Origin of the sequence: Pseudomonas sp. RIT-PI-q (genome assembly GCF_001297125.1) — a bacterium.
Lineage (GTDB): Bacteria > Pseudomonadota > Gammaproteobacteria > Pseudomonadales > Pseudomonadaceae > Aquipseudomonas.
Genome location: NZ_LHPC01000050.1, coordinates 54532 through 109951, shown reverse-complemented (window position 1 = coordinate 109951; position 55420 = coordinate 54532). Strand labels below are relative to the sequence as shown.

The following is a 55420-nucleotide window of genomic DNA, read 5'->3' as shown; positions in this document are numbered from 1 at the left end:
TGTGCTGGTTTGGCATAAACGGCGGGGTGGGGATCAGGCGTTGAACTGGTTGAACAGTGAAATCGAGCGTGTCGCAAATGCCCTGTAGGAACTGCCGCAGGCTGCGATCTTTTGATCTTTCCAGACTCCATCGACGATCAGTAACTCAGCCCCCGAAGACCTGATATAGACTTGCGTCCATTCACCAAGTAGTTCATCAGGATTTCCCATGACCCCATCGCTGCTAATGGCCGTTCTCGCCTCGGGTTTTATCTACGGCATCACGCCGGGGCCAGGGGTATTGGCGGTGTTTGGCATCGGCGCGGCGCGTGGTCGGCGGGCGGGCGCAGGATTCTTGTGCGGGCATTTGCTGGGAGACGTGGTCTGGTGCAGCACCGCGCTGATCGCGATTGTCGGTGCGCGGGAAATCGGCAGCACCGCGTTCGACGTGTTGGGCGTGCTCAGTGGGCTGTATCTGTTCTGGCTCGGACTGCGCGCGATTCGTGCTCGTCGTAGCAGCGCCGAGACGCCTCAGGGCCCGGCGCGACAGCCGTTCTGGCACGGCATCCTGTTCGGCCTGACCAATCCGAAAGCGTACCCGGTGGCAGTGGCGACGTTCACCGCGTTGCTCTCCAGCCGCGCCGAGTTGCTGCATTGGTCGATGCTGCCGTGGCTGATCGTCTTGAGCTTCGTCGGCGGCCTCATCGCCTACGCTATCCTCATCGTCATTGTTGGTGCGCGTCAGGTGCGTACGTTGTATCAGCGTCATGAGCTGGCAATCACCCGGTTGTGCGGGGTGATGTTCATCGGTTTCGCCATCAATGCCCTGGCGCACGCATTGCCGGGGTTGGTGACGAACAAGGCTTGAGGCTGATCGCAGGATGCGTCGGTTGTATTGAACGGTCAGGGAGGGTTATTTTTTGCTGCATTGTCCGGACACGCTCAGCGCACTATGGCAACCAGAAATTCCGCGCCGTTGGCGAGTTACATCGATCTTTTGCTGGACGCCGTGTGTGCGGTCGATAAACAAGGCCGCTTCGTTTTTGTCAGCGCGGCCTGCGAGCGCATATTTGGCTACACCCCCGACGAGCTGATCGGCCAGCCGATGATTGATCTGGTGCACCCCGCCGATCGTCAGCGCACCCTCGACGCCGCACGGGAAATCATGGGTGGCGACCCCAAGCTCAACTTCGAGAACCGTTACCTGCGCAAAGATGGGCGAGTGGTGAACATCCTCTGGTCGGCACGCTGGTCGGAGGTCGACCAGTTGCGCATCGCCGTGGCCCGCGACATCACCGAACGCAAGCAGGCCGAGTCCCGGCAGGCGGCGTTGTATGCGATCTCCGAAGCCGCCCACGCCGCGGAAGATTTGCTGGCGCTGTTCAAACGCATCCATTTGATCATCGGTGAATGGCTGCCTGCGCTGAATTTCTCCGTCGCGCTGTATGACGAACACTGCGCGCAGCTGAATTTTCCCTATCACGTCGACGACCATGAATTGCAGCCCGAGGCGCCCGGGACCATTACCGGGCGCCTCTGCGCCGAAGTGATTCGCAGCGGCCAGCCGATTCTGCTGACACCGGACCAAGATAATCTTCCCGTGGGGTTTGAAGCGCTGGTCGCGGGCCAGCATTCACCTTGCTGGCTGGGTGTACCACTGAACTCGCAAAACGGCACCATCGGCGCGCTGATCGTCAAAAGCGTACCGGGTGGCGAACGCTACACCGAGCAGGACAAGGAGCTGTTGCAGTACGTTTGCGCCCAAGTCGCGACGGCGATCGAACGCAAGCAATTGCATACCCGACTGCAGCACATGGCCCAGTACGACCAACTGACGCAACTGCCCAACCGCGAGCTGCTGCGTGACCGGCTCAAGGCCTCGCTGACGCTGGCGCGGGCGGATTCCGGGCGCATGGCGCTGCTGTACGTCGACCTCGACCGCTTCAAGGAAGTCAACGACACCCACGGTCATGCAGTCGGCGACATGCTGCTGCAAGCGGTCGCCAATCGGCTCAAGGGCTGCGTGCGCGAAACCGACACCGTGGCGCGTATTGGCGGTGACGAGTTTGTGGTGTTGTTGCACAGCATCCACGCGGCGGAAGATGCCGACAGCGTTGCGGGCAAAATCCTTCAAGTCCTGGCCCAGCCACTGCGATTGGACGGGCACAGCCTGAACATCCATCCGAGTATCGGCATCGCCAATTACCCCGAGCACGGCACCGAAGAAAAGCAGCTTTTCCGGCATGCCGATGAAGCGATGTACGCAGCCAAACGCCAGCATCATTTGCGACTCGGTGTCTGAAAAAACTTCCGCCGTTCGTCGCTGCGATTTCAATTTTTCTAAACCTTTGCAGGGATCGAAATTCTGATTCTATGCGGGCTCCTGCTCGCCGCGATCATCACCAAGAGGTAGAGAATCATGCCTAACTCAAGAAACTCGAACTCGGGAAACTTCGCCAACGATCGAACGAAGGCGTCTGAAGCCGGTCGCAAAGGTGGGAAAACTACCACCACGACTGTCGATAAAGACCCTGCGAAACCCGATATGGGCCGCAAAGGTGGTCAGAAATCCAAGTAGTGGTGAAGGTAGTTTTGATTGAGAGGCGGGAGCGTAAGCTCCCGTTTGAATTTTATTTCGAGGAGGGCGCGACCATGAGCCGGATGGCCACCCGATTACGCAATGCCAGTTTTGCCACGTTACTGGGCCTGTGTGCCAGCAGCGCCTTTGCCCAGTCACCCGCCGAATTCATCAACGATGCATCGGCCCAAGGCATGGCCGACATCGAAGCCAGTCGCCTGGCGCACCAGAAAACCGAATCAAAAGAGGTCAAGGACTACACGATCGTCGTCATCAACGATCGCACCACCGCCAACCAGCACCTGGCGAAAATCGCCAAGCAACTCGATTTGCCGGTAGCCCCACGCGAAGAGGTGGTCGACAAGGCCAAGGCCTTGATGCCAGAAGTGATGGACGGCGCGTCGTTCGATCAGGCCTACGCTGCCAGTCAGGTGAAAACCACCCAGGAAGCCATCGACCAGCTTCAGCAGGAAGCGCAGACCACCGACGTACCGGAAATCAAAGCGTTCGCCGAAGAAACCCTGCCCAAACTGCAAAACCACCTGCAAATGGCCAGGGCGCTGCAAGCCAGTCGTTAGCCATCGGAGCGCGCGGGTGACCTTGGGTCGCCCGCGAATCCCTGATCAGCATTGATTCAAATTCGGCTTGTCTTTGTCCTGCACGACGGCCCCGTCCACTGAAATCGTTTCGCCTTCGCCAAGGCTTCGATACTGCTTCCTCAGCGCTTCCAACTGCTTCAGATCCAGCGCTTCGAGCCCCAGCATCGCGTTCTGCGCGTCCTTCGTCACCCGCAGCAACTCATCGATTTTCAAATGCAAAATGTCCGTGTCGCGGTTCTGGGTGTTCTGGATCAGGAACACCATTAGGAACGTGATGATGGTGGTCGAGGTATTGATGATCAGTTGCCAGGTGTCGTTGAAGTGGAAAATCGGCCCACTCAACCCCCACAGGAATATCAGAACAATCGCCCCCAGGAACGTCTTGGGGCTGCCGGCCCATAGGGCGAGTTTCTGTGCGACTTTTGCGAATTTCATTGCCGTGTTCCTTGTAGGGATGCGCCTGATTTTGTGACAGCGCCGGCAGGATGAAAATTCTGATTAAAAGTGGATGGCCAGTGAAAAACCGGTTTTCAACTACGACACAAACCTTGTAGCAGCTGGCGAAGCCTGCGTTCGGCTGCGCAGCAGTCGTAAAACCAGAGCATGCGGTACTCCTGAAGGAACACATTGCAAGACTTCACGACGGCTGGATAAAGAGAGAACCTCTCTTTTCCCAATTCCTGACTGGAATCTTTCTTTGTACCGGTTTGTGGCTAGTATCAATGGCAGTCAATTTGCCAGCACGCAAATACACGGATCGAAACCAGGAAGAGGCCGCACATGGAATTTTTCGAAAAGTTAGCAAGTCTCGCCGCCAAAGTTCGTTTGCAGAGCGCTGCAATCCAGACGGAAGAGGCGACGAAGAACGCTTTTGTCATGCCCTTTATCAGCACGGTACTGGGCTACGATGTTTTCGATCCGACTGAAGTGACTCCCGAGTTTGTTTGCGATATCGGAACGAAAAAGGGCGAGAAAATTGATTACGCAATCATGAAAGCAGGAGAGGTCCAAATCCTCATCGAGTGCAAAAAAATAGGTGAGCCGCTGCACATCAATCACGCCTCTCAGTTGTTTCGCTATTTCCATGTCACCAGCGCCCGAATCTCCATTCTCACCAACGGCCAGGTCTACAAGTTTTTCACTGACCTGGATGCGCCCAACAAGATGGATGAGAAACCCTTTCTTGAGCTCGATCTTCTCGACATCGACGAGTATTCCGTTCCCGAGTTGGTCAAGCTCACCAAGTCAGCGTTCGACGTTGATTCGATCATCAGCGCTGCGGGTGAATTGAAGTACGTCAGCCAGATCAAAAAGGTCATTGCTTCGCAGGTCAGCAAGCCCGATGACGATTTTGTGAAAGTGTTTGCGTCGCGCGTGTACGACGGGGTGATTACTCAGAAGGTCCGTGAGCAGTTTCATGAGCTAACGAGAAAGGCCGTGGTGCAGTTTCTAAACGACCAAATCAATGACAGGCTCAAGTCGGCCATGAGTGGCGCGATTCAACCCACTTTGGCCTCATTGCCAATTTCATCCGGTGGTGCTGAGCAGCCGGATGTGCGGGACGAGTCAGAGGACAAGGTGCTAACAACCTTGGAAGAGCTGGAGGGCTATCACATCGTCCGAGCCGTGGTTAGGTCTGTTGTCGATGCAAAGCGGATTGTTCAGCGCGACACCCAGAGCTACTTTGGCATTCTGCTCGACGACAACAACCGCAAACCGATCTGCCGCCTGCACTTCAATCGTTCACAGAAATACATCGGCATATTTGACGAAGAGAAGAATGAAACCCGGCATCCAATAAATTCGATAGATGACATCTACGACTATTCGGACCATTTGAAGAAGACTGTTGGATATTACGACTAGCTCCTTTAATTGTGGCGACAACTACTTCAGCTACACGCAACCTTGTAGTTGGATGGACTCGCCCAAGCCAGCGTTCGGCTGCGCAGCAGTCGTGAAACCTGAACATGCGGTATTCCTGAAGGACCGCATTGCCTGATTTCACGACTGCTGCGCAGCCGAACGCAGGCTTCGCCAGCTGCTACGGACCGCGTTTTAGTCCACCAGCATGACCTCAACGCCAACTGAAGTACCCCAGCGTGATAAATGTCTGGTTGCAATCTTCAGGGGAGGGCAGATCGGCAGTGGCGCTGTATCCTCTTGAACGGTTGTTGAACAGAACGCACCGACAGGAGAACGCAATGAGTTGGTCCGCCAAACAATACGTCGCTTTTGAAGATGAACGCACCCGTCCCGCCCGTGACTTGCTGGCGGCCATCCCCGGTACGGACGTGCGCTCGGCCATCGACATCGGTTGCGGCCCCGGTAACTCGACCGAGTTACTGGTGGAGCGCTTTGCCAACGCCTCGGTGCGGGGGCTGGACAGTTCAACCGATATGATCGAGGCCGCGCGTAAACGCTTGCCGCAGGTGCAGTTCGATATCGCTGACATCGATACCTGGAATGACAGCGGCCCGTTCGATGTGATTTTCGCCAACGCGGTGTTGCAGTGGCTGCCCGATCACGCAGCGTTGCTGCCTTCGCTGGTGAATAGACTGGCACCGGGCGGAAGCCTGGCGATTCAGATGCCCGACAACCTCAACGAACACTCGCACCGCTTGATGCGTGAAGTCGCGGCGCAAGGTCCGTGGGCCGGCAAACTGTCCGGCGCCGCCGGGCAGCGCACGGAAATGGCCGATGCCAGCGGTTATTACTCGATGCTCAAACCTCACTGCACCCGTGTCGATGTGTGGCGCACCACCTATCATCATCCACTCGCGGGCGGTGCTTCGGGGGTGGTCGAGTGGTTCAAGGGCAGCGGCTTGCGGCCGTTTCTCGATCCGCTGAATGAGGCGGAGCGGGCGCAGTATCTGAAGCAGTATCAGGCAGCCATCGAGCAGGCCTATCCGGCGTTGCCGGATGGTTCGGTGTTGTTGCCGTTTCCGCGGTTGTTTCTGGTGGCGACTCGCTGATGTGAAAAAGGGACAGATGCGTTATCTGTCCCTTTCTTGGCCGCTGAGCAAATCACTGCGGCTTACCTTTCTTTGAGCGCCTGGCACTCAAGTATTCAAAAGCAAATGAAGCAAAGCCGAACAACCCGATCATTGAAACGATCATGATTCCCAACTCTGAACTGTCCATGGCGATCTCGGTGCGAAGGGTGAGCCGGGAGAATAAGGTATCTATTTGCGGGCGAAACGCCTTGCTACGGCTTCTTTACTGGGCTGCCAAGATCTTTACGCAAACTGTACGAGTGGCCCTCAGCGTTGCACGCCAACCAGCAGCATCATGGGTCGTTCCCGCTCTTCTGCCAGCGCCGGTTGCGCCGCGACCTCTGCATCGGTCGGCCCCCATTCATTGACGTGCTGGATTATGAACCCCGCCGCGATCAAGGTATTGAGTAACGTGCCCACGGTTCGGTGTTGCTTGATCACACCTTCCGCCAGCCAGTGGGTTATGCGCTCGCCTTCCATTTGATAACTGTCCAGCGGCCAGCGTTTGCGGCCGTCGGCATCGGTGATCCAGCCAGGGTTACGCGGCGCCATGAAAATCGGATGTTCGATGGAAAACACGAAACGCGAGCCGGGTTTGAGGGCTGCGTGGATGTTGGCGAACAGCCCCGGCAGGTCCTTGATGTAGTGCAACGCCAAAGAGCTGTAGGCCAGATCGAAACTGGCGGCTGGCAGGTCTAGATGCTCCAGATCAGCCCGAGCGTATTGGATGTTGGTCGTCGAAGTTGTCTTGCGCGCTTGCGCCAGCATTTTTTCCGAAACGTCAAGCCCGAGTACGCTGTCGGCGCCTTGCTCACTGGCCCAACGGCAGAACCAGCCGTAGCCGCAACCGAGGTCTACTGCCTTCAGGTTTTTCATCGGCGGCAGCATTGCCTTCAGCGCGGGCCATTCTGGTGCGGAGTCGAGGCCGCCAACGGAGCGAGCCATCTGGCTGTAGCCCTGGAAGAATCCGGGATCGTCGTAGATGTTTTGGGTCATGGGCGGGGGGCTCTGTACTTGCGCTATGAAGCGTAAAGGGCACCCCGAAAGGCGCCCGATAAACATCAGGACGGTTCTGCATCCATGCGCCGAGCGATGACATCCAGCACATCGCAACCATCACGCAAGGGTATGGCGCACAACAATGCGAAGTCGCTGAGGATGACCGAGTCCGTGCTGATTTCACCGCGCATCGCGAGATTTTCGAGAACCTGCGTCACGGCGCTGATTCTGTAACTGGCGCTGCTGAGCAGTGAGTGCAACGGTTGAGTGGTGTTGACGTAAAAGGTGGGTAGATCGTCGGTGTTGCTGGTTAAAGCCATGTATTCATTCATGAGTAGAACTCCATTGGGATAAGAGGGTCTACCACTCAATCGTCGCCAAACGAAAAAGGGTGGTAGCTGTACGCAGGTTGGCGAACCGGCCAATGGACAACCCGGCAGACCCTGAGGTCTCCCGCGCACAGCCACCAAAAAACGGGTAGCAAAGTGCTGTAAAGCGATCCGAAAACTGATCGGAGGCTTTGTACATTGGAATCGAGTCGCCAAACCCGAAGCGCCATTTGGCGCCGGCTAGACTATAGGCCTCGATGCAAATGCACAGCAATGCGCAAGTCTACGGACATTTCCCAGACTAGTGTAGGACGTTGCTTTTTCTGAATATCGGCCTCGTTCGGGATCCCGAAGAGTGGGCAATCGGCACTCAAAATTGGCATGTGTGCATGCTGTTACCGGGGAAGGACTAGCGTTTACCAAATCCAACCCACAAAAAAAACGGCCACAAACGGCCGATTTTTTTGTCACTACACCTAGCGAGTTTTTGCGTCATTTTGCTAACGCTACTTCACGCTCTCCTGCGTGTCAGGCAACACCCGCGAGCAAGCTCTCGTAAGGAATTCTCAATCCGTCGTGCAGACGTTTGATCATCGCCAAGCTTAATTTGCGCTTACGGTTCAGCACTTCGGATACGCGCCCGCTCGTACCGATGAAGGGTTCCAGGTCTCGAGGGGTCAGGCCTTGTTGATCCATGCGAAATTTGATGGCTTCAATCGGGTCGGAGGGCGGCATTGGGTAATGCTCGTCTTCGTATTTTTCGATGAGCAGCGCCAGAATTTCCAGTTCATCGCCTTCAGGCGACCCCATTTCTGCTCCCCATAGTTGCTCTACGCGAACAAATGCGGCGGTCAGGTCTTCTTCGCTGCGAATAGGTTTAATGTTCATTACACGGTCTCCGCGTTGATCTGATCATACTGGGCGTGGGTGCCAACGAACCGTATGAATCCTAGCTGTCGCTGATAATCGATTGCCAGAATTACTCGGTATTTGTTGCCGCCAATGTTGAATACAACCCTGCCGCCCTTAAGGATGCTGGCCGTTCTCAGTTCCGCCTTGACCTCTTGTGGCGTGCAATAGATGGCCTTTTCCATATGTCGATACCATTCAACAAGTGGCGTTTCGGCGTCAGTGTAAGCCGGACTGCTTTCCCAGAATTCCCGCAAGGTTCCTTTTGCTATCACTCGCACTGCACATCCTCCCGTTTTGGGAGATGGTAGTCCTCGCTTTGGAGAGATGCAATCTGATATCGATGAGAGGGGCATGATCTACCGAATTCTGCCCACAAAAAAACCGGTCATTTGGACCGGTTTTTTTGGCTCGTTTGCGGCTTGAAACCAACTTGCATCGACGAAACTCTTTACTGAGCCAAGAAAAACGTTAACAGAGGATCGATCTCATGCGAAGACGCTAATCTCAGGTGTGAAAATATTAATGCCGGAAGAAATTTGATAATAAATCCGTGTTTTGCGAGAAAAACGCTAACGGAAGTCACTGCCTCAGAAAGCGAAACCCCAGACACAAAAAAACCGGCCATCAAAGACGGTTTTGTTCTTTTCTGCATCCCCGTCAAAAAACGACGTGAGACTGAAAAAATGATTGGCGCTGGTGAAGGGATGATCAGTTGGCATCACCGAAAAACAGCTAACGCTCTTTCATACGTAACTCTCAGATTTTGCCTACCAACCAAGCGGGAGTCACCCGCTATCCACTGCTTAGTCGATAGGAAATAGTGCCACGCAGAACGCACTGCACGATTGGTGATGCGCGATGATGTTTGACAGACTTTGCCGGCTTCGCAGAAAGCGAAACTCTAATTCCCCTGTTGCATTCACTTTGCACCGTCTGTTGAAGTCCGGTTTTTACCGTTACGGGTACGTTCGCACCGTGCGTGATGCACGGGCTTTCCTTGAACAAGCAGGAGTTACTCTGTGAACGTCATGAATTATCAAGGCTACGCCGCCCGAATTGACTACAGCGATGAAGACGGTCTGTTTGTCGGCCACATCGCAGGTATCAAGGATGTCGTCGGGTTCCACGGAGAATCTGTCAGCGAGCTTCGAGCTGCGTTTGAAGAGGCGGTGATTGATTATCTGGAGACGTGCGCCAAACTGGGTCGTGCACCGCAGAAGCCCTATTCTGGAAATCTCAGCCTGCGTCTCGCCCCCGCGCTCCATGCATCCGTCGCCGTAAAAGCACAGCTAGCTCACAAGAGCATCAACCAGTGGGTGGCTGACGTGCTTGATCGTGAGGCGCACGCCTGAAGACAGACTGCGGCCGCTGAGCGTGTATTTTTTGCCAGTGGCTTTGGCCTGACGAATTTTGAAATCGGTGAGCCTATATGTCCAACCCTCAGAATTGGAGTTGGATGCGATGGTTATCCCTTGGGGATATCTCCTCCAGCCACAATGCGATACGCGAAAATACCGCAATGATGTACCACTTTATGTACCAAAAAAGACCGGTAGTCAGAGGTTTTCGCTGGATGTCACTGGAATGAGGCTAGGAAAAAATCCGTATTAGCTCAGTGACTGGCATGCGTTCCGTGGAGTTGTATAGACGTCCATGGAAAGACGATGTGGAGCGGGTGAAGGGAATCGAACCCTCGTTATCAGCTTGGGAAGCTTGGGGGGATGGTGTTTCAAATTGGTGCCGGATGTATGCTTGTGCCCCGCCTGGCCCACTAAATCGGGACTTTTAGGGCAAGTGGCGATTTCAAGCTGTTTCAGCGATTCGCCCTATATTCCAGACATACAGCCCCCAGCAACGGCCCCCAAATGCTCACAGAGAAACAAATCAAGGCAATGAAGCCTGCGGAAAAGGAATACACGGTCTCGGACGGCCGTACAGCCCGAGGAGAGGGTGTGCTGTTTCTGCGGGTGCGTCCGAACGGGACGAAGGAGTTTTACTTCCAGCGCTACAGCAGTGGCAAGAAGATCAAGAGCAAGCTCGGCACCTGGCCAACGCTCGGTTTAGCTGACGCACGGGACCTGTGCCGCGCCGAAAAAGAAGTAGTGCTCGCGGCCGGCACTTTTCAGGAAGTCATGGACGGTTACCTCACCAAACTGAAAGGGGAAGGTGCCGCTTCCGTTGAGGATGTGAAGTGGTCTTTTAAGCACTACGTTTCTGAACCCTTCCCAAGCCTGGTGAAGCTTCCTGCTGTTTTGATCGGTCCAGGTGAAATCCGGGACATCATAGCCAAGATGATTGCGAATGGAGTGACCACGTATTGCAACCGGCTTCGATCGCAACTGCACGCGGCTTTTCAAGTGGCTTTGGAGCAGGAGTTCAACCCGCGCAGCTATCAGAAAAACGATGTGAAGTTCGGGATCAAAAACAACCCGGTGGCAAGCGTGCCCGTGCAGGCCGACTGGGAGAAACCAGGTGATCGAGCCCTGTCTACCGCCGAACTTGCGCACCTCTGGCAAATGCTGCCCGAGCAGTTAAGCGTAGTCACGGCCGAACTGATCAAGTTCTTGATTGCGTCAGGTGGCCAACGTCCGGAACAGTTGCTCGCGACCGAGCGCCGGCAATACCTCAAGGACCATTTAATTATTCGCAATAAGAAAGGACGCGGGGCTGAGGGCGAACGCTCGTTGCATGTTGTGCCTTACAACAAGCTGATGCGCCAGAGTCTGAAGGCCATGAACGAAATTAACGCAGCGAGCGCATATCCCTTTGAGGGGAAAGTGCCAGATAGCTCGTTGCACGCCAACTCATTGTCCCGCGCGGTAACCAAACTTTGCAGCCGGCATCCGGAAAAGTTCAATGGCCCATTTACCATGCGGGACTTGCGGCGGACCTGCAAAACGTTGATGGGGACCGCTAAGCTGACGAAAGAGTTGCGCGATCGGATCCAGGGACATGCCTTCGGAGATGTGGCATCAAAACATTATGATCGCTACGACTATTTCGATGAGAAACAGCACGGCCTGCAACGTTGGGCCACTTGGCTGCAAAAAAACGTTATAACCGCCAAATTGGAATAGGTAAAGTGTCTACAACATGACTGTATAAAAGGGAGATCGGATTGGAATTGCTGAGCTACATCTCCGTCTGCAAAAACAACGGTCTAATCATTTTCGATGCATTGCCAGCAGGTGAACTGCAGACGGGAAGGCGTCTGTATTCAAACGTCACCGACCACACTAGTGCCATCGGTCGGAATGGCTATTGCACACGGTACAGAGTGTCAAGTGCCGCGTCTTTACACGCCTACTTTATGTCAGTGTTGATGGAATGCAGGTCTGGTGTGCTGAAACCGATATTGCATTTTGAGAGTCATGGGCACCCTGAGAAAGGACTGTACATCGCAGACTCAGATGAATATGTAGCTTGGGCACAGCTGCAGGAGTGGATAACCCAGATCAACCAAGCTACACGCAACCATACTGGCGTCGTGGTTGCCGCCTGTCACGGGTTCGGCTTGTCAAACGGGCTTCAGGTGAGTTCTCCAAGTCCCTTTAACTTCCTGGTAGCACCCAACGTCGAAATGTCAGCGGGAATCTTTGAAGACACAATGTCCAAGTTTTACAAGGTCGTCGCGGCCACTGGCGATCTCGCAACTGGATTGTCATCACTACCGGAGGATATGCGGTTGATCGTCGCAGGAGAGTGGTTCTACAGCCATCTCAGCAGATATCTGATTCATCATCACACTCAGAAAGATCGGCAAGAAATGCTGGAGCAAAGTGTCAGTAATCAGATGGAGAAGGAGCCGGATTTAAATCGAGCGCAGCGTCGACTTCGGGTCAAGCAAGTCCGTAAGCACACAAAAAAAAGACTCAATGACCCTAACGCAATTGCACGAAATTTCGCCAAGATTTTCTTTCATGGTGATCCTCCGATTGAATCGCAAAATTTCCAAGACTATGTAAAGGCTAACAAAGAGTTGCGCCGCTAATTACGTAGATCTGTAAGGCTCCAAAACTCGTCGGCTATGTGAGGTTTGCTGCACTGAAATAGAAAAGGCCGCTCATGCGGCCTCGGTGCTAGCGTTTAAACGCAGAGCGGATACGCCAGTAAAGCCGCGTCGCAGTATTGACCTCACTGCTGATCCGTCCTCTATTGCCGAGCAACTGGCCGCTCGCCATTCGAACGAAACAACCCGATCTGCCATGCGGATGCGCTTCGAGTGCCAATTCTACAGTCATACCGATACTCGGCCTAAACGAGACGGTATCGCGAGCATCAAGTCGGTATGGAAGCTCAGGTCCGTCCTTGTTGCTGTGAAATGACTTGAAGCTTCCATCACTCTCAACCATTCCAAGTTCGACCAACGTCACTGCGTGCGGGCTGTTATTGGTGACCTGGATCGTTCCATCTGCCTCCTGGAACACGGTTAGTGAAGTCCGTGTGCGCCACAAAGCCAGTGCAGAGACGCATAGCGAAATAGCGGAAATGACAATAGACGCTGATCCCATGGGGTTGCCTTCTCGTGCTGTGGTTGCAGGATAATCATGCCTAAGTGTACGGAAAAGGCCGCTTACGCGGCCTCGTTTGATTTATATTCCTGCCAACTTTCCGGGCTGCTCTGCCATGCAGATATAGCTGATTCCCTCCAACCGACTCGCCCCGCAGAAATTACAACTGACCTGGGGAATCGCCCGCGTTTGATTTCCCGCCAGAGCGTGGTTCTTGAAAAGGAGGTGACGTCCAACACTTCTCTTTCCCTCATGAATCGATCCAGTATTTTCGTCATTGGGTGTTTTTTGCGAGTTGATCGCACCTTTTCATCTGTGTTTCTTCCCTTGGTGAATGTCAGGCAGCTTGGAAAACCCAGCACCGCACGGTTTTCGGTTTGTTGGCGGCATCGGTATCCCATGCCGAGCAGACGTTTCTGTTGGTCTCAACGAACTTGGGGCACTTACTGGTTTTCAGGTGGCGCTTGAGCTCGGTTAGGTCCGGGACTTTCTGGCGTTTCTCTGCGGCTTCTTTGGCGAAGTCGTTAAGATTCACCGCGATCAGGCCGTCATTGCGGGAGTGGTTGAGCCCACCTGCAGTGCTGTTCAAGTATTCGTACAGCTCCCAGAACTCGACGACGATCGGGTGATCAGCGTTGATTGCCAGCTGGCGTTCCTTGGCCATGCTCCGGATCTCGGCGTGGGCCGCGTCCACCTGGTGCTTTTTCAGTGGGACAACGTGAACCAGGGCGTCGACTAGGGCGTGCAGCTGGGCGTGATTCTTCGCGATCCGGACGGTGCGGATCTCGGGCAGGGCCAGCAGCTGCTGTTCGTATTCGGGCCCCTTTTTGCGGACGGTCTCCATCACCTTACTTTCCATCATGGTGGCCTTGACCAGGAAGCCGCTGACGCGGTCGACCGGCATACGCTCGAGCTTTTCCACCAGCAATTTGGTTTGTGGGGTCTGCCCGTCCTTCGTCATGGCGATGTGCACCAGGCGTTGAAGAATGGGTTCGGAAGCGTTCACCGCGTGGTTCTGGCCGATTACCACAGCGCCACGGAAAGGAGGCTCGCGGGTGTCGTTGCCGTTGTTCTTCACACCGGTGGAGCGGACGCTGCGACCGTTGTAGGCGGTTTTCAGTTCGTCCCAGTCGTATTGTTTGGTTTGGCTGCCATCGGTCTTTTCCCGCTCCGATTCGATCAGCACCACCGGCAGATTGCCGACCTGGGCGAAGTTACGTGCTCGAGCAACTGGGGTGCCCTTGGTTGGGTCGAAACCCTCGTAGTCGATACGACCGCAGAGCTTCCATAGGAACTCGATCAGCGTGGACTTACCGGCGCCTGGCTCACCGATGATTTCCATGAAGGGGTAGCTTTTTTGGTGCTGCCGGATCTGCTCGGCGAACAGGGAGCCGAACCAGAATGCGAGCGCGACCAGGCCCTTGGCACCGAAGCATTGCCAGATGATGTCCATCCACTCGGTGTCGAACTTCTCCAAGTCCGTGTTCAGGTTGAGGATCACCGACTGGCTGAGAGTCTTGATGCTCAACCGGTCCATGTCGAAGAAGTCCTCTTCGTTCAACTTGAACACTTTCCCATCGCGCACCGCCACGTCGCCGTAGACATACGCGCTGTGCTCACGGGTGTAGCCGGTGAAGTCGATGGTCTGAACGGTTTTGAGGGCGTCGGTTTGCTCCTCAATGAAGGCGTCCAGCTGCTGGGTGGTGCCGGTGAACATCCCGCCCGGCGCAATGCCGAGCAGGCGCTTCTTGAACTCTGCAGACGAGGCGATCTGCGAGCTGGTGAAGGTGTTCTTGATCGGTGCCGCATCGTGAGCAAATGTGATCCGGAAGTAGTACCAGGACTCGTCGGTGAGCTTGTTTTCCTGGTAGTACAGGGCCTTCGGGTTACAGGTTGCGATGCGCTGCAGCGCGCCGCACTGCTGCATGGCCTTGGAGCGCATCTGTTTGTTGTTCAACTGCTGGTCTTCGTGGTGGTCGCTGTCCTCGAGCTCTTGGATCGCCTTGTTGTACTTCTCCAGGTCGAGCTTGAACCAGTACAGGCGGTTACCGTATTCCAGGTGGAATTCGCTGCGGCGCTTCCAATCGAACATCACCAGGGCCTTCTCGGTGGCGTTCTCAGCGATCAGCAGGGCACCGTGATGCCGAGCGGTGGTGATGTCTTTGTCGACCTGAGTATCACGCTTCTCGCCTTCGTCCAGGAATTGCCAACGCTGGTGCAGGTCGTTCCAGTCGACCTTTCTGTTATCCCGTTGGGGGATCTGGGCTGCTTCGCAGGTGAAGCCCAGCTCACGGGCCATACGGACCCAACGCTTGGTGTAGGCGTGTGCACCTGGTTCGTTATCCAGCGCCCAAACCAGCTTTGGCAGGTTGCCCGGACGAGCCGCCACCAAGGCTTGCAGAGAGTCGGCCGGGAACGCGTTGGAGGACATTGCCGACACGGCGGCAACGTTGTGATGTACCAGGGCAAGCGCGTCGAATATGCCCTCGACGATCCAGATCTCTTTCGCCTCGAGCACGTCGACGCAAGGCGGGCACCACCACACTCCTTTGTAGGACTCTCCCGGCTGGAAGCGTGCTTTCATCTTGCCGAAGCGCGACGGCTTGTCGATCAGGCGTTCCCAATAGCCTCCTTTCTCCAGGGCGAAACGGACCGTCGCACTGCCGGCGTCGTGCTGGGTGGAGTAGTACGTTTCCTGCGTGAACCAACCACCGATCAATGAAATATTGAAGCCGCGGGCAAACTCAAGGTATGCACGTGCTGTCGCTGTGGGGGCGTTCTCAGTAGCTGGAACGCGCTTGCTCCAGTCTTCAAAGAGGTCGTCGTAGATCTCTTTCACATGCACTGTGTGGCCGCACTTTTCCTGCCGACCACAAATCAGCTGCCACGGACTGTCGAAACGGGTGTACAGCTCTTTTTTGTTGCACTTGGGACAAGTTCCCCCACGCATGTAGTTGGTGGGCGCACGGTGTTTGAGGCCGAATTCGGACTCGATGCGCTGCAGAACGTCGTGACGCAGATCGTCTCTCATGATTACTTCACTGCCTTTAGGCTAAGGCCGAGGCTCTGGATTAAGGCGCCGATCAGGTGCTTTTGAGCAGCCATCACCGGGCTGTTGGCGAGAATTGATCCGTGGCGCAAGCCATCAGGAATCAGGCGGTACTGATCTGCATACCAGAGGTCATTGAGGCTGAGACGGTATTGCTCGCGCAGGTTGGCCAAGAGCGCTTGGGCCTGACCTGGTGTCAGTTTTGCGTTGATGTTCATGGCGTTTTCCATCGTCAAACCTCTATTCCGGGCGCAGCTCACCCAAACCCACAGCGGCGGGACGGGCGATTCAGTGGGTGAGTATTACGGTGCGGCTATGCGGAAACGACCGTTGTCCGGTGCGTTGAGAATGCGTTCGTAGATCAGGCTGACAGGAACAGCCCAAGCGTTACCGGTGGCGGGATCGATGATGACTGTGTGCGTCGATGTGCTGCTCTTCATGTCCAATCGCTGCCGATCGCGGATCGCTGACATATCGCTGCACGCCAGGTGCACAAGCTTTTCGGCTGTGGTCGTCAAGACGTCGTAGTCGGTCACCAAGTGCTGCACTGCACGGTCGAACAGCTGTTGATCGTCGCCTAGGTGCTCGCATTGGTGGCGCTCCAGAAATGCGAGCGCAGCGGCTTTGAGCACGTCCTGGTATTCAAGTACCGCAGGCAGATGATTCATTGAGTAACCCCTGATTTGTTGCGGTACAGGTCGATGGCTGCCAGCACTTCGGCGTGACGTGCTGCCATGTGCAGGTTGTGGGCATTGAGGATGTGTTCCGCTTCGACTTCGGAAATGCATCCGTCCGCCAACGCCTTTGCAATTTCTTGGTCAACACATCCCCGCTTGGCCGCAACGTTCACCGAAAGGGTGTACATCTCGACATTGTCCAAGTTCTCCGGATCTGCCACCGGAACGAACAAACCGCCGTACATTGCTGCTACGTAATTGGGTAAATGCTGCGTGCCTGCTTCCTGCTCCAGCTGGTAGAGCTGGGTGTCTGATAGCGGACGGCTGTTGTTGTTTTCATAAGCGTGGTTGTCGAATTTTTTCTGCGCCAAACCTATGCGCGCTGCAGCACATTCCCGTCCACCTGGATAACTACAGATGATGGCGCTGACTACTTCTCGGCGAGTCTTTAGAACTAAACTTTTCATGTTCTGGTTTTCCCTGTGGCTCAGCACCATTACTGTTCAATCACGCCGTCTTTGATTCCAAGTAGTACGGCGGCGCGATGTGCCTCCCCACGGCGACAACGGCTTTGGCCACTCAGCACCGCGTACACGGTGCTGGGATTCAGATTATGCTGTTCAGCGAAGTCCTTTGCGGATTGACCGCGTTTAACCAAGTTTTCACGCGCTTGTTGTCGGGCTTGCTCGGTGATGCTTGTGTTAGGCATAGTGCAGTTCCGTGCATTTTCATGTGGTGTGAGATGCAGAATGATGCACTTAGATGCATTTGTAAATATAAGAGATGAATAATTTTGCACCTTTCCGAAGAGATAGGCTCCCGACTGCAGGAAGAACGTAAGCGTTGCGCTTTAACGCAGAACGAGATCGCAGACGCGCTTGGAATAGCCAAACGGACCCAAGCCAATTACGAAGCTGGAACGAGTGATGCGACAGCGTCTTACTTGAGCAAAGTCGCGAGCCAGTTCGGTTTTGATGTCCCCTATATCCTCAATGGCATGCGCACTACGTTGGCGGTGGACGCTCTCAGCAACGTCGAAGACCTGCTAGTAAAGCAATACAGAAGCATCACACCATTCGACCAGGAGGCGATTCGTCGTTTCCTGCAAGCCATGGCCGACGACGCCGCCCGTCATCGGAATTAACTTGTAACAAATCATGTGCGGCATTCGTCGCCCCCTTGTACTAAAGCCCGATCCGGCCCCGTCAACGTCGATTCAGCAATGCACTTTATGGAGCAGTAAGCATGTTGGATCGCAAGAAAGACGAGCTTGGTAATGTCGGAACCACCGAGTCCGAATGGATTAACCTGACCAAGATTGAACGTCGTCTCATTCGGGCGTACCGCCTGTTGAATGAGCAGGAGCAACTTCAACTTCGGCGGATGTCCCAGGTACTCGCGACCAATCCCAAAGGGCCGGTCAGCAGCTGATATTCCCGATCGTCAGTCGCCCATTCCATGTAACCGATCGCCGACAACCTTGAGTCGGCGGTTTGCGCCTTACGCCACCGCTTGTGAACCAAGCTGCTCAAATAGCTCACGCTGTTTTGCCCTGGGCATATCCCTCAAACGGTCGAACAACATCCTTTCGAATGACTGAGCTGACGGGCTCAGCGTGTGTGAAAACGTTAGGTTCGCGACCCATGTGTGCCCGCACTTTGCGTTCAGGCACTGGCAGTACAGCTTCGCGAAATCCACGGAAAGCTCCTCTCTCGAAGCGATACGCCCCTTGTGTCCGCATTTGCATACAACTCGCATTGTGTCCCTCCCCAGGGCAACCAATCGCCACTATCTTGCCACAATATGTAGTGGCAATCTCTGTACTATGCACTTGATGTGGTTGAATCAACTGCCTCTTCTGGCTTTATCCAGGTGAATCGCCTGTCTTCGCGAAGCGTGTCATTTAACTGGTTGAACAGCTGGCAGATCGGACGAATCTCGTTGCTGGTGTACACCCGATCAATCTTTTCGATATCGCCAAATCCCACGTTATTTTCCGGGATGATGCCGGCCAGTGCAGGGTTCATGCGCCAAGCCGCAATGACGTCGTTTCGGGTGATGTTCTTCACTTTTTCCAGCTCGTCCTTGGCCTGGAAATCCCCGACTGGAATGATCTGAATTGCCTTCTCAGTGCCACCGGGGATGTTCACGAATAACGATCGGAAGTTGCCCACGCCTTTGCTTGCGCTGATCTGTTCGCGCAACGATTCTTCGTCGTCCTCAGTCAGGTTTGGGTCGTTGGTGTAGAAGATATAGCCCGCATGGGCGCCGTTGCTGTAGTAGCGCCGGCGGAAGAGGGTAGCGGCCTCATTGAGCAGCAGCGCCTGCATGCCGCCCAGGTACTCAGGCACGCCGTAGATGTTTTGTTCCACGTCATAGTTCATGACGTGCTCAACCTCGTCCTCTTTGAACTCCAACTCTTTGCCGTCCTTCTGCAGCATCACAAACCCGCCACCCACTTTGACTCGCATGTTGATCGCCGGCAGGTGGTCCATCTCCAGCACCTGGCCGAACGCGTTTCGGTTACGGCGAAAATACGCCTCGCCGAACACCATAAAATCCAGCGCTGCACAGCTCATGGTCTTGATTGAGCAGCCTTTGGACGATACGAACTCACGCAGCAACAGGTTGCGCTTGAACCCCGGAATGGCTCCGTGGTGCGCGTTGGCGCGCAGCAATTTGGCCAGGCCTTGGCGTGACACCGGTGGCGTGTAGGTTCGTCCGTCGTGGGTGGCGAACACGCCCAGGTAGTGCCCGATGTTTTCGGTCAGAACCTGTTCCGGTGCACCGAATGAAAACGCTCGCATCGGACCGGTTGCCGGTGGTTGCGGCTGATTTTTTGCTGGTTTGCCCATGGGTGCTTGATCCGCTAAATGTGTAGCGGCTGCGCCGCTGTTTGTTGGTGTTGAGAGGTTCATGGGCCAAGGCGTGCATGATCGCCCAGGCAATATCGGCATGACCGGAGGCGTCAGTGCGTGATGCGCTGTAGGTGACTTGACCGCCGCCAGTGGTGCCGCGCTTGATCGTCAGGAAGGCCTGAGCGATATCGTTCCAGCCGGCATCCCACTCGATGCGGCTGCCTTGGATCGTGTCCTGTGCCTTGAGCACCAGGGTATTTTTGGTTTCGAGGCTGTAGTGGATCGAGGTCGCACGCGGGTAGAAGTCGCGCACCAGGTCGAACACGCCGTAACCGATGCCGGTGGTATCGATGCCAATGTGCTGCACGTTGAAGCGCTCGGTGAGTTTCTTGACCTGGTCGGCCTGGTACTTGAACGATTGCCCGCGCCAGCTGTGCTTCTCCAAGATTCGGAACTTGCCGCCGTCCTCGAGCGGCGGTGCGATAACCACGCAGCTGGCATCGTCGCGGGTACGGCTGGGGTCGTAGCCGATCCAGACGGGGCTGTTGCCAAATGGGCGTGGATCGTCGGGGTCGTAGTCAGTCCACAACGACAGGTCGGAGTAACAGCGCTCCAGGTCGACCAGGGAAAAGGCGCTCTGCGTGCTGTCGATGAATTTGCACATGAACAGCTGTTGAAATTTGTCCTCGTCGTACTCCAGCTGCAGCTGCTCGAGGTCGAACAGATCGCAGCCGCCGGCAATGGCATCGAGGATGGTGATGACCTTGCGCCATTGCCCGTCCGGACACAGCGAGCCAGCCGCGGCTTGGGCTTCGCTGGGCCACGGATCCTTGGCGTTCTTGCGTTTGCTGTTGCGGAATTTCTCACCGGTCCAGAACGGGTACGCCTGGTGCGATACCGCGCTGGGCGTTGAGAAATAAGTCTTCCGCCACTTCTTGTGTGTGGCCATCGCACTGGCGACGGTGTTCAGCTTTTCGAAGTCGCGGATCCAGAAATATTCGTCAACGTAGACGTGGCCATGGTGACCCTGTGCGGTGCTGCTGTTGGTGCTGAGGAAACGCAACTCGGCCCATGGCTTGCCGTTTTTGCTCAGCACGATCGGGTTGCCGGTCAGCTCCAGGCCGAACCATTCCTGTGCGAACGACACGATGTAGCTGCGGAAAATCTCGGACTGGGCACGGCTGGCCGACAGAAAGATCTGGTTGTCACCGGTTAGCACGGCGTCCATAAATGCTTCGCCGGCGAAGTAGTACGTCAGCCCCACTTGGCGGCTTTTGAGGATGTTCCGGATCCGGCTCGTCAGCGGGTTCTGTTTGGCGGCAAACAACTCCTTCTGATAGCCGTACATTTTGCTGATGAACTTGTCGAGGAAGTCCACCTCGGTCAACTCGCCGACTTCGTTTTTAGCCTTCTTCTCGCGCTTCTTCCCGCCCTTGTCGTTGCGATCGCCTCGCTCCCGGCGCTCGTTCCGTTGTCCTTCTTTACGCTGTCCATCGTCCGCCGGTAGATCACCGATCGGCGCCGGTGCCGGTTTCGCGGATTGCTTCAACAGTCGATCGCGGACAGTAGTCAGACGATCGAGCTCGTCCAGGTCGCCCTTGGTCAATGATGTGGATTTGTCCAGGAGGAGGGTGATTCGGCGGCCTACAGCCGTCAGCGGTTCCTCGTCCGACAGCATGTCGTCCCACTCACCCTGGCGGATCCAGTAGTAAATGATTCGGATGTTGGGCAGGGACAGTTGCGCCTGAATTTCACGCGGCTTGCAGCGGCGCAAATAGAGGCGTTTAGCGGCTTCTTTAAGTTCGGGGGCGTATGGCATGGCCACAGTCTATGCGGCGAAAACGCTATAAACGTGAGCTGAAAATCCGGGCTTGACCTATATCCGCGAAATAGGACCAAGGCAAAAGTGAACCGTTTGTTTGGTGGTCTGCCGGTGCATATCGTGGCGGCTCAAATCACCGATTGAGCGCAGTTATCGCCCATGCCCCGTTCCCTTGTTTCGTTCTGGAAACGTGTCGCCACCAGCGGCACCACCGCTGATGGTCGCGAGATCCTTCCCCAGGAACTGCGTGATATCGCTGAGACCTACAGCCCAACCAAATACACGGCGGTGATCTGGTGTGAACACGAACGCTGGCCCGGTTCCTACGGGGCCGTCTTCGCGGTACGCCTGGTGGAAGAAGCGGACGACCTGGAGCCAGGCCAAGTCGGTTTGGAAGCCCAGCTCAAGCCTAATGACAAGTTGCTCTGCCTCAATGACCAGGGCGAGAAGCTGTTCACCAGCATCGAAATCACCCCGAACTTCGCAAACAGCGGCAAAGCCTACCTATCTGGCCTTGCCGTGACCGATTCGCCGGCCAGCCTGGGCACCCAGGAACTCTACTTTTCCCGCAAAACCGGCGAACCCGTGCATTACGCCGCGTCTGTCCCTCTTGGCGAGCTGGGTGATGAGGAGCCCAAGGGAGAAATTGGCAAGTTGACCAACCTGCTGACCCGCCTGTTCAAGCGCTTCGCTGTTGATGACACCACCACCGAAACGACCCAGACCACCCCCACCGAGAGCAAACCCCCAATGGATGAAGCTACAGCCAAGGCGTTGAAGGCCTTGATCGAACAACTCGGCCTCGTCGTCACCGGCCTCGCCGCTGTGATCGAACCGGCGACGGTTGAAGTCACCGACCCGGCGACCACTGAAGTCGATGACGTGAAAGAAGCCGTCGACGCCATCGTGACTGAGGCCGAAGCGGATCGTGAGTTCGCCAAGAAGGGTGGCGACAGCAAGCGTCTCGATCGTATCGAAGCGCTGCTGGAAAAAGCCTTCAACACCACCACCGGTCAGCCTTTGCCGAAAACCACCGGTTCCACCGAAATCAAAAAGCGGGTGCTGTGACATGAGCCAGCAATCTTTGAGCAATCGTGCTCTGAAGCAATACGCCTCGCTACGTGAAGCGATCGCCGAGACCTACGGTGTCGACGTGACTCGCCAGTTCAACGTCGAACCGAGCATTGCCCAGGAACTGAACGACAAGATCACCGAGCGTGCGGATTTCCTCGAACGCATCAACGTTGTGCCGGTGACTGAGATCAAGGGCGAGAAGGTCATGTTCGGTGTGAATGGTCCAGTGACCAGCCGCACCAACACCAAGACCACCGACCGCGAAGCGAAAGACGTTTCCGACCTGAACGGCCTGGGCTACGAGCTGTTTCACACTGAGTCGGACGTCGGTCTGCCGTTCGCCAAGATCGACAGCTGGGCGAAGTTCCCGGACTTTGCCGATCGCTACTCGGCGGCAGTGCAGAAGCAAATCGCCCTGGATCGCATCATGATCGGCTGGCACGGCTTGACCGCTGCCATCCAGACCAACCTAGCCACCAGCCCAATGCTGCAGGACGTGAACAAGGGCTGGTTGCAAATCGCTCGCGAGCAGATCCCTGAGCAGGTGCTTGAGGAAGGCGCGACCGCAGGGAAAATCACCCTCGGCGCGGGCGGCGACTACGAAAACCTCGATGCCCTGGTGCACGACGTCAAGCAGATGATCGACTCCGTGTTCCGTGACGGCGGCGACCTGATTGCCATCGTCGGCAGTGATCTGTTGGCGAGCGACAAGGCCAAGCTGTATTCGAACCAGGCCGGCAAACCGACCGAGAAAGAACGCATTGAAAGTGCTCAGGTCATCGCGACTTACGGCGGTCTGCCGACCTTTACCGTACCGCACTTTCCGGTCAACGCCGTTGTTGTCACCAGCTGGGACAACCTATCGATTTACTTCCAGGACAGCAGCTGGCGCCGTCACTTGATCGAGAACCCGAAACGTTCCCGTGTCGAGGATTACAACGGTCGCAACGAAGGCTACGTGATCGAGCAGCTGGAGAAATTCGCGGCCGCTGAAAAAGTGGAGCTGATCTGATGAGCCTGGCACTGGCGCACAAACGCCGCATTCAGGCCGACGGTCCATCAGTTGCCCGCACCGGTGCCGAAGCGATGGCCTATTCATCCGCCACCGCGCTGTCCAGTCCAGCCAACGGCAAGAAACACCTGAAGCTGATGGAAGACGCATTGGCGCAGGACCTGGAGCGCATCAGCGCGATCAACAGCCGCGAACTGCGTCAGCAACTCAAGCGTGACGAGCTGCTGCCCAAGTACCTGGACTATGTGCAGCGCTACCGCGATTCCGGATTGAGTTTCCCGAACTCGGTAGTGATGCAGGTTCTGGTCTGGCTGTTCGACACTGCGCAGTTCGAAGCCGGTCTGGATCTGGCGAGCTTCGCGATGGGGCAAGACCAGCAGCTGCCTGAGCGCTTCAAACGTGACGTGCCGACCTTCGTCGCGGATGAGGTGATCGACTGGGCTGAGACTGAGTACAAGGCCAAGCGCAGCCCCGAACCTTACCTCTCCGACCTGCTGCCATTGGTGGATGGCGAATGGAAGCTCTTTGAGCGCATTCCGGCCCGCTATCACAAGCAACTGGGGATCCTGGCTCTGGACCAGCGCGACTTTGCAAAAGCCATCACCCACTTCGAGCGTGCAGAAGCGCTGTACGAAGGCATTGGTGTCGGCACGCGCTTAGAAGGAGCTCGCAAGGCTCTGACGAAAGAACTGGCTGAGAAAGCCGCCGAATAACCGACTACCCCCCCGGCGAGAAACTGTGGATGTGAGCCAACCATTTATGGCCCTGACCCACTGAAACAGTTTTCCCGCCCCTATTCGAGTGCCCAGCAATGAGCTTTTCCGGGAAACCCACCACCTTTGTGGATCAGGCGGTCGAGAACGACGGCTTCTGGCCGAACCTCTCCCTGGCCGAGTTCCAGAAGGGTTACCGCCTGCCGGCGGAGTACCTGGTAGACATGCTGGTCACTGATCTGACCACCGCGATGATCGATGTCAACGGCGACCTCGCCAAGCGAAAGGCTGCTTGGCAAAACGCGGGCGTCACCACCGTGGAATCTGCTGACCCTCTGGTGCTGCCCGAGCGCACATTTCACGCAGCGACGTACAAGCGCGCTGTTTATTGCCGTGCCAAGGCCAGCTTGCTAACTCAATTCGCCACCGTGGCCCGCCGCGAAAGCGCCGAGAACACCGGCAAGGAACTGCCCGAGCGTGGCGAAACCTTTCTGGAGTTCAGCCAGCAGGCCGTTCGTTCGCTGCAGGGCCGTGGCCGCATTACGGCGGCACTCCTGTGATCAAACTTCGCGCCCTCACCACGTACCTGATCGAGAGGCAGTTGGTGCTGCCGGAACAGCTCGACAGCTGGACCGACCAGGTGAACCTGGAACTGATCTGGAAACCCGACCTCGGCGGCTTGCACATGGGTGACATGCGTTACAGCGCCACGATTGCTCTGGAGCGTTTCGCCGATCACCCCGGGCGCCTGATGGCGTTGGTGGGCAGCTGGCTTGAGGGTAACGACCAGGGGCGCGACGAACTGCCGGCGCCGAAGTTCGATATCACCATGCTCGACAACGATCTGGCTGACGTGGACATCACCCTGGAATTCAACGAGCCGCAATACCTGGCCGAGGATCCCGCCGGCGAGATCGAGGCCTTTGGCAAGACGTGGGCGTTTGTCCCGTTCGACCTGTGGATTGCCGAACACGGCGAGGTAGGCACCGGTGGCGCGTAGCACCTTCGAGCTCGATGCCCGGGGCTACCTGGGTGTGCGTGAGCAGTTGGCGTTGCTCAGCCTGCCGCCGCAACTGCGCCGGCGTTTGCTGAACAACGTCACCAAGCGCGTGCGGACGATGAGCCGCAAGCGGGCAAGGGATCAGCAGAACCTGGACGGCTCGCCTTTCGCGGCGCGCAAGGGGTCGGCCAAAGGCAAGAAGAAGATGGAAGCCGGCCTGGCCAAGCTGATGATCGTGACCCGTGTGAGCGCTGACGAAGCCGAACTGGGCTGGCGTAACGCGTTGACCAGTTGGGTGGCCGCACAGCAACACAATGGCGTCAGCGAGCGCCGCACTGCCGCCCAGATGCGCAAGTGGAACACCGTTCCCGTGGGGCTGGCTGCCACGGAAAAGCAGGCCAAGCGTCTGCGTCGGCTGGGCTTCAAGGTCCGCCAGGAAGGCAAGAAGAGTCTCACGCGCCCGTCAGTGGCGTGGATTCAGGAACATGTGAATTACGCCAAGGCCGGCCTGCTGATCCGCATCCTGGACGACGAAAAAGCCGAGAGCAGCGGCGCCAAAAGCTGGGAAATCACCCTGCCCAAGCGCCAGTTCATCGGCGTCAGCACCGAGCGCGATACCGGGTTACTGCTGAGCCAGGTGCTCCAACAAATCCTTAATTCTCCCCGCTAGCGAGGCACTGCATGGCACTTGGCAAAGTCAGCGTAAACAATCTCAATTTGGGCCAGGGCGCCGTCACTGAGATCGAACGCTATTTTCTTTTCATCGGCCCGGGCGCAAAGAGCCTCGGCCAACTGATCCCTTTGAACACCGACAGCGACCTGGACAGCGCTCTGGGTGTGCCAGCCAGTGACCTGAAAACCCAGATCACTGCCGCCCAATTGAACGGCGGCGATCGCTGGGCCTGCCTGGCCGCGCCGATCGCAGCAGACGGGGAATGGTCCGAAGCGCTGGAAAACGCCCAGGAGCAGGGGTTTTCGGTCGAGGCGGTGGTGATCACCAAGCCGGTCACAGCTGCTGCACAACTGTCGGCCATGCATGACGCGGCGATCTCGCTGAACAACGTCTACGGCCGTCGGGCTTTTGTGATGGCGGCGAGTGCCGGTATCGACGCGCTGCAGACCTGGGATCAATACCTGCTCGAGCAGCGGGCGATCACTGCAGATTTGGCCGCGCCGCGTGTCCTGGTCGTCCCTCAGTTGCACGGCAATGACCTGGGCGTGCTGGCCGGTCGTCTGGCGAACGCAGCCGTGAGCATTGCCGACAGCCCCATGCGCGTGGCGTCCGGTGCTGTGCTGGGCTTGGGCGCGGTGCCCGTCGATGTCGAAGACAAACCGCTGCCGTCGGCGACCCGTTCCGAGCTGGATAAGGCGCGTTTTTCCGTGTCGCAGACCTACCCGGATTACCCAGGCGTGTTCTGGGGCGACGGCAACATGCTCGACGCGCCGGCGAGTGACTTTCAGGTGGTCGAGTACCTGCGCTTGGCTGACAAAGCCGCTCGCCAGGTGCGCCCGCTGCTGATTCGCCGCGTCGGCGATCGGCGACTCAACAACACCCCCAACAGCATGACTGCCGCGATCAGTGCATTCATGAAACCACTGCGCCGAATGGCCAAGTCCACCACGTTCGCTGGCCAGGTGTTCCCTGGTGAGATCGAGGCACCGAAGGACGGCGACATCGTCCTGGTGTGGCCCAGCAAAACCAAGGTTGAGCTCTACATCAAGATCCGGCCATTCAACTGCCCCAAAGACCTGACGGCCAACATCGCCCTCGACCTTTCCAACGACGATTCGGAGTAACCCCTATGTCCCGTATTGGCGGCAAGAACTTCGACGTGAACCTGGGCGATCTGCTGGTTCACGTTGAAAGCTGCACCCTCGATATCACCGACAACACCGCCGTGGCGCAGAGCAAGGGCGTGCCTGATGGCCACGTCGACGGCGATGTCTCGGCCAGTGGCGAGTTTGAGTTCGACACCAGCAACTTCAACTTGTTGATCGAGGCCGCGCGCACCGCCGGGAGTTTTCGCGGGCTCGAACCGTTCGACTCCGTGTTCTTCGCCAAGGCCGGCGAAGAGGAGCTGCGTGTCGAGGCCTTCGGCTGCAAATTGAAGGTCTCCAGCCTGCTCGGCATCGATCCGAAGGGTGGTGAAAAGTCCAAACACAAGGTGCCGTTTGACGTCACCAGTCCGGACTTTATCCGCATCAACGGCGTGCCGTACTTGGCTGCTGCAGAGATTGAGGGCTTGCGCTGATGTCTTGCCCGTTCGATCGCGCCCAGGCCACGGAGCAACGCCAACGTGACCAGGCGATTGCCGCCCAGTTGGCCCAGCCGCGCCCGATCGGGCCAAGCCGTAGCGAATGCCTGGACTGTGACAACGAGATCCCCAAAGCGCGCCAGGCACTGGGTGGGATCTTGCGTTGCACCCCATGCCAAACACTTTTTGAGAAAGAGGCTCGCCGATGAGCACGAATCAGGCCGCTCAAGACACCGCCATTGCCTTTGTAAAGGCGTCACCGGCAATCGGTGTGGCTGCTACCGGTGCGACAGGTGCTATCGATTGGTCGGCAGTAGCCTACATGCTGACCGCGCTCTACATGGTGCTGCAGATTCTGCTGTTGGCCCCCAAGTACCGTCAGATGCTGCGCGACTGGAAGCGCAAGGTATGAACCTGCGCAACAAGATCGCCACCGGCGCCATTGTGATGGCCAGCGCTTCCTTGCTCGGTTTTCTGGGCAAGTGGGAAGGCGAGGGCCAGAACGTCGTGTACCCCGACAAGCTGGCCCGGGGACTGCCGACCGTTTGTAAAGGCATCACCCGCCACACCAGCCCTTATCCGGTCGTGATCGGTGACTACTGGTCCGACGCTCGCTGCGACCAGGTGGAGCAGCTGGTGATCGAGAAAGGGCAGCTGCAGCTGGCCGACTGCATCACCAATCAACAAGTGGGGCAGAACACCTTCGACGCGCTGAGTAGCCATGCGCACAACTTTGGCGTGCCGAGTACCTGCGCCAGTCGAGCGGTTGGCCTGGTCAACGCCGGACGTATCGCCGACGGCTGCAAAGCGATCGCCTGGGCATCGGATGGCAAAACACCGGTGTGGGCATTCGTTACCGACGCCCAGGGCCGCAAACAGTTCGTTCGCGGACTGCATGCGCGGCGTTTGGCAGAAGCGGAGCTGTGCGCCCGATGACCATTCCGCCACTGCGCCTTGCCGTGTTTCTCCTGCTGTCTGCACTGCTGGTGTGGGCTGCATTTGACCAGGTGAGTGATCAGCTCAGCGCCGCACGCCGAGACCGCGACAGCGCACAGCTTGAAGTGACAGGCCTGCGCGAAGCTGCGCGAATCAGCGGTGAGATGTTGGCTGCTCGCGATGAGATCGATCTTCAACGTACCCAGGAGCTGAGCAATGCGCTCAATCAAAACGATGACTTGCGCCTCGCTGTTGACGCTGGCAGTCAGCGGTTGCGCCTCGCCGCCACCTGCAGCACCCCAAAGCCCGCCCAAACCGGCGCCGGCAGCGTGGCTGATGCAGGCACCGCCGAACTCACAGCAAACGCTCGATCGGATTATTTCACCCTCAGAGATCAACTCGCCCTCAGCCGGCAAATGATCCTGGGTCTGCAGGACCACGTGCGCCGGATCTGCCTGCGCTGACCGTCACCCCTAAATTTGAATGGAACAACACGATGACTGATAAACGCGAAATCACCCTGGAAGTCGGCGACAAGGAATTCACCTTCTCCATGACCCCGCAGGACGTGACCAAATACTTCAACGCCATGACCGCCAATAACAAGGTCGCGCCGTCGCACAACCTGCTCAGCAACACCGTGGCGGCTGAACAGCGCGCTGATCTGAAAGCGTTGCTGACCAACCCGGTGATGACGATGCAGATCGCCGGTGCGCTGCTCGAGGAGTACGCGCCGGACGTTGAAATCATCGTAAAAAAGCCCTCGACCACGCTGAGCGCCTGAGCGAGGACGGACTTGGCCAACTGATGGCCTTGTCCAGTCGCTGGCTACCTGGTCAAGAGCCCACACCCGAGGTGATGGGCACGGCCAAGTGGCTGGAAGACGAACACTGGAAACGCATGGAAATCGCCGTCGCGAACGGCATCGCCCATGCACTGAACGGATAAATACACATGGCTGACCGCGCTGCCCGCCTGGCCTTCATTTTGAGTCTGACCGACAAGGTCACCGCGCCCCTGGGCAAGGTGAAAATGGGATTTTCCGACCTGGCCGAGCAGAGCGAAAAGAACATCAAGACGATGGGCCTGGGGTTGGGCGGTATGGTCGGCGCCGGCGTGGCCATCACTCAATCTTTAGCGCCTGCTCTTGAGATGAATCGCGCCCTGGGCGAGGTTGAATCGTTGGGCGTAGCACAGTATGCCCTGACTGCACTCAATCAGAAGGCTCTGGAATTCTCCGTCGACTATGCCGCCAGTGCCCGCGATTTTGTGGCGTCGGCGTCCACCATCGACGGGGCCATCAAAGGCCTGAGCGCGAGTCAGCTGGCCTCGATCACCAACACCAGCAACGTGTTGGCCAGGGCCACCAAGGGCGATGCGGAAACCCTGAGCGCCTACGTCGGCACCATGTACAACCTGTTCAAAGGCCAGGCTGACGCCATGGGCAAAACCGAATGGGTCGAAAGGCTGGGCGGGCAAACCGCGCTGGCGGTGAAGCTGTTCCGCACCGACGGTGCGCAGTTGAAGGACGCCTTCAAGGAAGTCGGTTCGATCGCGACCACAGCGGGCGTGGACCTGGCCGAGCAGTTTGCGGTGATCGGCTCGCTCAGCAGCACCATGGAAGGCGGCGACGCTGGTGGGATCTACAAGTCATTCTTCGAGAACATCGGCAGCGCGTCGGACAAGCTGGGGATGAAGTTCGTGGACCAGAGCGGCAAGTTGCTGCCGATGATCGACATCCTCGGCAAGCTGGAGGGCAAATTCGGTGATCTGAACAGCGCGTCGACCGGCACGAAACTGATTGAGGCTTTCGGCGGGGAGGGCGCTCGCGTGATCACGGCATTGGCCAAGGACACCGACCGCCTGCGCATTGGTATGGAGCAGTTGGGCAAAGTCCGGGGTCTGGAGAATGCCGAGCAGATGGCCAAGGCCATGGTGGATCCATGGGCGCAGTGGACGTCCCTGGTGGAAAGCATGCGCGCCCTGTTTGGTCAGGTGCTGATACCTGTACTGGCTCCGTTCATGGAAAAGATGGTAGCGATCGGCAAGGCGCTGATGCGCTGGGTGACGCTCTTTCCCAACATCACCCGCGTGATCGGCATCACCACGCTGACCATCTTCGGCGTCATTGCCGGCATGTCCCTGCTGACGCTGGCTGTGGGCATGTCGAAGATGGTTTGGCTGGGGATGCTGACGGTTTGGAAGCTCCTGAACTGGACCGGCTACCGCAGTATCGCGATGTTCCTGTTTCACACCGTGATGACCATCGCCTTCGTGGCCGGCCTGGTGTTGCTGTACAGCTGGATGGGCCTGGTCAAAGTCGGGATGCTCGCTTGGCAAGCGGCTATCTGGCTCGTGAATGGTGCGCTGCTGGCCAACCCGGTCCTTTTGATCATTGTCGGGATCGTGGCCTTGGTCGCGGCGGTGGTCGCTGCCGTCTACTACTGGGACGCATGGACCTCGGCGCTGCTCAACAGTGACGCGTTCAAATGGGTCAGCGATCAATTCAAAACCCTGTCCGACTGGTTTAGCTCGATGGGCGGCTGGTCGGCCATGGCCAAGGGCGCATGGGACAGCATCGTCAGCGTCTTCTACAAGGCGATCAACAGCCTGATCGAGATGATCAACAGCATCCCGGGCGTGAACATCGAGGCACGGTTTGGCGGCATGCCCGAAGTGCCTGGTGTCGACGCGGCGGTGAACGCGGCCAGCACTGCCAGCGCCGCGCAGAAAGCCCAGCAGACCATCAATGCGGCCATCCCGAGCCTTTCGCCGTCGCGGGCATCGTCTGTGCCCCCGGGCGGCCTGCTGACCAGCATTCAAAACACCAGCAGCCAGAACAAGGGCACGCACGTCGAAAACGTGAACATCCACACCGCCAAGCCAATGACCCCGCTGGAGCTGGAAAACATGGTCGCGATGGGAGTCGGTGGATGAGCCTCTACATCGATCTGCTGATCACCAACAACGACCTGACCCTGGATCCCTCGAACCAGCCGTTGCTGGTGGACGATCGGGCCAGCATCGCCCAGGACATCGGTCACATGATCCGCGAAAGCGGGCTCCTGGTGACTCTGGTCGCCGAGCGCGACCGCTTCCGTCAAGCCGACTGCATCCAGCAGCTGGAACTGTTGGTCGAGGCGGACGTGCGCCTGGTGCCGGGCACCGTCCGCATCCTGGAGGAAGGGAAGGGCCAGTACCTGGTCACGGCCAAAACCGTTGAATTCGGATCTGTCGAGGTAGTGCTGTGAGTGACGTAGATTTCAAACAGGCGTTGAGTGACGCCGGCATCCCGACCACCGAGGCCAAGCTGCGCGCCGCCTGGGAACTTGAAGTCGTCGCCCAGGGCAGCAAGTTGAGCAATACCAGTGCCTGGTCGCCGTTCTGGCGGGTGATCACCGCCCTGGGGACCAAGCCGGTCATGTGGCTGATCGACTTCATCGCCGGCACCGTGTTGCCGAACTTCTTCGTGAAGACGGCCAAAGGCGCCTGGTTGGACATGTTGGCCTGGGCGGTCAACGTCACCCGTAAGCCGGCAACTAAAGCCGAGGGGTTGTTGCTGTTCACCCGCAGTGCGCTGGCCGGCTTGCTGGAAATTCCGGCCGGGACCCGTGTGCAGTCGATCGCGATCAACGGCAATGTCTACGAGCTGGTGACAGTAGCAGCGGCCAGCTTTGTCGATGGCGAATCCCAGATCCGCGTGTTGGCCCGAGCGAAACAGGCGGGCAGCGGTTTCAATCTCGCACCAGGTTACTTTTCAATTCTCCCGGAGCCCGTACCCGGGGTGGTCCAGGTGGTGAATGCTGACGGCTGGCTGAGCCAACCCGGCGCGGATACCGAGCCTGACGACGAGCTGCGCCTGCGCACACGCAACCAGTTTTCGGCGGTCAACCAGTGGCACACCGATGCGGTGTATCGCGCCATGATTGCCGCGTTCCCGGGCGTGCAGCCCGATGGCGTTTATTTTGAGCACAACGCGCCCCGGGGCCCCGGCAGTGCCAACGCCTTTGTGCTGTTCGAAGCCGACTCGCCGGCGGATACCTACCTGGCTGGAATCAACAACTACATCCGCGACCAGGGCAACCATGGCCACGGCGATGACCTGCTGGTGTTGGAGATGCCCGCCACGCTGCACGACGTCAGTTTGACGGTCTGGCCCAAGGCCGAAGTTGGTGCCGAGCGCTGGCCAGCGTTGAAAGCTGACGTTGAGCTGTACATCCGTGCTGCGTTTCGCGAGAGCACGGACAGCGACTACCAGCCAACGCCGACGCTGACGCACCCGCAATCGCGCTTTTCCTTCAGCCGCCTGGGTGAGGAGCTGCACCAGCAATTCCCGGGCATCGACTCGCTGCATTTCGACAACGCCGACATCATTTCCGAGCTGACCATTCCGCGCCTGTCCGCTGTTGAGGTGGTGCTGAATGCTTAAGTTGAGCCTGCCTTTTTGGCTCGATGGTCCGGAGCTGGCCAAGCTCAAGGCGGCCGCGCAATCCTGGTGGGGCAAGGTTGAAAACTGGCTGCACTGGCCATTGCTGCAGATGGACGCCGAGACTTGCCACCTGAGCGTGCTCGATCTGCTGGCCTGGCAACGCGACATCCAGCGTTTCCACGGTGAGCCCGAGCGGCTGTACCGACTGCGTGTGAAGTACGCGTTTATCAATGCCGTCGACGCAGGCAGTACCGCCGGCATGGTCCGCATTTTCGAACGCCTGGGCGTGGGTTATGTGGAGATCCAGGAGCGCCTACCGGAACTCGATTGGGACGTGGTTTTACTGCACCTGTCCGACACGCAGTTGAGCGAAAACCCGGTGTTGCTGCGCGTCCTGATGCAGCAATACGGCCGCACCTGCCGGCGCTATGACTTCGTCACGATCACCCCCGTGAAACTGAACATCGGCGTGGCCGACTTCAACGACGACCAGCAGACCCTGATCGCCACCCTGGACGACAGCCCAAGCCGCCTGGTCGTGATCAACGAGCTCGCATTGCTCACCTTTTTGAATGACCCCTTGAGGAGCACCCATGGGAGCTAGCATCACCCTTGCCGGCGAGAGTCTTATTGCCCAAAAGCAAGGCGCTGGGGAGAAGCTTGAGATTGCTCGCTTCGTTCTGGCCCTTGTTCCAGGCCTTGATCCGAACGCCCCGGTGGATCGTGCAGCCGGCAAGCCGCCGGCGGCTCAGATTGTGTTCACCAAAGCCTATGATCGTAAAGGCTACGTCAGCCCCAACCAGGTGATCTACAGCCTGATGGTGGGTTCTGACGTCGGTGATTGGGATTTCAACTGGATTGGTTTGGAAGCTGTCGGGGGCGAGCTGCTGGCCGTTGCGACGGTGCCAGTACAGCAGAAGCGCAAGAACATTCCGCCGCTGCAGATCGGCAACAACGTCACACGCAACTTCCTGGTGGAATTCAACGGTGCCCAGGCGCTGACGGGCATCACCGTCGACGCCAGTACCTGGCAGCACGACTTCACGGTGCGCTTGAACGGCATCGATCTGCGCGAGCGCTTGAGTAATCGCGACGTGTTTGGCCGGGTCTGCTACCTGGCCGACAGCCTGCAGATGGAGCGCAACAGCTTTGGGCTGTACCAGATCAAGGCGGGCATTGCCTACGTGGAGGGGATTCGCGTCGAGCTGGCCGAGCCTGTCCAGGTGCAACTGCCGGCGCTACCGGTCAAAGCCTGGCTGGACGTGGCACTGGCCCGCGAAGGCAGTGATGCGATCGCCGCCTGGAAAGTAGTGTTCGGGGCGGTGAAGACAGACTACATCGACAGCAACGGGACGTCGCATTACGTGGTGGAGCTGGCCAGCGTAGCCGTGTCGGGAACCATCACCGATCTGCGCCTAAGCGAGCCGATCACCGGCGCCCTGGTCAAGCAGTTCGCGCTGCGCAACGGCGACTACGAGAACCTGCGCGCTCGTGCTACGACCAAGGACGACGTTGACCTGGGCGAGCTGCCCAACGCCAAAAGCGACGACCCGGGCACGGACAGCAGCGAGGTTCTGGCGACCACCAAGGCACTCAACGCGCTGCGCAAGATCATTGCCGACTCCGAGGTCGGACGGATCGGCACGTTCGCCATGGCCACACCACCGCCGGGATGGTTTCGGGCCAACGGCGCGGCGGTGTCGCGCACGGTATATGCCGCGTTGTTCGCCAAGATCGGGACCACTTACGGCGCCGGCGACGGCGTCAATACCTTCAATCTGCCGGACCCACGCGGCAAATTTATTCGTGTCCTCGATGACGGGCGGGGCATCGATGTCGGTCGGGTATTGGGTAGCTCTCAGGCCGACGAAATTCGCAGCCACACCCTCAGCGGTAGCACCGCCGGCGCGGGTGCCCACACGCCTACGGCATCGACCGGGACCGCCGGTAACCACGCGCATTACGTGCGATCGGGCACATTCACACCGGATGGCGTTGATAGTTCCGGCGACATCACCGAGCCGCGGAACATCGTCAATTACGGCGAACCAGGAGCGCACGACAAGCTGACCAGCGAAGGCGGCTCGCACACCCACCCAGTGACGGTGAACCCCGTACCTGATCACATTCACGCCGTCACCCTCAGCTATGTCGGGGGCACGGAAACACGCCCGCAAAACATCGCCTTCCTTGCCTGCATTAAATATTGAGACGCGCCATGGAAACCAAAATCGTCTACCAAACCGATCACCTGGGCATCTTTACCGGCGAAACCGTGGCCGATCGCTCACCACTGGAAACGGATGTCTGGTTGATCCCTGGCGGATGCGTCGAAGTCGCGCCGCCGACGGTGCCGGAAAAAAAGGCAGCCTTTTGGGACGGTCACCGCTGGCAGCTGGTGGACTCCTACCAGGGGCTGACGGCCTACAACATCGAAACCAGTGAGCCCCTGGTGATCGAGCGGGCGGGCAGCTTGCCGACGGGGTACACGCTGGAAGTGCCAGGCCCGGGCCAAATCTGGAGCAATGGCCAGTGGATCGACGACATCCCAACGGTGATTGAGCTGCGTTACGTCGCCCAGCTTTTGGCGGTCAACACCGCTTGCCTGCAGGAGATCACCGGCGGGTTCTGGTCGTCAGCGTTGGGCGATCGCTTTTTCTATGAAACCGAGCTTGAGGATCAACTGAACCTGACCGGCATGATTCTGCGCGGCTTGGACGGTGGCTATGCCTGCCGCGATGAGTCGGGCGTGAAAGCCTTCCGGGATCACACCATTGAGCAGCTGCGCCAGATCGGCGACGAGTTCACCGAGTTCAAGCAGCAGCGCCTGCGCAAGATCAACGAGCTCAAGCAAGCCTTGGCGGCGGCGCGATCGACATCGGACCTGGATGCACTCAACGCCGTACTGTGGGAGTCCGTGCCGGTATGACTTGGGCTCCCATCACCATGCACTGGCCCGAGCAATCCACTCAGTGGCTTGCCGACCTCGAGGCGGCGAAAAATCTGGCCAGCAACGAGCTCACCAGCACCGGGCAACGCCTGGAAGGGTTGGCGGATCTGGCCACGACTTCACCCGGTCCGGTCGGTGCTGCCGCTGAAGCCGCCGTGGCCGCTGGCCGCGCAGGGTTGACCGATGCCCTGGGCGAAGTGCCGGCGTGCCTGGCGGTGACGCCATTTCAAAGTGGTGTCGGGCAAGGGCGTGGCTACCAGCGTTATCTGTCCGCGCCCAACCTGCTGCAGCAGCTGGGCGAGAAGCTCGAGGACACCGGCGATGACGGACGTCCGGCGGGTTCGCAATACGCCTTGGCCGTGATGTTTCTGGGTACGCGCTACGACAAGTTCGCGGCGACCTTGTCCCGATTCAATGCCGTGTTGCCCATGCCCGACCTGCAGCGCGCCGAGCGTCGAGCGAAAAACCTGTTCGCCCTGGACGCTGAAAAGTGGGAGCTGCCCACTGCCGGCACGTTGCCGCGCTGGGGCGCGCTGCCGCTGGAACGGTGCACCGTGACCAAGGCCGCCACGCAAGCGCTGAACGGTCAGCTGTCGGCATTGGAGAGCTACGCGGACAGTTCGCCGATGGCCGATCTGGGGCGGTTGGCTGCTCGCAAAGCCAGCCAGGCACAAGCACAGGCGCAGAAATTGGCCGACCTCAAGGCGCCGTTCGCCGGCGGCACGGCAGACGACACCATGCGCGCGCGCCTGATCGGTCCGGGTAATGCCGCCGAGTTGCGTCGCCAGCTGCTGCAGGGAGAAGCACCTGGTCACGAGTGGGGGCTGTCCGCTGGATTGCTCCTGGTCGGATCCCTGAAGGGGTTGGGCTTTGTTCGGGAACTGGTGGGCCTATGACCTTACTGCTCGATGGCGAACAGGTGCGCGGCAAAAACCTCAAGGTCACGGCCAACCTGCGAATCGAAAGCGACGATTTGTCCGGACAGACCAGCAACACCGATTCGGCCCACAAAGGATTCAAGCCCAAGACACTGGCGGTCACGCTGCAGATCCCTTTCGTCGATCACACGTTTTTACGCAATTTGATGCGCCTGGCTGAAGCGACTGAATCCGGTGGCCAACTCAAAACCTACCGGCTCGTCAACGACACCGCGTCAGCCTTTGGCGTGCGTCAGGTGCAATTCTCCGACGGCGTCAGCGCCCGGGAAGACGATTCGCTGAGGGCCTGGCTGGTTCAATTCACGCTGTCGGAAAAGCTCTCCAACCCCGAGCGAGTCGAGACGCGCCGAGCTGCGAAGGGCGTGACGCAACAAGGCGCCCCGGGGCAGTCCGTCACTGCTCCAGGTGCAAGCGAAACCGACGCACCAGGTCAGGAGCTGACCGGCTTCGAAGCCACGCTGAAAAAGCTGGATAACTACCTGGGCGGTGGAGCATGAAGCTGCACAAGGTGCTGACTATCGCCGGCGTGGTGTATCCCCTGGTCAGCGATGACGTTCGCCTTGAACTGCGAACCCCGGGGCGAGCAACGCTGACCATCCAGGCAGCGGCGCCGGTAAAAGGCTTGGTAACGCTGGATATCGGCTACAACGACAGCCCGCTGCAGCGCCACTTTATTGGCTACGTCGAGCGCTGCACGCCGTCCAACGCGATCGAGCAGGTGCTGTTCTGCCGCGAGCTGGCCGCAATCCTGGCCAACCCATTGCCGATCAACCTGCGCCATGCGGATCTGAGCACCGTTTTGGCCGACATCAACCAGAAAACCGGGCTGAGTTTTCGCGTGCCTGCCAAGGCTTACGCCAAGGTTAAAGCCCCGTTCTTTTACAACCTGGCCGCCGGTTACCAGGCCATGGACAGCTTGTCCCGGGTGTTCGGGATTCCCGACTTCATTTGGCAGCAGCAAGGCGATGGTGAAGTGTTTGTGGGCAGTTGGGCCGACAGCTTTTTCGGTTCCCGATCGCCGCTGCAGCTGCCGGTCGAGCTGTTCAATGGCTATCAAACCAATCAGAGCGCGATGATCGCGGCCCTTCCCGGGTTGCGACCAGGTGCATCCATCAACCAAGGCGAGCGGATCACCAACGTGACGCTCACCGGCAACCAAATGGCGATCCGATGGAAGACGCAATCCGCCGCAGCGTAGAGCGGCAATTTCCCGAACTCACTGGCGGTTATCACCTGCCGCGCTTTGCCCGGGTGGTGGGTGTGGCCGATGCTCCGGCCGGCGCCGGGATCTGCGACGACTTCCGTCCACGCTTTGCCGTGGACCTCGAGCTGCTGGGAGAAGATGACGAGCCCGATCCGGCGTTACCGGTGCTGGCCGGCGTGCCGCTGCCCATGCCTATGGGCGGTGACGAGATGGGCTTTTTCGCCTTCCCCGAAGAGGGCGCCCGAGTGGTCGTCTCCTTTGCCTACGGCCTGCCGAGCAAGCCCTTTATCCAGGCGATCCTGCCGCATGGCCTGAGCCTGCCCAAGCTGCCGAAAGGTGACCAGGTATGGCAGCACAGTGAGGCTGCCCAGCAGCGCGTCGATGCGGACGGCAACTGGCTGCGTCAGACCGAAAGCCGGATCCGTGACCAGTCGATCGAGCGGGAAGTTGAGAGCCTGACCAACGCGGAGCGCCACCAGAGCAGCAAGGTGGAAGTGGACAACCATTCGACCGAGTCAGTCGGGGGTATCAAGACGCTGGAGGCGATCGGCGCGCTCAAGTTGTTGTCGGGTGGGTCCGCCAGTCTGGCCGCACTGGATGACCTGCACCTGGCCAGCGGTCGCGACCTCAACCAGGTCGTGGCCCAAAAACTCAACCTGACCGTGGGTGGTGAGCTGCAGGAGCGAATCAAAGGCGTCCGCCACAGCATCGCCGCCAAAACCTGGCTGGGTTCTGAATCGGTGAACGTGCTCCAGGTGCTGTGCGATCTGATCGACCTGGTCACCGAAATGAACGGGCAGATCGCCACCCACATGCACGGCTCCAGCCCAGTTCCGAGTAACGCGGGTGAGTTCATTGCCGACGCCGCATCTGCCGCATTGCTGGCACAACAACTCAAGCCCATTACCGCTTAAGAAGGACTAAACGTGGAGCTGAAAACCTACTTTCCACAAGACACCGCGGGCAACTTTTTACCCCTGGCGACTTGCTACCTGTACCGACGCGGTACGGAAAATCTGGTGTCTGGCCTGGTGAAGGCGAACGGTGTGGCGCTGACCAATCCCTTTACCGGCAACGCCGAGGGACCGGTTCAGTTTTCGGCGCCGAACGGCATCTATGACTTGCGTATCGTCAAAGGCACCTTGGATTTTCGGATGCCGATTCAATTCAACGACGTGACCGAGGACGTTGCCGCCGCCGTGGCTTCGGCTGCGCAAGCCGCGATCATTGAAGCCTATGTTCGGGACAACCTGTCGCTGTTACTGGCGCAACTGAACGCGATCATCTCCGACCCGCAGAACGCTGTTAACTCGTGGGACATTCAGGCTAAAGGCTTCGACCTCCTGCAGGGTGTGGCGACGTATGGCGTGGTTTCCAATCGCTTAGGCGCCTGGCAGATGCCCGCCGGGAGTGCGGCCTACTTGGCGATGCCGATCGCTGTGCCCTCACATTGGAGAAAGATGGACGTCTATGTGTATTGGGTAAACATGGCTGCCAACGACGGCAATGCCGTGATGGGGGCCGAGGTTCACCAATGGGCACCAGGTGAATCCATGAACGTTACCCCGGCGGGTAGCTCCAGCATCATCACCGCCAACCCGGTGCCCTGGGCGGTGAACGAATCAAAAATCGCGGCAGACCTTCCACTCGATCCCACCCGAACAGTGACTTTGCGTATTGCGCGTCAAGGCGCATCGGCCAACGACACCTTGGCCAACGCCCTGGGCATTTTGAAAGTCCGCATTCAGAAAAAATAACTACCCCAAGGAATCTATATGAGCACTTCGATCGGCGTACCCATCAAGACCATCACGTTTGGCCAACCTGAATTTGAAGGGCAGCAACTTCAAATGCTGGGCCAAATCACGTTTGAGGATGACAGCACGTTAGAGCACCGCTGCTTGTTTGATGAGCAGGTAATTGCCAGCCACACGCCAGCCGAACTTCAAACCATCGGTATTCAATTAATCACCGAGGCCGCGCTTCGTCATGTGCAAGGTGGGTTCGATAGCTTAGGCACATCGGTTCAGGGGTAGGGATGATCATTACACCGACTTGGCGGCGTGGGGCTCAAAGCCCTGCGATTATGCGGATCTTGCCGCCTAACCCTCTGTACGTTGATACGGTTCGTGGAACGGCCGGCGGCAAGGGCACATATGACTCCCCCGTCAACTCGCTGGGAATTGCGCATGCACTGTGTGCCGGTCTGGGTTTTTGGATAATCCGGGTTCGTGCCCCCGAGTCCCATCCTTTGCGCCAGGAGATCGTTTACGAATCCACCATGCTGTTGCAGGTCGAAGGGTTAGACGCCGAGCCTTGGTACATCTATGCGTCGGAGATCCTGGCGGGAAGTTGGGCCAGCTCTGGTCCGGTTTATTCAAAGGTTTTGAACTACACATCTCTCACTCAAGTAGTAGTCACATCGCTTACCGAGTCGATTGCTGGCAAAAGCTTTCACCCCAAGTTGCTGCTCAATACCTTGACCCCGACCACACCTGGCCTCGGGGAGTTTGGTTACCAGGGCGGCAAACTGTATGTGCGCCTTTGGGACGACTCAGCGCCGTCTCTGCATACGTTGGAAGCAGCACGGCGCAACACCTGTCTGAGCACAGTCGGGTTTGGCGCTTTGACCATCAAGGATGTGGTTGCGCGACATGCCCTGGTCAACTGCCTGCATAACGGTCGCTTCGGGCAGCCCGAGGGCACCGGCAAGTTATATGTCCAAGACTCACTCGCCGAGTATGCCGTTAACGGCGGGGTCGGTGCGGCGGGGCAGAATGAGGAAACCATCTGTACCCGAGTCGAGGTGAATCGCATTTCAAACGACGCCTTCAACCTGCACGCCCTGACCGGGGTAGGGTATATGGAGCTGAGGGCATGCAAAGGGAAATACTCTGGCGACAAGCCCGGGCAGTCGGCACAGGGAGCGTCTTGCCATGAGTCCACTCACCTGGTGCTTAAGGGGGGGGAATACAGTGGGAGCGTGTCCGGCGGCATGGTGGCCATCGAAAAATCCCGCTGCGATATTCATGGAGACACTGAGTATGGCCCAGTAATCATGGAGGGCAACATGCGCTTGGGTAACACGCCAGGGCCTGTTTCCACTCAAGCAGGCTGTTCCTGGAACGACTCGGCCAGTGGTGTGGTAACCGGGGACGTAAGCGTATTGGACGGAAAGGGTGTCGGGGTGCGGGCAACCGCGATGATAGAGGGTGTGAACCTCATTAAGTCGATAGGGAATGCGCTTCCAGACCTCATTGCTGCATGATTTTCCCGTAACTTAGTCAAGCCCGCTAACAAGCGGGCTTTTTTTTAAATTTTAACTTCCCTGCAGAACTGAGTTAACAAAGGTTCGTTGATAATCTCGGGCTTAATTGGGCGATTATACTTAGGATACCAAATAGCACGAACCTCTCGTTGTAGTTGAAACTCAGGCTCCTTGATGCGTGTCGCAGACACCCCCCAGTCATTTCCGTTCCATGTCTCACTTCTTGTTTTGTAAGTAACTGCTTCAATGATTGGCATCTTCTTTTTTAGGGGCGTGATCGCGTTTAGTGCGGCCGTAAGGCGCTTATAGAAAAAATGCGAGTTGAATATTTCGATGCACATATCTGCACCTTCAAACTGGTCCATCACCTCTTGGGAAAGAGCATATGACGTGCAGTGTATATAACAGTTAGGGTCGTTAAATCCTTGCGTTAGATGAACATTCGAAATCATCACATTTTCACATTCAGGTGAGAATTTAATTGCCCGAAAGTTATTTAGAGCCTTGCCGTGAATTCCCGATGCATTTCCACCGATCCAGTGCCCTATTCTGTGACTTACTGATTTAAGTCCTTCGTTTGGATCGGTAATGCCGGGCTTATGTTCAAGGTTTCTAAAGTCATGGAGAGTGCCAATTCGCAAGTTTCCCCTCTCTAACAAGGACGAGGTGTATTTAGCACTTCCATATTTATAAAGCTTCCTCATGTCCCCACCTGTTAGGTTATGTGCTAATCGCCATCCTCGCACGAGGATGCTCCAAAAAACTACTCTAAGCGGCACCACCAGGACTGCGCGTAGGCACAACCATCAATGTACTCGATACCGCTCAACACAAAACCTGTATGGGCCATCCCCGCCAAAGTCGCGTCCAGTAACCGTGGTAAAGGATCTGGATCAAGAGGCATGCCAACGTCTATGCGGGCGACGTTAGCGCTGCGACCGAGATCTAAACTGGTTTCCGAGTTCACCATGACATTCCCTATGATCGCTTGATAGCGTCGCCGCTCCTGCGGAGTGAGGGCCACACCTTGGCGCCGCATGGGGGTAACGAGCATATGCATGATCTACCCCTGCCACTCGCCACTTTGGCGATCAAGCAACGCTTCCACTGCGTACGCTAATGCCCCATCTGCCTGCTCAAGCAGATCGCTGAGATCATCGCGATCAATAACCCGTTCCTCGTGCAGCGCGTGGGCTTGTCTTAATAGCGTCTTGTGGTGGGATCCTGGTGTCGCAAGCAAAGCGACATCGTCCTGAAGCAGCCGCTGCCACTGTGCGAGAGCAATCGCCTTCTCGGGCGGTGCATCCAACTTTCTCTCGATCATAACCACCGCCATCTAACTCACTGAAAATAACTGTATGTATGAACAGTATAACGGGAGTGGATAGGTTGGCTACGTCAGTCCGATGAAAAGGCCGGCTAGGGTATTGAAGAGCTACCACCGGCGCAAAATCCCCAAGCTAAGAAAAAACCGCTGAAAAAAGCACTTATCCCCCTCCCGCCGACGGGCCTTGCGTCCTTTTTGTGTGCAAATCCGGATGTAGTGCAAACGACCCTGCAGCCTAGGCAGGCCACGGGGCGCTGCAGGGGATCGACCATTGCTCAGTGTGAAAAGTTTTGAAGGAAAATGCAGCGAGGTTGCACAGCGGCGCTCAGGGGGTGTCACGGACGGGGTCGCGATGGAGGCCCCGGTTTCATTGGGTGAAAACTTTTAAAACATGGATTTCGGAGGGTTTTCGAATACATGCGCGATCTTTTTTGAGCGGAGATTGATGGTGTACGAAAAGAGGCGGAATTCTCTGCAAGCCACGGCCGGCGGGGGCTATGGCGTGTTTGATAGATTTCAAAGGACTGTAGGGGATCGACCATCATATTTGCCGTTATGCAGCCAATTCGGATTAGCTGAAAAAACGTCGTTTTGTTGAGAGTGGTTTATATGATTGTCGAATCGATTACCGACCGTCCACAGAGCCAAAGCCTTCGAATAACTCCGGCCCTGAGAACTTTGGGTTTCGCTGCAAAGAGATTGAGGTGGGGTGCGTAGTTCTCATCCCATCGTGATGAAATACGTATTCCGCTCTTAAATTAATAACTACACCCATAACTGCAGCAATACGAGACGATATTTTCCCGCGTTTTATTAGCGAATCTATTGCAGTGGTAATCGCATCATATCCCCCTGGGGCTGTCGTTGAGATTCCAATCACAACAATACCTCCGAGATTGCCAGTGATTTGGCTTTTCGCTTTTTTTACTTGCTTCTCAATTATATTTTGGAGCCTTCCCATCCCCGGAGGTTCACTGGGCCATTGAAGTTCGCTAGGTGCCTTAACTTCAATTGAAACCTTGTCAGAGGGGCTCATGTTGATATAAAGATCTGGTGATTGTTCTCTAGATATGCTGGGGTTTGTGAATCCTATGTTGTTGCCTAGATCAGCCAGATAACCTGCTGCAATCAATTGTGTGACTGTATGATGAAACTCTAAGATCCAACCTCTACACATTTGGTCGAATAGTGCGTGATGCTCCCATCTAGTGATCTGCACTGGAAGTAGCTTGATGTAAGAAATTGCCGCATTGTTCTCGGCTTTTCCTAAATCGATGCCGCCCTCGCTTATTTCTTGCTTTAGATGCGTAATTGCCCATGCCAGGGGGGATTCTAAAAATTTATCGTTTTTACTTTTTAATGCTCTTTCGGCAGATGCAATATGCTTTTCGAATCCACCTTGGCAGAGATCGTTGATTTTGCTTGCAAAGTTATCAAGTCCCGGGATAGTTAGCTGGAGATCAGCGTTGCCATAAGGCCTTATGGTTGTTTTGGATTGGATTCTTTCGGCTACATATTCAGATATTATTGAGGTCTTATTGGCTAGTATTTTTGTCGGCTCTGTAGCAGGGTAATAGGGGCCTTGTATTATTATAAGCGAGTAAGGAAGGGTTTCACCTTTCGGCCACTCCTGTGTTTGAGTGATAGTTTTGCAGGAGTGGCACTGCAAATTTAACTCTATATATAATCTTGCTTCATATCCTTCTATTAGTAAGTTTCCACATGGGCAACATAGGTTTTCTACGCCCTCGCCAATGAAAACCGGAAAGTCTCCTTCTTGGGTAATTACCAAACGTTGCGTATTTGCTATTTGGTTTTCTAGTGTGGTCATTGAATTCTTCGCCTTAGCCCATTTTCCGATGAGTGAGAAATAGATCGGTCTATTGATGCAGGTCTTAACACGCCATAGGGCTCACGGACGGCATCAGGGGGCGAGCCCTGGTGCTAACGTTTTGCCGGTGTCGATTTGAGAAAGTCGGCACCATTAATGATCTGCATTTGAGAATTTAAAGCAATAAATGTTCGTTTTGGTGAATAGATTTGCCTACTGCAGTAATGAGCAACACGGGAATTGCACCCCGCGACAAGAAACGGGCTTGCAATTTGGTACTCGCTATCTCCGTCGAACGTTCCGACTAAAATTAAGCTTTTAGTCAGCGGAAACAACACTTCTGTGTCACGCATGGCAAAACCTGGGCTGTACCTATACATGGCAGGCACCTCGGAGGGGTTTCTCCAAGTGAGCGACACAGGGTGGTCGCTGGTGATGAAGTGACCATTTGCTGGATCTACTCTGTAGAGCATCCAGTTCCGCTTCGCGAGCAGAGGTAATACAGTTTCATGCATAACCTCTTCTGAATGCAGGTGACTTTCGTTGGATACCTGTATGTCGTATTCGCCACTGTCAAAGAATTTTTTGACGTCCTCATAGGATGCTTGGTTGTCTGTGATTTTTTCTTCAGCCTTAATTTTGGCCGTAATAGTCTCGTAGACTTCGGGATGGGCCAAAACCATGCTCATCGAGATTTTGGCAATTTGAGCATGGAATTTACGCATGCTTTCTCTGCGTTCTGGGTGGCGAACTGCCAGCAATGCGATCAGGTTCAGAATTGTGTTTCTCGCATCACCTTGAAACTGGTTAGTCGAGTCAATTTCGGTGACAGCTGGGGCTATTAGGGATTCGAATTTCCCCATTCCGGACTCGATAGCATTAGCATCCATCCCAGGGACAGCGATCCGGTTGAAATCTCTCACTGCGCAGACATTTCGCGGGACGGTTTCGAATCGCTTGCCAGTGGAAATGTCGAAAACAGTGAATTTCGATTTTTTCGATTCCCCTTCCGTAAAAGCCCTGAGATAAGTTTGTGGCACGTAATGGTGATTTCTCGCGTCAGTGCTCATTTTCCCCCCATTGATCTCTGCCCCTAACCCCTAGAAGTCGTTTCCGGCTGATTTTAGTCAGGGTTGTATTTTGCAACGTGCTGACCGCTTACGTTGAGTGTCTTTATTGTGTGCACGCTCACGCCAGGGATCCTTCGAGCTGCTTCTAGGCACATCCTTCGAAAAGCTTCACATCCACCCCATGACAAACATCATTTAACTGAGATTTATTCTTAAGGAGGGGGGCATTTTCAAAAACAGCGATATCAGCGATACGATGGCAAAAACGGGGCTGTAAGGCCCGGTTTTACTGGGTTTTCGGTATTACAAGGGAAGGTAATACGAAGCGATATGAAAAGTAATATTTCCAGCAACCCCCCGGATTCATTGGGTTTTAAGGAATACAAATATAGCTTTTAAGAAAGGTAATAATATCGCCTTCCTATCGCTCAAATATCGCCTTTGCATAAAGCGGCTGGAGGCCTTGATCTACGCGGGCTATAGCTGATTTTCGGAGGGGATGTTACTAATATTACTTTTTTTTCGGACCCCCACAGATTTTAGGATTGGCACCTAGAAGGGGGTTAGGGTGAGGTTTTGCAGCACGTTGCATCGGCTCTCATCAAACGTCCCCCAATACGGCCCCCACTGGGATGCGATAAAGGATGAGCAGCGCTACAGGCCTTGAAAATAGTGGAGCGGGTGAAGGGAATCGAACCCTCGTTATCAGCTTGGGAAGCTGGAGTAATGCCATTATACGACACCCGCTCAGAGCGGCTGACTTTGTACCAGATGTGCGCGTGGAAATGAAGTTTTTCTTTGCACGGGACAGCTTTAGCGTTGGGTGAAACACAAACAGAGACCGCGTGACGGTCATTCGCGGGCAAGCCTTGCTCCTGCAGAAGCGGATGGCGCCTATAGAAGCAGGCTTGCTCGCGATGACTCTGTTTCAGATGGCCAGTGCATGTTGGTCCTGGACGTAGTGGTAACGCGGTCGGCTTGCCTGTTGCGCCGGTTTCAGGAAGCCCAGCAGTGCGTTGCGGCTGTCTCGGCAAGCAGCTTTGTGTTCCATGTCGAGAAAGTGGCCGGTAGCCTCAAGGGTGGTGAACGTGGCGTGTTGCACATGGTTGGCGAACAGTTGAGCGCCTTCGGCGGCGGTGTATTCGTCCCATTCGCCGTTCATGAACAGCACCGGTACGTTGATTTTTTCCGCGGCTTTCAGGAAGCACTGGCGATCGCTGTGCAGCAGGTCGCTGATGTGGAAGTGCATCTGCCCGTATTCGTGATCGGCCAGGCTGCTGACGTGCCGATAGTTGAAGCGCTTGAACAGGGTCGGCAGGTGTTTGCCGATGGTGCTGTTCACCAGGTTGCCGACGCGGTCGCCGTCCCGGCTGCCGAGGTAATCGACACCGCGCTCGAGGTAATCGAGCATGTGCGAGTTGATCTCCGGCGAGAACGAGCTGATCACGGCTTTTTCGATGCGCCGAGGCCGTTGGGCCAGGGCGACCAGGGTCGCAGCGCCACCCCAGGAAAACGACAGCACGTGTTCGGCGGCGAAGTGGTCGATCAGCTCCAGGAGGATCTGCCCTTCGACTTCCTTGGTCAGCAATTTTTCATGCAGGTTGTGGGCTTTGGACCTGCCCGCGTAGGGCTGGTCGTAGCAGACCACGTTGAATTGCGGGTGCAGGTTTTTGACGGTTTGCGCAAACGATGCAGTCGTGGCCATCGAGCCGTTGACCAGAATAATGGTCTTCTCTGCGGCGTCTGCGCGATAGAACTCCGTGTAAACCCGATACTGACCCTGTATATCCAGCACAGCGATTTCTGGCCTCATGTCATAAGACTCCAAGCAAGCGGGTATGCGCGCAAATGAGATTGCACGAGCTTTGTGACAGGTAGGCATACGCCTGGAATTTGGAGGCCCATGTCGATCCAATGCAGGCCGGTCGACGGGTATTGTTATTGGCGGGCAGTCTGCCGGGGGAAGGCGGAACCTGAGGGTTCTCTACCGGCAAAAAGTTTCTTAGAAGTATGTTGTGACTCATCGGTCACATTTCGGCCGACGTCCTGATTCAAGCAGGGGTCACGTCATCGCGCAAGTGTCATTCGTAAATTGTTCGACAATTCCTGCTGAGCGGTCGCCTGCTTAGATCAAATGGATCTCTTCGGTGCGCAAGGCGCGGTACTCGCCCGGTTTTAGCGCATTATCCAGCACCAGCGGGCCCATGGATTCGCGGTGCAGGCGCAGCACCTTGTTGTCGAAGTGGCCGAACATGCGCTTCACCTGGTGATATCGACCCTCGACAATACTCAGCCGCGCCGATTTCGGCCCCATCAGCTCTAGCCCGGCGGGTTGGGTGGTGAGGTCTTCGAACGCGAAATACAGCCCTTCGGTGAACTTGATTGCATATTCGGGGCCGATGTCCTGCTCGGTCTCGACGTAGTAGACCTTGGGCAGTTTGGTCTGCGGTTGGGTCAGGCGTCGCGACCAGCTGCCGTCGTTGGTGATCAGCATCAGGCCGGTGGTGTTGAAATCGAGGCGACCGGCGATGTGCAACTCGTCCTTTTCCGGTTCATGGATCAGGTCGAGTACGGTCGGGTGTTGCGGATCGCGGGTGGCGCTGACGCAACCGGCAGGCTTGTGCAGCATGAAGTAGCGGGCGGGTTTGCCGATTTGCAGCACGTCCTCATCGACCTCGACTCGGCTGAACTCCAGCACCTCGGCGTGAGGGTCGCTGACGATTTTTCCGTCGATCCGGACGCGTTTTTCCACCAGCAACAGACGTACCTGCTTACGGTTGAAGCGCGGCAGATTGCTGAGGAAACGGTCAACACGCATGGCTAGAGGTCGGTGGGAAAAGGGCCGCGCATCTTACGTGATTGGCCGGGCGGCTGCTTGCAACTGCGCCTCGACCTGAGCGCAGCTGGGGCACAAGCAGGCGATATTGCGCAGTCCGGCCGGTAGCGCTTCGAGCACGGCCGGGTCGATGCTGACGCCGTAGCACCAGCACGCGCGATCGGCGGTTCGCGGGTCGGCCAGGCTGCAGTCGTTGGAAGCGCCGCACGCCGGGCAGAGGTCAGGTTTACTCATGTAGGACTATTCATAACTGGAGTGAGGCATTTCCACGCAGGTTCTGTTTCGACCCGATTGTTTGGCCCGGTACATCGCATGATCGGCCCGAGAGAGCAGGGTGTGCAAGGTGTCATCGCCTTGCAGGGTTGTCACGCCGATGCTCACGGTCAGCTGCAATGCCTTGTCGTTGTAGGCATAACGCTGTTCCTGGACATGCTGACGAATTTTCTCGGCGATCATCAGACCGGTCTCACCGTCGGTGTCCTTGAGCAGCACGATAAATTCTTCACCACCCCAGCGGCACACGATGTCTGAATGCCGCAGGCAACTCTCCAGATCCCGCGCAAAGCCGATCAGCACCTGATCGCCGGCCAAGTGGCCGTAGGTGTCGTTCAAGGCCTTGAAGTGGTCCAGGTCCAGCAGCAGCGCGGTCAGCGGTTTCGGTTCGCGCTGGGCTTCGTGCATCGCTTGCGCGGCCAGCAGGTCGAAGCCACGACGGTTGGGCAGTTCAGTCAGGCTGTCGAGCGTTGCCTGGGCCTGGATCTTGCCCTGATAGCGCTTGATCACCCGGTTGAGCAGGGCCAGTACGATCAGCGTGACGAGCAGGCAGATCAGCAGGTTGAGGTACAGCGACTGGCGGATTTGACTGAGCGCACCTTCTTCACGCTTGTCGACGAACAGATACCAGTTCAGCTCCGGAATGAACCGCACGTTGAGGAAATGTCCCTGGCCCTGCACGGAATATTCGTAGCTGCCGCTGTGGGGTTTTGGCTGTTGGCTGACCAGGCCCTTCATGCTGTCGAGTTCGCCGAGCTTCTGCCCGATCCGCGCGCCTTGCGGACCGCCCTCGGCGCCGGTGAGTACCAGGCGCCCGAAATTGTCGACGAAATACACGCTGCGCTGGTAACGCTGCTGGTACTTGTCGATCAGCTTGATCACCGCATCGACCGTCAGGCCGACGCCCGCCGCGCCGATGAAACGGTTGTTGTAGTCGTAGACCTTGTAGTTGATGAAGAAGGTCAGGTTGTCCTTGTTGGCGAGGTCCGGGTCGACGTTGATTTCGTAGGGATCGGCCATGTCACGTACGCGAAAGTACCAGGCATCCCGGGGCTCAGTGGCTTTGACTTGCTTGAGCACACCCTTGGCGTGGTAGTAGGTCAGCGTGGCATTGGAGACGAAAAACGCGGTGTAGGCGCCGTAGTGGGTCATGACCTCGTTGAGGTAGCGGGTCATTTTGTCGGGGTCCTGCTCGCCGTTTACCACCCAGTCACGCATGAAGGTGTCGCGGGACATCATCGAGGAAATCAGGATCGGTCTGACGAGGTCTTTCTGGATTTCCGAGTAGACCGTGTCGGACGTCAGCGGCAGTTCGGTGTTGACGATGTTGTCGCGGATCGACGCTCGCGAGGCGTAGTAGCTGAGGAAGGAGGTGGCAAGGAAACCTGCACCGAGCAGCGCAATCAGCGTGAGGACCAACGAACGTTGCGAATACAGCGGCGAGCGAAGCGGCATGACGATTCCGTTGGCAATAATCCGATGGCGGGCATTCTAATGGCATCACCGGGAAATAACTGCTCGATTTGTAGGGTGAATCGGTGAGGATCAGGGGTGATGGCGCATTCGCTGACGCCTTCGCGGGCAAGCCTCGCTCCTACAGGTAATGCGCCAATCCTGTAGGAGCGAGGCTTGCCCGCGAATCGTCAGGTCAACGCCGATCTTGCAGATACGCCCGCCACCCGCCGAAATGGCTGATATCCACCGCCCCCTCCAACCCATACCCTTCACAGATAAACCCGCTCTCCCAACGCCCATCCGCCAATTGCACCTTGCCCAACCCCAGTGGCGCCGCAATTCCGGTCAGGAACGACCCCAGCTCACTGCTCGGCAACTCCCACACTTCCACTGCAATCGCCACGCCGCCGTCCTTCACGCGAACCATGCCGGGACGAAACGGCGGCCCACCGGCCAAGGCATACAGCTGATAGTCGGGCGAACTGTAAGTCGTCTCGACCAGCCGAGCCCCGCGCCGCTTCAATTGCCAGTTCAGCGCCAGCCCATCCAGGTGCGCGCCACACACCACCAGTCGAGCTCGGTCGTTGCGAGCGACGGCCGTCGGCGTTGGTGAAGTACGCTGCAAGGCATCCGCCACACCCAACAAATATTGATCGGTAAACGCCCGGCCAAACAGCGTCACGCCCCACGGCAAACCATTGCCCATGAAACCGCTGGGCACGGCGACGGCGGCGTAATCGAGCAGGTTCATGAAGTTGGTGTAGTAACCCAGTTCCGAATTGCGCAGCACCGGTTCGGCGTCCAGTTCCGCCAGCGTGACGGGGCGGCCGAGGGTGGGCGTGACGACGCAATCAAGATTTTCCAGCGCCTTGTCGCACAGGGCTTTGAGGGCTTGCAGCCGATATTGGGCACGGAAGGTTTGCACGCCGTTCACCGCTGGTGCCTTGGCCAGCACCGCACGAATCACCGGCAGCACGGCTTCGGGGTTTTGCTCCATCAACTCGCCGGCCACGCTGTAACGCTCGGCCACCCACGGTCCTTCGTAGAGCAAACGCGCGGCTTCGAGGAATGGCGACAGATCCAGTTCCACCGCTTCACCGCCCAAGGCCTTGAGCTGATCGATTGCATCACCGAACAACAGCGGGCCTTCAGGGCAGCCGAAAAATTCCAGGTCTTGCGCACGCGGTACACCGAAGCGGAAGGGGCGAGGTGTGCCGAACGCCGAGCCGTCATTCCACTGCGGGTTGCTGCGGCTGTACTCGTCCCGTGGGTCGAGGTGCGCGGTGAGCGCCAGCAACTGACTGGCTTCGCGAGCGGTGGCGGGGAAGGGCGTCACGCAGTCCAGCGTGCGGCAGGCCGGCACCACACCGGCTGTGGAGATCAGGCCTTTGGTGGCTTTCAACCCGACCAGATTGTTCAATGCCGCCGGCACGCGCCCGGAGCCGGCGGTGTCGGTGCCCAACGAAAAACTCGCCACGCCGAGCGCCACTGCCAGCGACGAACCGGCGCTGGAACCGCCCGATGGATACTCCGGCAACACGCTGTTCGGACACGCGCCGTACGGTGAGCGACTGCCGTTGAGACCGGTGGCGAACTGGTCGAGGTTGGTCTTGCCCAGCGGGATCGCACCCAGCGCCAACAGTTGCTCGACGATGGTCGCTGACTGCTCCGGGACATAGGCAAAATCAGGACACGCTGCCGTCGTCGGAATGCCCGCCAGGTCGATGTTGTCCTTGATCGCGAACGGCACACCAAACAGCGGCAGGCTGTCGAGGTCGCGACCGTCGAGGGCGGCGAGGTACGGTTCCAATTCCTCGACACTGAGCAAGTGGATGAACAGGTGATAGTCCGGGTTCAGCGCCGCGGCTTTATCGCGCAGGCTCAGCAGCAGTTGCCGAGGCGTGATGTCGCCGTGGCGGTAAGCGTTGCGCAGGGCGTCGAGTTGCAGATTGATGTTCATGGCTTAGTCCTTTTCAAAATGGGTTCAGTCGAGTTCCAGCACCACGACGCGCTGTCCGGCGCGCACCGCCGAACCCGGTTGCACGCGAATCTCGCGCACCACACCGGCCATGGGTGCGAGTAGCGGGATTTCCATCTTCATCGACTCCAGAATCACCAGCACATCACCGGCGGCGACCCGGCTGCCGGTCTCGACCTGGACCTGCCAGAGGTTGCCGGCGATGTGGCTGTCGACGCTCTGCTGACCGCTGGCCAGCGGTGCGTCTTCGGTCACTTCCGGGGCCAGTTCTTCGCTGTCGAAATGCGCCTGGCCGCTGGCGATCCAGCGCTCGCGTTCGGCGTTGAACGCGCCTTTTTGCTGATCGCGAAATGCGGCAATGGCCTGTGCTTCTTTCGCCAGGAACGCCTGGTAATCCGCCAGGTTCAATTGGCTGTGTTCGATGTTCAGATCGAAGCGCCCGAGGGGGAAATCCCGGCGAATGCGCAGCAACTCATCGGCGCTCACCGGGTAGAAACGGATCTGGTCGAAGAAGCGCAGCAGCCACGGTTTGCCATCGAACGCGGCCACTTCGCGGTAGCGATTCCACATCTGCAAAGTGCGACCGACAAACTGATAACCGCCGGGGCCTTCCATGCCGTACACGCACATGTAGGCGCCACCGATGCCCACCGAGTTTTCCGCAGTCCAGGTGCGGGCCGGGTTGTACTTGGTGGTGACCAGGCGATGGCGTGGATCGAGCGGGGTGGCGACCGGTGCGCCGAGATAAACGTCGCCCAGACCCATCACCAGGTAGCTGGCGTCGAACACCGTGCGCTGCACCTCATCGAGGTTCGGCAGGTCGTTGATGCGGCGGATGAACTCCAGATTGCTCGGGCACCACGGCGCATCCTTGCGCACGGTGGTCATGTATTTTTCGATGGCCAATTGGCAGGCCGGGTCGTCCCAGGACAGCGGCAGATGGACGATGCGCGAGGGCACTTGCAGGTCTTTGGCGGCGCATACGGCATCCCATTCGCCGGCGACAATACCGAGCAGATCGGCCAGCGGCAGTTGTTCGGGTTGGTAGTGGACTTGCAGCGAGCGGATGCCGGGTGTCAGGTCGATTACACCGTGCAGGTGTTTGCTTTCCAGCGCTTGCATCAGGGCGTGGGCGCGAAAGCGCAGGACCAGGTTCAGTTCGGGTGCGCCGATCTCTAGCAGCAGATGCGTATCGCCAGACAGTCGTGCAACCAGCCGCGTATCGCCCTGACCAATATCCAACACCACCGGCGACACAACCCCTTGTAGGAGCTGGCTTGCCAGCGAAGCAGTTGATGCGGTGTCTGTGGGGGCCCCTTCGCTGGCAAGCCAGCTCCTACAGGTATTCCATTGCAGCGCGAGGTGGCGGGCGGTTTTGAGGTCGACTGGTTGGAACTGCACTTTGTCTCCAGCCTTGAGTTGCCCCAGCTGCCACAGGTCAGCTTCGATCACCGTCACCGGGCACACGAATCCACCGAGACTCGGGCCGTCGGGGCCGAGGATAACCGGCATGTCACCGGTGAAATCCACCGCGCCGATGGCGTATGGATTGTCGTGAATGTTTGACGGATGCAGACCGGCTTCGCCACCGTCGGCGCGCACCCATTCAGGCTTTGGTCCGATCAGTCGCACGCCGGTTCGGCTGGAGTTGAAGTGGACTTCCCATTGGGTGGCGAAGAAGGTGCCGATGTAATTTTCGGTGAAGTATTCCGGTGCGCCATGCGGGCCGTAGATCACCCGGATCTGCCGCACGGCGGGCAGCTCGCTGACCTGGATTTCAGGCAGTTGCGCACCGGTGCTGCGGTCGTTCAAGGCCGGGATATGCAACACGTCGCCGGCCCGTAACGCCCGACCACCATGCCCGCCAAACTGGCCAAGGGTGAAGGTGCTTTTGCTGCCCAGATAATCCGGCACCTGCAAACCACCGCGCAGGCACAGATAGCTACGGGCGCCTGCACCGGCAATCGTGCCGAGGCTCAACGTAGCGCCGGCCGGAACCCGCAGTGCGGTATTCATCGGCACGGCTTCACCGTTCAGCGCCAATGGAATCACCGCGCCGGTCACCGCCACAACCGCCTCGCAATTGAAGCGCAGCAACGGCCCGCTCATGGTGATTTCCAGCGCCGCAGCACCTTCATCATTGCCCAGCAAGCGGTTGCCCAAGCGCAAGGCGCGGCTGTCCATCGGCCCGGACGGCGGCACACCCACCGCCCAATAGCCGAGGCGTCCCGGATAGTCCTGAACGCTGGTCTGTGTGCCCGCGCTGAGCACTTCAAAGGTGTTGGCCTGATAGACCAGACCTTCCAGGCAACGCGTCCACGGCTGGCCAGTAGCGAAGGGCGTATCCAGCAGAATCTGCCGCAAGTAATCGCGGTTGGTTTCCACTCCGTAAAGCAGGCTATCGCCCAACGCCTGATGCAGATCGGCGCGCGCCTCTTCGCGGGTCGGCGCCCAGCTGATGACCTTGGCGATCATCGGGTCGAAGTACGGCGGGATCTCGCACCCGGCCTCGACCCACGTGTCGATGCGCAGCTGTTTGCCATCGGCGACAGGGAAGTTAACAGCCGTGAGCAGGCCGGGGCTCGGCTGAAAATCCCGACCCGGATCTTCTGCGTAAAGCCGCGCCTGAATCGCATGACCCTCGGCTTTCAGACCTTGGCTCAACTCGCTCAATGGCGGCAAATCACCGGCCGCCAGTTCCACCATCCAGCGCACCAGGTCCACGCCCCACACCTGTTCGGTGACGCCGTGTTCCACCTGCAAGCGGGTATTCACTTCCAGAAAATAGAAGCGCTGATCCTCACTGTCGAAGACGAACTCGACCGTGCCGGCGCTGCGGTAGTTCACTGCTTTCGCCAGTTTGATTGCAGCGGCGCAGAGCTCTTCTGCCATGCCGTCGGGCAGGTTCGGCGCCGGGGTTTCTTCGAGGACTTTCTGGTTGCGTCGCTGTACCGAGCAATCGCGTACACCCAGTGCAATCACCTCGCCGCGACCATCGCCAAACACCTGAACTTCCAGATGCCGGGCGCGCTGGATGTACTTCTCGATGAACACGCCGGCATCGCTGAAGTTGTTCTGGCCGAGGCGTTTGACCGCCTCGAATGATTCGCTCAACTCGGCGGCGCTGCGGCACACGCGCATGCCGATGCCGCCACCGCCAGCGGTGCTTTTGAGCATCACCGGGTAGCCGACCTGTTCGCCTGCGATCAGAGCCGCGTCGAGGCTGTCGAGCAGTTCGGTGCCTTCGAGCATAGGCACGCCGTGTTGCTTGGCCAAGGCGCGAGCGGTGTGCTTGAGACCGAACACGCGCAGCTGCTGCGGCGTCGGGCCGATGAAGGCGATGTCGGCGGCTTCGCAGGCTTCGGCGAACGCTGCGTTTTCCGAGAGGAAACCGTAGCCGGGATGGATCGCCGTGGCGCCGGTGGCTTTGGCGATGGCGAGGATTTTATCGACGGCCAGATACGTACCGGCGGCCGCGCCTTCACCGAGGCTGTGGGCTTCATCGGCTTGCAGAATGTGCAGGCTCGCGGCATCGGCTTCGGAGTACACAGCGACGCCGTTG

Annotated in this window: 64 protein-coding genes and 1 tRNA gene (2 of these 65 running past the window's edge); 39 read left to right on the top strand and 26 right to left on the bottom strand. The window is 57.6% G+C overall.

The features are described 5' to 3' along the window. The 5 genes from AEQ67_RS26665 to AEQ67_RS26650 all read left to right on the top strand — a co-directional run. Nucleotides 1–88, top strand: the final stretch of a protein-coding gene (locus AEQ67_RS26665; RefSeq protein WP_059406757.1) for a LysR family transcriptional regulator. Its footprint begins 824 nt before the window's first position; 88 of the gene's 912 nt are visible here — the last part of the coding sequence; the start codon falls outside the window, past its left edge; its stop codon occupies nt 86–88. A gap of 120 nt (nt 89–208) precedes the next feature. After that, the gene (locus tag AEQ67_RS26660; RefSeq protein ID WP_059406756.1) at nt 209–847 is read left to right on the top strand and encodes a LysE family translocator; all 639 of its coding nucleotides are present in this window, start codon (nt 209–211) and stop codon (nt 845–847) included. Between the two features lie 84 nt (nt 848–931). Then, nucleotides 932–2281, top strand: coding sequence for a sensor domain-containing protein (locus AEQ67_RS26655; RefSeq protein ID WP_059406755.1), 1350 nt, complete (start codon nt 932–934; stop codon nt 2279–2281). Nucleotides 2282–2398: 117 nt separating this feature from the next. Then, on the top strand, nt 2399–2557 hold the full coding sequence (locus AEQ67_RS34325; RefSeq protein ID WP_010462447.1) for a KGG domain-containing protein: 159 nt from the start codon (nt 2399–2401) through the stop codon (nt 2555–2557). 74 nt (nt 2558–2631) lie between these two features. Further along, nucleotides 2632–3135 carry a DUF4142 domain-containing protein gene (locus AEQ67_RS26650; protein WP_059406754.1) on the top strand — a complete coding sequence of 168 codons (504 nt, stop codon included), beginning with the start codon at nt 2632–2634 and terminating at the stop codon, nt 3133–3135. 45 nt (nt 3136–3180) lie between these two features. On the opposite strand, the gene AEQ67_RS26645 is transcribed toward AEQ67_RS26650, so the two are convergent. Further along, complete coding sequence (locus AEQ67_RS26645) at nt 3181–3591, bottom strand: low affinity iron permease family protein (RefSeq protein WP_059406753.1); 411 nt, start codon at nt 3589–3591, stop codon at nt 3181–3183. A 345-nt stretch (nt 3592–3936) separates the two neighbouring features. Between AEQ67_RS26645 and AEQ67_RS26640 the strand changes: the two genes are divergently transcribed. Together AEQ67_RS26640 and tam are read left to right on the top strand one after the other, a co-directional pair. Then, the gene (locus AEQ67_RS26640) at nt 3937–5022 is read left to right on the top strand and encodes a type I restriction endonuclease (protein WP_059406752.1); all 1086 of its coding nucleotides are present in this window, start codon (nt 3937–3939) and stop codon (nt 5020–5022) included. A 338-nt stretch (nt 5023–5360) separates the two neighbouring features. Then, nucleotides 5361–6131, top strand: a complete 771-nt coding sequence (gene tam, locus AEQ67_RS26635) for a trans-aconitate 2-methyltransferase (RefSeq protein ID WP_059406751.1) — start codon at nt 5361–5363, stop codon at nt 6129–6131. Between the two features lie 288 nt (nt 6132–6419). Here tam and AEQ67_RS26630 read toward each other — a convergent pair whose 3' ends face one another. The 4 genes from AEQ67_RS26630 to AEQ67_RS26615 all read right to left on the bottom strand — a co-directional run bounded on the left by AEQ67_RS26630 (nt 6420) and on the right by AEQ67_RS26615 (nt 8670). Beyond that, nucleotides 6420–7148, bottom strand: coding sequence for a class I SAM-dependent methyltransferase (locus AEQ67_RS26630; RefSeq protein ID WP_059406750.1), 729 nt, complete (start codon nt 7146–7148; stop codon nt 6420–6422). A gap of 65 nt (nt 7149–7213) precedes the next feature. Then, the gene (locus AEQ67_RS26625; protein ID WP_059406749.1) at nt 7214–7483 is read right to left on the bottom strand and encodes a hypothetical protein; all 270 of its coding nucleotides are present in this window, start codon (nt 7481–7483) and stop codon (nt 7214–7216) included. 525 nt (nt 7484–8008) lie between these two features. Further along, the gene (locus tag AEQ67_RS26620; RefSeq protein ID WP_059406748.1) at nt 8009–8368 is read right to left on the bottom strand and encodes a helix-turn-helix domain-containing protein; all 360 of its coding nucleotides are present in this window, start codon (nt 8366–8368) and stop codon (nt 8009–8011) included. Further along, a complete protein-coding gene (locus AEQ67_RS26615; protein WP_059406747.1) occupies nt 8368–8670 on the bottom strand; it encodes a type II toxin-antitoxin system HigB family toxin in 303 nt (100 codons plus the stop codon). Before AEQ67_RS26615 ends, AEQ67_RS26620 begins: the two co-directional genes overlap by 1 nt. Nucleotides 8671–9411: 741 nt before the next feature. On the opposite strand from AEQ67_RS26615, the gene AEQ67_RS26610 reads away from it, so the two are divergent. From AEQ67_RS26610 to AEQ67_RS26600, 3 genes are all read left to right on the top strand, one after another. Further along, nucleotides 9412–9744, top strand: a complete 333-nt coding sequence (locus AEQ67_RS26610) for a type II toxin-antitoxin system HicB family antitoxin (RefSeq protein WP_059406746.1) — start codon at nt 9412–9414, stop codon at nt 9742–9744. Nucleotides 9745–10257: 513 nt separating this feature from the next. Further along, the gene (locus tag AEQ67_RS26605) at nt 10258–11469 is read left to right on the top strand and encodes a tyrosine-type recombinase/integrase (RefSeq protein ID WP_059406745.1); all 1212 of its coding nucleotides are present in this window, start codon (nt 10258–10260) and stop codon (nt 11467–11469) included. 41 nt (nt 11470–11510) lie between these two features. Next, nucleotides 11511–12383 (top strand): hypothetical protein, encoded by an 873-nt coding sequence (locus AEQ67_RS26600; RefSeq protein ID WP_059406744.1) that lies wholly within the window; start codon nt 11511–11513, stop codon nt 12381–12383. 582 nt (nt 12384–12965) lie between these two features. Here AEQ67_RS26600 and AEQ67_RS34320 read toward each other — a convergent pair. From AEQ67_RS34320 to AEQ67_RS26575, 6 genes are all read right to left on the bottom strand, one after another. Continuing rightward, the gene (locus AEQ67_RS34320) at nt 12966–13157 is read right to left on the bottom strand and encodes a helix-turn-helix transcriptional regulator (protein ID WP_236710408.1); all 192 of its coding nucleotides are present in this window, start codon (nt 13155–13157) and stop codon (nt 12966–12968) included. An 83-nt stretch (nt 13158–13240) separates the two neighbouring features. Next, a complete protein-coding gene (locus AEQ67_RS26595) occupies nt 13241–15934 on the bottom strand; it encodes a toprim domain-containing protein (RefSeq protein ID WP_059406743.1) in 2694 nt (897 codons plus the stop codon). 2 nt (nt 15935–15936) lie between these two features. Then, complete coding sequence (locus AEQ67_RS26590) at nt 15937–16182, bottom strand: hypothetical protein (protein ID WP_059406742.1); 246 nt, start codon at nt 16180–16182, stop codon at nt 15937–15939. A gap of 72 nt (nt 16183–16254) precedes the next feature. After that, nucleotides 16255–16620, bottom strand: a complete 366-nt coding sequence (locus AEQ67_RS26585; protein ID WP_059406741.1) for a hypothetical protein — start codon at nt 16618–16620, stop codon at nt 16255–16257. Continuing rightward, a complete protein-coding gene (locus tag AEQ67_RS26580) occupies nt 16617–17096 on the bottom strand; it encodes a YmfL family putative regulatory protein (protein ID WP_236710407.1) in 480 nt (159 codons plus the stop codon). Before AEQ67_RS26580 ends, AEQ67_RS26585 begins: the two co-directional genes overlap by 4 nt. A 29-nt stretch (nt 17097–17125) precedes the next feature. After that, nucleotides 17126–17338 carry a DNA-binding protein gene (locus tag AEQ67_RS26575; protein WP_059406739.1) on the bottom strand — a complete coding sequence of 71 codons (213 nt, stop codon included), beginning with the start codon at nt 17336–17338 and terminating at the stop codon, nt 17126–17128. Nucleotides 17339–17422: 84 nt separating this feature from the next. On the opposite strand from AEQ67_RS26575, the gene AEQ67_RS36535 reads away from it, so the two are divergent. Both AEQ67_RS36535 and AEQ67_RS26565 read left to right on the top strand, forming a co-directional pair. Beyond that, the gene (locus tag AEQ67_RS36535; protein ID WP_059406738.1) at nt 17423–17773 is read left to right on the top strand and encodes a helix-turn-helix domain-containing protein; all 351 of its coding nucleotides are present in this window, start codon (nt 17423–17425) and stop codon (nt 17771–17773) included. 101 nt (nt 17774–17874) lie between these two features. After that, complete coding sequence (locus AEQ67_RS26565) at nt 17875–18060, top strand: hypothetical protein (RefSeq protein ID WP_059406737.1); 186 nt, start codon at nt 17875–17877, stop codon at nt 18058–18060. A gap of 69 nt (nt 18061–18129) precedes the next feature. On the opposite strand, the gene AEQ67_RS26560 is transcribed toward AEQ67_RS26565, so the two are convergent. The 3 genes from AEQ67_RS26560 to AEQ67_RS26550 all read right to left on the bottom strand — a co-directional run bounded on the left by AEQ67_RS26560 (nt 18130) and on the right by AEQ67_RS26550 (nt 21306). Further along, complete coding sequence (locus tag AEQ67_RS26560) at nt 18130–18387, bottom strand: ogr/Delta-like zinc finger family protein (RefSeq protein WP_059406736.1); 258 nt, start codon at nt 18385–18387, stop codon at nt 18130–18132. A gap of 65 nt (nt 18388–18452) precedes the next feature. After that, nucleotides 18453–19316, bottom strand: a complete 864-nt coding sequence (locus tag AEQ67_RS26555; RefSeq protein WP_059406765.1) for a phage portal protein — start codon at nt 19314–19316, stop codon at nt 18453–18455. Further along, on the bottom strand, nt 19243–21306 hold the full coding sequence (locus AEQ67_RS26550) for a terminase large subunit domain-containing protein (protein ID WP_059406735.1): 2064 nt from the start codon (nt 21304–21306) through the stop codon (nt 19243–19245). Before AEQ67_RS26550 ends, AEQ67_RS26555 begins: the two co-directional genes overlap by 74 nt. A gap of 162 nt (nt 21307–21468) precedes the next feature. Between AEQ67_RS26550 and AEQ67_RS26545 the strand changes: the two genes are divergently transcribed. From AEQ67_RS26545 to AEQ67_RS26420, 27 genes are all read left to right on the top strand, one after another. Further along, nucleotides 21469–22377: a GPO family capsid scaffolding protein gene (locus AEQ67_RS26545; protein WP_059406734.1), complete on the top strand. Its 909-nt coding sequence runs from the start codon at nt 21469–21471 to the stop codon at nt 22375–22377. A 1-nt stretch (nt 22378) separates the two neighbouring features. After that, the gene (locus tag AEQ67_RS26540; RefSeq protein ID WP_059406733.1) at nt 22379–23395 is read left to right on the top strand and encodes a phage major capsid protein, P2 family; all 1017 of its coding nucleotides are present in this window, start codon (nt 22379–22381) and stop codon (nt 23393–23395) included. Continuing rightward, nucleotides 23395–24108 carry a phage terminase small subunit gene (gene gpM / locus AEQ67_RS26535; RefSeq protein WP_059406732.1) on the top strand — a complete coding sequence of 238 codons (714 nt, stop codon included), beginning with the start codon at nt 23395–23397 and terminating at the stop codon, nt 24106–24108. The genes AEQ67_RS26540 and gpM overlap by 1 nt, the downstream gene beginning before the upstream one ends. Nucleotides 24109–24206: 98 nt before the next feature. Beyond that, nucleotides 24207–24668: a head completion/stabilization protein gene (locus AEQ67_RS26530; RefSeq protein ID WP_059406731.1), complete on the top strand. Its 462-nt coding sequence runs from the start codon at nt 24207–24209 to the stop codon at nt 24666–24668. Further along, a complete protein-coding gene (locus AEQ67_RS26525) occupies nt 24665–25108 on the top strand; it encodes a phage tail protein (RefSeq protein ID WP_059406730.1) in 444 nt (147 codons plus the stop codon). The genes AEQ67_RS26530 and AEQ67_RS26525 overlap by 4 nt, the downstream gene beginning before the upstream one ends. Further along, a complete protein-coding gene (locus AEQ67_RS26520) occupies nt 25098–25778 on the top strand; it encodes a virion morphogenesis protein (RefSeq protein ID WP_059406729.1) in 681 nt (226 codons plus the stop codon). Before AEQ67_RS26525 ends, AEQ67_RS26520 begins: the two co-directional genes overlap by 11 nt. Nucleotides 25779–25789: 11 nt before the next feature. Continuing rightward, entirely contained in the window at nt 25790–26905 is a 1116-nt protein-coding gene (locus AEQ67_RS26515; RefSeq protein ID WP_059406728.1) for a DUF2586 domain-containing protein, read from the top strand. Nucleotides 26906–26910: 5 nt separating this feature from the next. Continuing rightward, nucleotides 26911–27360 (top strand): DUF2597 family protein, encoded by a 450-nt coding sequence (locus AEQ67_RS26510; RefSeq protein WP_059406727.1) that lies wholly within the window; start codon nt 26911–26913, stop codon nt 27358–27360. Then, nucleotides 27360–27572 (top strand): TraR/DksA C4-type zinc finger protein, encoded by a 213-nt coding sequence (locus AEQ67_RS26505; protein ID WP_059406726.1) that lies wholly within the window; start codon nt 27360–27362, stop codon nt 27570–27572. The genes AEQ67_RS26510 and AEQ67_RS26505 overlap by 1 nt, the downstream gene beginning before the upstream one ends. Continuing rightward, nucleotides 27569–27775: a hypothetical protein gene (locus AEQ67_RS26500; protein WP_059406725.1), complete on the top strand. Its 207-nt coding sequence runs from the start codon at nt 27569–27571 to the stop codon at nt 27773–27775. Before AEQ67_RS26505 ends, AEQ67_RS26500 begins: the two co-directional genes overlap by 4 nt. Beyond that, a complete protein-coding gene (locus tag AEQ67_RS26495) occupies nt 27772–28299 on the top strand; it encodes a lysozyme (protein WP_059406724.1) in 528 nt (175 codons plus the stop codon). The genes AEQ67_RS26500 and AEQ67_RS26495 overlap by 4 nt, the downstream gene beginning before the upstream one ends. Beyond that, nucleotides 28296–28763, top strand: coding sequence for a lysis system i-spanin subunit Rz (locus AEQ67_RS26490; protein WP_059406723.1), 468 nt, complete (start codon nt 28296–28298; stop codon nt 28761–28763). The genes AEQ67_RS26495 and AEQ67_RS26490 overlap by 4 nt, the downstream gene beginning before the upstream one ends. A gap of 32 nt (nt 28764–28795) precedes the next feature. Further along, nucleotides 28796–29083, top strand: a complete 288-nt coding sequence (locus AEQ67_RS26485) for a putative phage tail assembly chaperone (RefSeq protein WP_059406722.1) — start codon at nt 28796–28798, stop codon at nt 29081–29083. Nucleotides 29084–29106: 23 nt separating this feature from the next. Then, nucleotides 29107–29247 (top strand): DUF6890 family protein, encoded by a 141-nt coding sequence (locus AEQ67_RS36035; RefSeq protein ID WP_033043937.1) that lies wholly within the window; start codon nt 29107–29109, stop codon nt 29245–29247. Between the two features lie 6 nt (nt 29248–29253). Beyond that, a complete protein-coding gene (locus AEQ67_RS26480) occupies nt 29254–31236 on the top strand; it encodes a phage tail tape measure protein (RefSeq protein ID WP_059406721.1) in 1983 nt (660 codons plus the stop codon). Next, complete coding sequence (locus AEQ67_RS26475) at nt 31233–31550, top strand: DUF2590 family protein (RefSeq protein ID WP_059406720.1); 318 nt, start codon at nt 31233–31235, stop codon at nt 31548–31550. The genes AEQ67_RS26480 and AEQ67_RS26475 overlap by 4 nt, the downstream gene beginning before the upstream one ends. After that, nucleotides 31547–32728: a baseplate J/gp47 family protein gene (locus AEQ67_RS26470; protein ID WP_059406719.1), complete on the top strand. Its 1182-nt coding sequence runs from the start codon at nt 31547–31549 to the stop codon at nt 32726–32728. Before AEQ67_RS26475 ends, AEQ67_RS26470 begins: the two co-directional genes overlap by 4 nt. Beyond that, nucleotides 32721–33332: a phage tail protein gene (locus AEQ67_RS26465; protein WP_059406718.1), complete on the top strand. Its 612-nt coding sequence runs from the start codon at nt 32721–32723 to the stop codon at nt 33330–33332. Before AEQ67_RS26470 ends, AEQ67_RS26465 begins: the two co-directional genes overlap by 8 nt. Beyond that, nucleotides 33322–34938, top strand: coding sequence for a phage tail-collar fiber domain-containing protein (locus AEQ67_RS26460; RefSeq protein WP_059406717.1), 1617 nt, complete (start codon nt 33322–33324; stop codon nt 34936–34938). Before AEQ67_RS26465 ends, AEQ67_RS26460 begins: the two co-directional genes overlap by 11 nt. Before the next feature lie 8 nt (nt 34939–34946). After that, nucleotides 34947–35657: a DUF4376 domain-containing protein gene (locus AEQ67_RS26455; RefSeq protein WP_059406716.1), complete on the top strand. Its 711-nt coding sequence runs from the start codon at nt 34947–34949 to the stop codon at nt 35655–35657. Then, a complete protein-coding gene (locus AEQ67_RS26450) occupies nt 35654–36574 on the top strand; it encodes a hypothetical protein (RefSeq protein WP_059406715.1) in 921 nt (306 codons plus the stop codon). Before AEQ67_RS26455 ends, AEQ67_RS26450 begins: the two co-directional genes overlap by 4 nt. After that, a complete protein-coding gene (locus AEQ67_RS26445; protein ID WP_059406714.1) occupies nt 36571–37113 on the top strand; it encodes a baseplate complex protein in 543 nt (180 codons plus the stop codon). The genes AEQ67_RS26450 and AEQ67_RS26445 overlap by 4 nt, the downstream gene beginning before the upstream one ends. Continuing rightward, nucleotides 37110–37814, top strand: coding sequence for a hypothetical protein (locus tag AEQ67_RS26440; RefSeq protein ID WP_059406713.1), 705 nt, complete (start codon nt 37110–37112; stop codon nt 37812–37814). Before AEQ67_RS26445 ends, AEQ67_RS26440 begins: the two co-directional genes overlap by 4 nt. Continuing rightward, a complete protein-coding gene (locus AEQ67_RS26435; protein ID WP_059406712.1) occupies nt 37787–38734 on the top strand; it encodes a phage baseplate assembly protein V in 948 nt (315 codons plus the stop codon). The genes AEQ67_RS26440 and AEQ67_RS26435 overlap by 28 nt, the downstream gene beginning before the upstream one ends. 12 nt (nt 38735–38746) lie before the next feature. Then, nucleotides 38747–39577: a hypothetical protein gene (locus AEQ67_RS26430; protein ID WP_059406711.1), complete on the top strand. Its 831-nt coding sequence runs from the start codon at nt 38747–38749 to the stop codon at nt 39575–39577. Nucleotides 39578–39595: 18 nt separating this feature from the next. Next, the gene (locus AEQ67_RS26425; protein WP_059406710.1) at nt 39596–39856 is read left to right on the top strand and encodes a hypothetical protein; all 261 of its coding nucleotides are present in this window, start codon (nt 39596–39598) and stop codon (nt 39854–39856) included. A gap of 2 nt (nt 39857–39858) precedes the next feature. Beyond that, on the top strand, nt 39859–41088 hold the full coding sequence (locus AEQ67_RS26420; RefSeq protein WP_059406709.1) for a hypothetical protein: 1230 nt from the start codon (nt 39859–39861) through the stop codon (nt 41086–41088). Between the two features lie 44 nt (nt 41089–41132). On the opposite strand, the gene AEQ67_RS35585 is transcribed toward AEQ67_RS26420, so the two are convergent. The 12 genes from AEQ67_RS35585 to uca form a co-directional block, all read right to left on the bottom strand. Then, on the bottom strand, nt 41133–41792 hold the full coding sequence (locus tag AEQ67_RS35585; RefSeq protein WP_152974913.1) for a hypothetical protein: 660 nt from the start codon (nt 41790–41792) through the stop codon (nt 41133–41135). Between the two features lie 59 nt (nt 41793–41851). Continuing rightward, a complete protein-coding gene (locus AEQ67_RS26410) occupies nt 41852–42148 on the bottom strand; it encodes a hypothetical protein (RefSeq protein ID WP_059406707.1) in 297 nt (98 codons plus the stop codon). A gap of 3 nt (nt 42149–42151) precedes the next feature. Continuing rightward, nucleotides 42152–42412: a hypothetical protein gene (locus AEQ67_RS26405; protein WP_059406706.1), complete on the bottom strand. Its 261-nt coding sequence runs from the start codon at nt 42410–42412 to the stop codon at nt 42152–42154. A 628-nt stretch (nt 42413–43040) separates the two neighbouring features. Beyond that, entirely contained in the window at nt 43041–44246 is a 1206-nt protein-coding gene (locus tag AEQ67_RS26400; RefSeq protein WP_059406705.1) for a hypothetical protein, read from the bottom strand. Nucleotides 44247–44359: 113 nt separating this feature from the next. Further along, nucleotides 44360–45316: a DUF4238 domain-containing protein gene (locus tag AEQ67_RS26395; RefSeq protein WP_059406704.1), complete on the bottom strand. Its 957-nt coding sequence runs from the start codon at nt 45314–45316 to the stop codon at nt 44360–44362. Nucleotides 45317–45989: 673 nt separating this feature from the next. Beyond that, a tRNA-Gly gene (locus AEQ67_RS26390) sits at nt 45990–46063 on the bottom strand. 181 nt (nt 46064–46244) lie between these two features. Further along, entirely contained in the window at nt 46245–47129 is an 885-nt protein-coding gene (locus AEQ67_RS26385; RefSeq protein WP_059406703.1) for an alpha/beta fold hydrolase, read from the bottom strand. A gap of 312 nt (nt 47130–47441) precedes the next feature. Continuing rightward, the gene (locus tag AEQ67_RS26380) at nt 47442–48134 is read right to left on the bottom strand and encodes a pseudouridine synthase (protein WP_059406702.1); all 693 of its coding nucleotides are present in this window, start codon (nt 48132–48134) and stop codon (nt 47442–47444) included. 33 nt (nt 48135–48167) lie between these two features. Next, entirely contained in the window at nt 48168–48386 is a 219-nt protein-coding gene (locus AEQ67_RS26375) for a cysteine-rich CWC family protein (protein ID WP_059406701.1), read from the bottom strand. Between the two features lie 6 nt (nt 48387–48392). Then, the gene (locus AEQ67_RS26370; protein ID WP_059406700.1) at nt 48393–49880 is read right to left on the bottom strand and encodes a sensor domain-containing diguanylate cyclase; all 1488 of its coding nucleotides are present in this window, start codon (nt 49878–49880) and stop codon (nt 48393–48395) included. A 193-nt stretch (nt 49881–50073) separates the two neighbouring features. Continuing rightward, nucleotides 50074–51840, bottom strand: a complete 1767-nt coding sequence (gene atzF / locus AEQ67_RS26365; protein ID WP_059406699.1) for an allophanate hydrolase — start codon at nt 51838–51840, stop codon at nt 50074–50076. A 24-nt stretch (nt 51841–51864) separates the two neighbouring features. Next, on the bottom strand, nt 51865–55420 hold the 3' portion of the coding sequence (uca, locus tag AEQ67_RS26360) for an urea carboxylase (RefSeq protein WP_059406698.1). It continues 77 nt past the right edge of the window; 3556 of the gene's 3633 nt are visible here — the last part of the coding sequence; the start codon falls outside the window, past its right edge; it ends in the stop codon at nt 51865–51867.

Bases quoted from the DNA above. Each gene is read 5' to 3' on its own strand.
- AEQ67_RS26420 (WP_059406709.1), top strand. From the start codon at position 39,859: ATGATCATTACACCGACTTGGCGGCGTGGGGCTCAAAGCCCTGCGATT.
- AEQ67_RS26410 (WP_059406707.1), bottom strand. From the start codon at position 42,148: ATGCATATGCTCGTTACCCCCATGCGGCGCCAAGGTGTGGCCCTCACT.
- AEQ67_RS26480 (WP_059406721.1), top strand. From the start codon at position 29,254: ATGGCTGACCGCGCTGCCCGCCTGGCCTTCATTTTGAGTCTGACCGAC.
- AEQ67_RS26660 (WP_059406756.1), top strand. From the start codon at position 209: ATGACCCCATCGCTGCTAATGGCCGTTCTCGCCTCGGGTTTTATCTAC.
- AEQ67_RS26475 (WP_059406720.1), top strand. From the start codon at position 31,233: ATGAGCCTCTACATCGATCTGCTGATCACCAACAACGACCTGACCCTG.
- AEQ67_RS26605 (WP_059406745.1), top strand. From the start codon at position 10,258: ATGCTCACAGAGAAACAAATCAAGGCAATGAAGCCTGCGGAAAAGGAA.
- AEQ67_RS26580 (WP_236710407.1), bottom strand. From the start codon at position 17,096: ATGAAAAGTTTAGTTCTAAAGACTCGCCGAGAAGTAGTCAGCGCCATC.
- AEQ67_RS26385 (WP_059406703.1), bottom strand. From the start codon at position 47,129: ATGAGGCCAGAAATCGCTGTGCTGGATATACAGGGTCAGTATCGGGTT.
- AEQ67_RS26515 (WP_059406728.1), top strand. From the start codon at position 25,790: ATGGCACTTGGCAAAGTCAGCGTAAACAATCTCAATTTGGGCCAGGGC.
- AEQ67_RS26595 (WP_059406743.1), bottom strand. From the start codon at position 15,934: ATGAGAGACGATCTGCGTCACGACGTTCTGCAGCGCATCGAGTCCGAA.
- AEQ67_RS26460 (WP_059406717.1), top strand. From the start codon at position 33,322: ATGGGAGCTAGCATCACCCTTGCCGGCGAGAGTCTTATTGCCCAAAAG.
- AEQ67_RS26650 (WP_059406754.1), top strand. From the start codon at position 2,632: ATGAGCCGGATGGCCACCCGATTACGCAATGCCAGTTTTGCCACGTTA.
- AEQ67_RS26540 (WP_059406733.1), top strand. From the start codon at position 22,379: ATGAGCCAGCAATCTTTGAGCAATCGTGCTCTGAAGCAATACGCCTCG.
- AEQ67_RS26405 (WP_059406706.1), bottom strand. From the start codon at position 42,412: ATGATCGAGAGAAAGTTGGATGCACCGCCCGAGAAGGCGATTGCTCTC.
- AEQ67_RS26550 (WP_059406735.1), bottom strand. From the start codon at position 21,306: ATGCCATACGCCCCCGAACTTAAAGAAGCCGCTAAACGCCTCTATTTG.
- AEQ67_RS26440 (WP_059406713.1), top strand. From the start codon at position 37,110: ATGAAGCTGCACAAGGTGCTGACTATCGCCGGCGTGGTGTATCCCCTG.
- AEQ67_RS26505 (WP_059406726.1), top strand. From the start codon at position 27,360: ATGTCTTGCCCGTTCGATCGCGCCCAGGCCACGGAGCAACGCCAACGT.
- AEQ67_RS26375 (WP_059406701.1), bottom strand. From the start codon at position 48,386: ATGAGTAAACCTGACCTCTGCCCGGCGTGCGGCGCTTCCAACGACTGC.
- AEQ67_RS36035 (WP_033043937.1), top strand. From the start codon at position 29,107: ATGGCCTTGTCCAGTCGCTGGCTACCTGGTCAAGAGCCCACACCCGAG.
- AEQ67_RS26400 (WP_059406705.1), bottom strand. From the start codon at position 44,246: ATGACCACACTAGAAAACCAAATAGCAAATACGCAACGTTTGGTAATT.
- AEQ67_RS26370 (WP_059406700.1), bottom strand. From the start codon at position 49,880: ATGCCGCTTCGCTCGCCGCTGTATTCGCAACGTTCGTTGGTCCTCACG.
- AEQ67_RS26380 (WP_059406702.1), bottom strand. From the start codon at position 48,134: ATGCGTGTTGACCGTTTCCTCAGCAATCTGCCGCGCTTCAACCGTAAG.
- atzF (WP_059406699.1), bottom strand. From the start codon at position 51,840: ATGAACATCAATCTGCAACTCGACGCCCTGCGCAACGCTTACCGCCAC.
- AEQ67_RS34320 (WP_236710408.1), bottom strand. From the start codon at position 13,157: ATGAGGGAAAGAGAAGTGTTGGACGTCACCTCCTTTTCAAGAACCACG.
- AEQ67_RS26485 (WP_059406722.1), top strand. From the start codon at position 28,796: ATGACTGATAAACGCGAAATCACCCTGGAAGTCGGCGACAAGGAATTC.
- AEQ67_RS26565 (WP_059406737.1), top strand. From the start codon at position 17,875: ATGTTGGATCGCAAGAAAGACGAGCTTGGTAATGTCGGAACCACCGAG.
- AEQ67_RS26495 (WP_059406724.1), top strand. From the start codon at position 27,772: ATGAACCTGCGCAACAAGATCGCCACCGGCGCCATTGTGATGGCCAGC.
- AEQ67_RS34325 (WP_010462447.1), top strand. From the start codon at position 2,399: ATGCCTAACTCAAGAAACTCGAACTCGGGAAACTTCGCCAACGATCGA.
- AEQ67_RS26645 (WP_059406753.1), bottom strand. From the start codon at position 3,591: ATGAAATTCGCAAAAGTCGCACAGAAACTCGCCCTATGGGCCGGCAGC.
- AEQ67_RS26450 (WP_059406715.1), top strand. From the start codon at position 35,654: ATGACTTGGGCTCCCATCACCATGCACTGGCCCGAGCAATCCACTCAG.
- AEQ67_RS26510 (WP_059406727.1), top strand. From the start codon at position 26,911: ATGTCCCGTATTGGCGGCAAGAACTTCGACGTGAACCTGGGCGATCTG.
- AEQ67_RS26465 (WP_059406718.1), top strand. From the start codon at position 32,721: ATGCTTAAGTTGAGCCTGCCTTTTTGGCTCGATGGTCCGGAGCTGGCC.
- AEQ67_RS26395 (WP_059406704.1), bottom strand. From the start codon at position 45,316: ATGAGCACTGACGCGAGAAATCACCATTACGTGCCACAAACTTATCTC.
- AEQ67_RS26530 (WP_059406731.1), top strand. From the start codon at position 24,207: ATGAGCTTTTCCGGGAAACCCACCACCTTTGTGGATCAGGCGGTCGAG.
- AEQ67_RS26425 (WP_059406710.1), top strand. From the start codon at position 39,596: ATGAGCACTTCGATCGGCGTACCCATCAAGACCATCACGTTTGGCCAA.
- AEQ67_RS26435 (WP_059406712.1), top strand. From the start codon at position 37,787: ATGGAAGACGCAATCCGCCGCAGCGTAGAGCGGCAATTTCCCGAACTC.
- AEQ67_RS26630 (WP_059406750.1), bottom strand. From the start codon at position 7,148: ATGACCCAAAACATCTACGACGATCCCGGATTCTTCCAGGGCTACAGC.
- AEQ67_RS26490 (WP_059406723.1), top strand. From the start codon at position 28,296: ATGACCATTCCGCCACTGCGCCTTGCCGTGTTTCTCCTGCTGTCTGCA.
- AEQ67_RS26640 (WP_059406752.1), top strand. From the start codon at position 3,937: ATGGAATTTTTCGAAAAGTTAGCAAGTCTCGCCGCCAAAGTTCGTTTG.
- gpM (WP_059406732.1), top strand. From the start codon at position 23,395: ATGAGCCTGGCACTGGCGCACAAACGCCGCATTCAGGCCGACGGTCCA.
- AEQ67_RS26655 (WP_059406755.1), top strand. From the start codon at position 932: ATGGCAACCAGAAATTCCGCGCCGTTGGCGAGTTACATCGATCTTTTG.
- AEQ67_RS26575 (WP_059406739.1), bottom strand. From the start codon at position 17,338: ATGCCTAACACAAGCATCACCGAGCAAGCCCGACAACAAGCGCGTGAA.
- AEQ67_RS26625 (WP_059406749.1), bottom strand. From the start codon at position 7,483: ATGAATGAATACATGGCTTTAACCAGCAACACCGACGATCTACCCACC.
- AEQ67_RS26455 (WP_059406716.1), top strand. From the start codon at position 34,947: ATGGAAACCAAAATCGTCTACCAAACCGATCACCTGGGCATCTTTACC.
- AEQ67_RS26445 (WP_059406714.1), top strand. From the start codon at position 36,571: ATGACCTTACTGCTCGATGGCGAACAGGTGCGCGGCAAAAACCTCAAG.
- AEQ67_RS35585 (WP_152974913.1), bottom strand. From the start codon at position 41,792: ATGAGGAAGCTTTATAAATATGGAAGTGCTAAATACACCTCGTCCTTG.
- AEQ67_RS26500 (WP_059406725.1), top strand. From the start codon at position 27,569: ATGAGCACGAATCAGGCCGCTCAAGACACCGCCATTGCCTTTGTAAAG.
- AEQ67_RS26620 (WP_059406748.1), bottom strand. From the start codon at position 8,368: ATGAACATTAAACCTATTCGCAGCGAAGAAGACCTGACCGCCGCATTT.
- AEQ67_RS26545 (WP_059406734.1), top strand. From the start codon at position 21,469: ATGCCCCGTTCCCTTGTTTCGTTCTGGAAACGTGTCGCCACCAGCGGC.
- AEQ67_RS26560 (WP_059406736.1), bottom strand. From the start codon at position 18,387: ATGCGAGTTGTATGCAAATGCGGACACAAGGGGCGTATCGCTTCGAGA.
- AEQ67_RS26590 (WP_059406742.1), bottom strand. From the start codon at position 16,182: ATGGAAAACGCCATGAACATCAACGCAAAACTGACACCAGGTCAGGCC.
- AEQ67_RS26585 (WP_059406741.1), bottom strand. From the start codon at position 16,620: ATGAATCATCTGCCTGCGGTACTTGAATACCAGGACGTGCTCAAAGCC.
- tam (WP_059406751.1), top strand. From the start codon at position 5,361: ATGAGTTGGTCCGCCAAACAATACGTCGCTTTTGAAGATGAACGCACC.